Here is a 57,527-nt window from a genome sequence, read left to right as displayed (position 1 = left end):
GCAGGTTCGGGATTCGCGGTGTAGCCGGTCGCGGTGGCGCGGGCCAGGCCCGCGAGGTTCAGCCGATCGGCGTTCTCCACGACGGTGGGTTGTTCGGTATTGCCGTCGGTGTCGATCTTCAGGTGGACCGGTCCCGCTGATGCGCGCACACCGGTGATCGACGGGTTCTTGCGCAGTGCCTCGACGGTCGCGCGGAGCACGAATGCGAGCGGCGTCAGATCGGTGTGCTCCCTGGCGGTGAAGCTGTTTCCGTGCTGCTCGCACAGTTGGACCAGCCCCGTGACGTCGATCTCCTGATGCAGGGTCAGCGTGGACAGAGCGGATCCGATGCCGTGAACCGTGCGTCGAGCAGGCGAGATCTCTTGTGACGCAACGGATACAGGCCGAATTCCGGGGAGTGTGTCGCGCCGCGGGTGCTGTGGCTTGCGCAGCGCGGCTGGTTGCCAGGATCCGGCTCCGGCGGCGACGAGAACATCCTGGGCGCGAATCCTGCCGCCGGGTCCGCTGCCCGACAAGGTGTGCAGGGTGATTCGGTGCTTGTCGGCCAGCGCTTGAACGGCAGGGGTGATCAGTACGGTCCGACCGGTGTCGGCGACCGTGGGCGCGGGGCTCTCGGTCGTCGCCGGCTGGGCAGGAGCCGAGGCGGAAGGTACGGTCGTCGCCGGCTGGGCGGCGGCTGATACGGGCGGTTCGGCGGTCACCGGACCGTCATCGATATACGCGAGATCACCGCCGACGGCGACGACATCATCGGTTCGGGCGATGATCTTGCGCAGGACTCCCGTGGCCGGGCTGGGGATCTCGGTGTCGACCTTGTCTGTTGCGACCTCGAGCAGCGACTCACCTTCGGTGACCGATTCCCCTTCGTTCTTCAGCCACTGCAGGATCGTTCCCTCGGTGACGCTCTCCCCGAGGGCCGGCATCTGAACCTGAACGGACATGGATTGTTCGTACTCCTTCTCATGTGATCGTCATCTGTGGATGCCGTTGCGGCGGTGAGGGTCCGGTCTGCCGTCGGCTTACCCGACGGTGACCTCGAGCCGTCGTAATCCACGGATGATGAAGCTGGATTCGTATTCGAATGTGTTGCCCTCACCGAGTTTCAGCGTCTGGTAGCGGGACGCGAGATCCGTTATCGCGGCGATCGCCTCGGTACGGGCCAGATGGGCGCCGATGCAGAAGTGCAGGCCGAAACCGAAAGCGAGATGATCCCGGGTATTGGTGCGGTGCGGATCGAACTCGTCGGGATCGGGAAAGGTCGTCTCGTCCCGGCAGCCCGACGCGGTGACCAGCGCGACGATCTGATCCGGAGGTATCGTCACACCGCCGATCTCGACCTCGTCGGTGCTGAGGCGGAGCAGAATCTGGAACGGGGAGGCAAGCCGCAGGCCCTCCTCGACCACGGCGGGAGCCCGCCCGGCCGGATCCTCGCGCAGCCATTCCCAGAGGTCCTGTCGCTGGGCGAGTTGGTACACGAGATAGGTCAGGACCTTGGTGGTGCTCTCGTTACCGGCCGCGAGCACCTGACCGACGATGCTGAGCAACTCTTCGTCGCTCAACGTCGCACCGTCCTCGTCGAGCCGTGCCAGTGCCAGATCGGTCATCAGATCGTCCTGCGGCTGCGCGCGCCGTTCGGCGAACGCCGCGGCGAACCACTGCTGCCGCTCCACCTCCGAGCGTGCAATTTCCAGATGATCTTCCCTGCTCAGGGTGCTGCCGATCATGCGAACACGATTGTCCGACCACCGCTTGAAATCGTCCATCCGCTCCGGCGGGACGCCCAGCGCCTTCGCGATCAGCAATACCGGAACGGGTACGGCGTAATCGGCGACGAAGTCGAACTCCCGGCCGACCGGCAGCCGGTCGGCCACCTCGCGAACGGTGCTGTCGATATCGTCCTGCAGGGCGCGGATCCTTCGGGCGGTGAAGGCCTGCTGCACGAGCTTGCGCTGCTGCTTGTGGCGTGGCGCGTCCTCGTTCACCAGAACCGGCACCTCGGGCCAGCCGGCCGCCCGGATTTCCTCGATCCGTTTTCCCAGATCCGCGTCCTGGGCCGGTCGAAGAACCTTGCCCACCCGCGAGGACAGCACATCGGGGCTGGCGAACGCGGTGCGGATGTCCTGCCATCTCGTGACGAACCACCAGCCGGTTCGCGGCTCCCGGTATACGGGGGCGTCCTCGCGCAGTGCCGCGTACCAGGGGAAGGGACAACGGTGCACTTCGGGTGACGCGGGATCGAAGGTCGCCAGATCCACGGAGGGCTCCTCAGCTCGGCCAACTCTACTCATGCAGCAGGGATGCAGGAGGGTCGGCCGCAGGGACGAGCCGACACCCGACCCTATTATTACCTATATAGGTTAGTCAACGAGTGTCGTTCCCAATCTTGTATGGTCTAATATTGTTCGTAAGGCCCGCGGGGTGCGTCGCAGTCGAGCGGGCCGGTGTCTGCCCCGACGAAACGGAGTTCACGTGTCACAACCATTGCTGCGCAGTCGAATCGCGGTGATCACCGGTGCGGCGCAGGGGATCGGGTACGCGATCGCATCGCGTTTCGTCGACGAGGGCGCCCGGGTCGTTCTCGGTGACCTGGACGCCGCGGCGGTGGCCGCGGCCGCCGAGCGGCTCGGTGGCCCGGATGCGGCCGTCGGCGTCCGCTGCGACGTCACCGATTCCGCGGACATGGACGCATTGCTCCAGGCCGCCCGTGACAGTTTCGGGGCCGTGGACATCATGGTGAACAACGCGGGCATCACTCGCGACGCGACCATGCGGACGATGACCGAGGAACAGTTCGATCAGGTCATCGCCGTGCACCTGAAGGGGACCTGGAACGGCACCCGCAAGGCCGCGGCGATCATGCGTGAGCGCAAGCGTGGCGCGATCGTCAATCTCTCGTCGCTGTCGGGCAAGGTCGGGCTGGCTGGGCAGACCAACTACTCCGCCGCCAAGGCCGGGATCGTCGGGCTGTCGAAGGCGGCGGCCAAAGAGGTTGCGCACCATGGTATTCGGGTGAATGCCATCCAGCCCGGCCTGATCCGCACACCCATGACCGAAGCCATGCCGGAGAAGGTGTGGGAGCAGAAGATGGCCGAGATTCCGATGGGCCGCGCGGGCGAGGTCGACGAGATCGCCTCTGTGGCATTGTTTCTCGCCTCCGACCTGTCGTCGTACATGACCGGCACCGTGCTGGAAGTGACCGGCGGAAGGTTCATGTAACGGCCATGCAGGAGTGGGAGCCACACACGATCAGCACTGTCGAGACCGTCGATCCGGGACCGGTCGCGGCGCTGGCCGCATTGTTCGACAACGGTCTCGCCGCTCCCGAACCGGGCGACGACCTGCCGCGGCTGTGGCATTGGGTGGCGTTGCCGCGCTGGCCGGTGTCCTCGCAGATCGGGGCCGACGGACATCCGCTGCGTGGCACGTTCCTGCCCCCGATCGATCTTCCCCGCAGAATGTTCGCAGGGGGAGAAGTGAACTGGCACAACGATCTTCACCTCGGGGAAACGGTCGCCCGGGTGACCCGGGTGCGGTCGGTGACCGAGAAATCCGGTCGGTCCGGACGACTGGTCCTGGTCGTGGTCGAAACCCACCTCTACCGGGAGGGCGGTGAACTCGCGGTGGAAGAACGACAGGATCTCATCTACCGGGAAGCCGGACAGCCGACCGATACCGCCGCGCCGACGGCCGAAGCAGCGGTGCTGACCCCGGCGGGCGGACCATTCCGCCGTGAGTCCGAGACCACCTGGGACTTCGTCACCGACCCCACTCTGCTCATGCGGTTCTCGAGCGCGACGTCGAACGCTCATCGCATTCACTACGACTGGCCGTATGCGACCCGGGTCGAGGGATACCCGGGCCTGGTCGTACACGGTCCGCTACTGACTCTCGCGGCGGCCGAGGTCCAGCGTCTGGGCGACCGGCCCGGTCGGCCGGTACGGCTGCGTCACCGCAACCGAGCGCCGCTGTTCTGCGGGCAGGCCGCGCGGTTTCGGGCGCAGCCGACAGCACAGGGACTGTCCGTCGCACTGTTCGGGCCCGGTGGCGAGGACGCGGGACCGCGTGCACTCGTCGAGATCGATGTCGACCGGAGGAGATGAAATGGGTTCGCTGGACGGGAAAGTCGCGTTCATCACCGGCGTCGCTCGCGGTCAGGGGCGTAGTCACGCTCTTCGCCTGGCCGCCGAAGGCGCGGACGTCCTCGGCATCGATATCTGCGCTCAGCTGGAATCGGTACCCTACGCGATGGCGACGCGGGACGACCTGCGGTCGACAGCCGAGGCGGTCGAAGCCCTGGGCAGGCGAGTCTGGACGGCCGTCGCGGACGTCCGCGACGCGGATGGGCTCGGTAAGGCGCTCACCGCTGGAATCGACCATCTCGGACGGCTGGACATCGTACTGGCCAATGCCGGGATAGCGCCCATGTCGGTCAGCGATCACCCCGATGCCTGGCGCGATGTCATCGACGTCAACCTGACCGGGGTGCAGAACACCCTTCAGGCCGTGGCTCCCGCGATGATCGCGCAGGGCGGCGGCGGCTCGATCGTCATCACGAGTTCGACGATGGGCCTGGCCGGTGTGGGGACCGACAAACCCGGCGCACTGGCCTACGCGGCCTCCAAGCACGGCGTGGTCGGGTTGATGCGCGCCTACGCGAACTTGCTTGCACCGCACAGTATTCGGGTCAACACGGTGCATCCGGCGGGGGTCGGCACCGCCATGGTGGTCAACCCGGCGATGCAGGAGTACTTGGAGTCCATCGGTACGCAGTCCGGAGGCGGCAACGCGCTGCCGGTGGACATGATCGAGCCGATCGACGTCTCCAACGCGATCGCCTGGCTGGTCTCCGATGCCGCACGTTACGTCACCGGGGTGACCCTGCCCGTGGACGCGGGATATATCAACCGGCGGTGACGGGCCTCCGCCCACCCGCATCGAACGTGAAAAGCGTTCCAGCACAAGCAGAAGCTCTCGAGTTCAGCTCGAATCCCGCTCCGATACGGCGCGGGTGAACCGGAAGGACACACATCGATGGACCGATCAGCCGAGCCGATGTGGCGACCCGATCCGGACCGGACGCGCGACAGTGCGATCGCAACGTTCACCCGATGGCTGCGCGACCATCGGGGCATCGAGTTCGCCGAACACGATTACCAGGGCTTGCACGACTGGTCGGTGCGGGATCTCGATGGGTTCTGGTCCGCGATCGCGGAGTACTTCAGGGTGATCTTCCATCAGCAGCCGAGTTCGGTGCTCGGTTCGACCGCGATGCCGGGCGCCGAGTGGTTTCCGGGATCGACGCTCAATTATGCCGAACACGCGCTGAGGCCCCGAGTGCCGCGGCAGGCGCAGGACGTCGCCGTGGAATTCGTCCGCGAGGACGGGATGGCCTGGACGGTGAGCCATGCCGAACTGCGAGATCTGGTCGCACGGGCGCGTCTGGGCTTGATCCGGGCCGGAGTCGGGAAAGGCGATCGAGTCGCTGCCCTGGCGCCGAACTCGGTCGAAACACTGGTCACGTTCCTTGCCGCCGCGTCACTGGGAGCGGTGTGGTCGTCGTGCTCGCCCGACTTCGGCGCACGGGCCGTGCACGACCGGTTCGTGCAGATCGAACCGACGGTGCTGCTGGCGGTGGACGGGTATGTGTACGGCGGCAAGCGTTTCGACATCCGGGAGACCGTCACCTCGCTCCGGAATCAGCTGCCGAGCCTGCACGCCACGGTCCTGGTTCCCTACCTCGACCCGCGGGCGACGCTCGAGCACACGCAGTCGTGGAGCGAATTCATCGCCGAGACCGGGCCGTTGAGCTTCGAGCCCGTGCCGTTCGATCATCCGCTGTGGGTGCTGTACTCGTCCGGGACCACGGGACTGCCCAAAGGCATCGTGCACTCGCACGGCGGGATAGTGCTCGAGCACTTGAAGGCGCTCGGACTGCAGAACGACCTGGGGCCCGGCGATCGGTTCTTCTGGTTCACCACCACCGGCTGGATGATGTGGAATTTCCTCGTCGGCGGCCTGCTCGTCGGTGCGACCGTAGTCCTGTTCGACGGCAATCCGGGCTATCCGGACCTGGACGCGTTGTGGGCGTTGGCATCCCGGCACGAGGTGAACGTTTTCGGCGTCTCCGCGCCGTTCATCCAGTCGTGCCTGAAGGCCGGATTGCGACCGGGAACCTCGTACGATCTGTCCGGCATGCGTGCGCTCGGATCCACCGGCGCGCCTTTGTCACCCGAGGGCTTCCGCTGGATCGCGGATGCGGTGGGCGACCGGATCCAGATCTGCTCGGTGTCCGGCGGAACCGATGTGTGCACCGCTTTTCTCTGCTCCGCGCCCACGGTGCCGGTGTGGGAGGGGGAGTTGTCGGTGGCGGCGCTGGGCGCGGATGTGCGTTCGTGGGACGATCTCGGCTACGACCTGGTCGGCGAGGTGGGAGAACTGGTCATCGCGCGACCGATGCCGTCGATGCCGGTGTACTTCTGGAACGATCCCGACGGCTCGCGCATGCGAGAGGCCTACTACGCCGAATATCCGGGTTTCTGGCGGCACGGCGACTGGATCCTGGCCACCGAGCGAGGATCGTTCGTCATCTACGGGCGTTCGGATTCCACGCTCAACCGTGGTGGCGTGCGCATGGGCACGGCCGATTTCTATGCCGTCGTCGAGGCGTTGCCGCAGGTCGAAAGCGCTCTGGTCATCGATACCACCGCATTGGACGCCGACTCCTCCGGCGAGCTGATCTGCTTTCTGGTGCTCGCTCCCGGCATTTCGCTGGAATCCGTCGAACCGGAACTACGCGGGCTGCTGCGCAGCGAGTTGTCGCCCCGGCACGTCCCGGACCGGTTCGTGGTCGTGCCCGATATTCCGCGCACCCTCAACGGTAAGAAGTGCGAGGTGCCGGTCAAACGAATCCTGGCGGGCGTCGCGCCGGACAGCGCGGTCAGCCTCGGAGCCCTGCAGAATCCGGCGGCTCTGCGACCGTTCGTCGATTTCGCGGCGAAATCGCTGTGACACCAACAGAATCGGTCCGTACTGCACGACTCCACGCCGGTCCGGCGCGGGTGGGCGAAGGTCAGGGCGAGGTTCTGGCCGTCATCGCGATGACCTCCGTCTCGGCCCGAGCCAAAGCGGCGTCTCGGCTGAGATCTTCGAGAGCCGATTTGATCAGCCGGGTGGTGCCGCGTGCCAGATCGTCGCGATAGCGTTCATCGGTGAGATCGAAATTGAGGTTCTTGACGTAGACGCGCAGTCGTTCGCGCAGTTCGAGGTCCCCGTCGCCCGAATCGAGCACCTGCGGCAGAAACGTGGCGCGAACCAGCAGCCCATGGGCGATCTTGCGGGCACGCTCACCGCGCAGCCCGATCAAGGTTTCGCGCGGTGAGCAGCGGATGAGATGGTCCTTCCACCAGTCGAAGCGGTTCGGCGGCTCGACCGCCGCCACTTCGACATACGGCTTCTCGAGGACCCGCGCCAATGTCTCGACGGCCAACTCGAAGTAGGCGGTTCGCTCCGTGCGGGGGAGTTGCTCGGCGAAGCTGCGCAATTCCTGCTGTGCTCGGGCCATCGAGAAGCAGTACCGGCGGACGCCGTGGATCGAGTCATCGAACAATCCGTACTCGAAATTGAAGATCCGGAACGGGCTCTTCGTCGAGCGGTGCAACGCGGTGCGGACTGCCTCGGAGCCCTTCTCGAACTGCCACGGCGGCACCGCGTGACGGTGTCCCGCGAGCAGTTCGGACAGCACCGGCCCACCGTGATAGCTCTGGGGCAGTATGGCCCCGGGCGATGCGGCATAGGTGATGCTCACGCCGTCGGCCTGTGCCTGGCGCATGAACCGGTTACATCCCAGATACACCAGCGGCGCGGTGTACCGGGTGACCGCGGGAGGGTTGAGTTCGTCGGCATGAAAGGCCGCGTCGAACAGTCGCCGCACCCAGTCCTCGCCCCAGACCTCCTCCGCGCAGCGGGCGATGTGATCGCCGTACCGGGATTCCTCGCCTTCGGTCCGGGCTCCCACCGTCGCCGCGCCGAGCAGCCCGAGCACGGCGGCCGACGCGGTGTCGAAACCTGTGCTCCCGTCGCTGGAGCGAATGAGCAGTTCCATATCGTCCAGTAGGCGGCCGAAGCCGTGATCGGCATCGATGGTGACCGCGGGACGCAACCCGCCCAGCATCTGTACGCCGGTTTGGGTGAACTCCTGCTGACGTCCTTCGGTGCCGGACGCGGCGATCAGGAACTCGCGCAGGACATGAGCCGCGTCCTCTTCATGCTGCGGGCCGGGACCCTCGTCGATCGCGGCCGATATCGTCTCGGTGGTCGGCGCGAGATCCGGGGACTCGGCGAGCAGTTCGAGAAAGCTGGACAGCTGTGGGCGGAAACCGCTGGCGACGGGTTCGGCTCGCCACCGGTTCGCGGCAATGGAGATTTCGGCAAGTGACACCAACGGCGCCCGGCGCCCGTTACCGTCGGTAGTGCGGTAGGAGCTGATGATTCCCTTCCGCACCCATTGGTTGACCGACTGCCGGGTGACGCCGACCGACCGAGCCGCCTCGGCCTGCGAGACGAGGTCCGTAGGCTGTTCCTGGCGGGTCGTGCCCATGCGCAACCGCTCGGCTGTCCGTTCCAGGGCGCGGATCAGGTCTCCTCGCGGAACCGCGCTGGCCTCTCCCAGAGCCAGCGCCAGCTGCTCGAGGGACAGCACGATGGACGGTTCGGAGTTTCCGGTCATCACAGCCTCTCGTCAAGTGTGTCACCTGACATTAGTTCATGTGTGCATGTTGATTGTAACTCACGTGTATAGCGTCCACTGCCCTTGAAGTGAGTCGTAGTACGTACTGCCGTCTGCGCAAAGACCGCCAGGGAACCGATCTCGCGGCAACCGCCGCCGCCTCTTCAGCTAATCCGTAGGAACTCGTAAGTTGTGTCACTTGACGAGTTTGGATGTCGCGTCTACCGTGATCCACATCGCACAACACGTTCGGAACTCCAATGGGGGAGTCAATGGTCGATGCAGACATTCATGCCGCTGTGCAACTTGCTCGTGAGGTCGCCGAGCTCATTCCGGAACCATCCGGCTCGCTTCTCGAAGATGAAGCGAGCCACCGCCTGTGGGCGGATGTGATGGTGAACGCCGCCGACAACCTCGCGTTCGCCTACCGCGGCCGCGCCGAACTCCTCGAAGCGGCCGTCGGTCCGGCACTGGAGGTCGGGGTCAACCCGCCGTGGCGAGTGCTGCTGATCCTGGCGCTGGCCCGGATCCACGGTGTCACCAGCGGGCTGCCCCACTATCTCCTCGCCGTCGAGCACGGTGCGCTGACCAGCGAGTCCGACCGACTACGGGTCGCCCAAGGGCAGAGCGCTCCCCAGGGATTCGGGATGAGTAAGCGCACGCCGCTGGTACTGGCGCGGCACAACTGCGGGAGAAAGATGTGATTCGGCCTGCGCATTGTCGCGGCTGAGCGATCACAACAGCGACACCTGGACGGTCCGGAACGGAGCCGTCGAAGCCCTATGAGCACATCAGGATTGGGAGGCGACATGAACGAGGACATCGGTGACGGTCCGATGCCGGCGGATCTGTGCCATATCTACGAGACAATGGCGACGATCACCTTCGGTGAGGCGGCGACCGTGGGCGCCGTGCGAGCCGGTCGGTTGAATGCCGCCGTCTATCCGGTGCGCGGTCTGGAAGGCGTGTGCGCGGCACTGGGCGATGTGCTCGAGCCGACCGACTACCTGGTGTCGACCTACCGGAACCTCGGCGATGCCGTGGCCAAAGGCGTGCCGCTGAAGCGCGTGGTCGCGGAGTCCTACGGGCGCAAACTGGGCACCAGTAAGGGCAAGGGTGGTCCGATGCATCTGGTGGATGTGCGCGCCGGGCTGATGGCCACCAGCGGCATCGTCGGGGGAGGAGTGCCGATCGCGGTCGGCCTCGCACTGGCCGCCCAGTTGGACGACGAGGGGCAGATCGCCGCCACCACTTTCGGCGATGGTGCCACGTCCATCGGCGCATTCCACGAGGCGATGAACCTGGCCGCGCTGTGGAAGCTGCCGATCGTGTTCGTGTGCCAGAACAACCAGTGGGGTGAGCACACCGCGCTGTCCGACTACGCCGGCAACCCCGACCTGGCCGAGCGCGCCCGCGCCTACGGCATGCACAGCATCGCGGTGGACGGTTTCGATGTGCTCTCGACCTGGCGGGCGTTGCGCGAGGCCGCGGACCATGCCCGCTCCGGCGCGGGTCCGGCGTTCGTCGAGGCGATCACCTACCGGCTCGGCCCGCACTCCGCGGCGTCGGATCGCGGATACATGCCCAAGGACGACTTCGACGCGGCGATGCAGCGCGACCCGACGCCGGAGTTCCGCCGAAAGCTGCTCGAATCGGGGCGCGCGAGCGCCGAGGAACTCGATCGGATCGACGCGCGGGTGCACGCACTGGTCGAGGACGCCATGCAGGCCGCCGTCGATTCACCCCCGCAGACCGACGACGAACTGTTCACCGATGTGTTCGCCGATCGCGCCGCCATCCCTACCAGCACGAAATGGAAGGCCAACGCATGACTGTCAACGAGTTGGTCACCCCTATCGCCGTCGCCACCGAAGAGATGAACTGCCAGCGTGCCGTGCGTTCGGCCATGGCGCTGGCACTCGCGGCCGAACCCCGGGTGCTGGTACTCGGTGAAGACGTCGCGGATCCGCCCGGCGGCGTCATCGGCACCACCAAGGGACTGTCGACCGAATTCGGCCCGCATCGGGTGCGCGCGACACCGATCGCGGAACAGGCGATCATCGGTGCGGCGATCGGCGCCTCGCTGGCGGGGTACCGGCCGATCGCCGAGATCATGTTCTGCGATTTCCTCGCGGTCTGCGCCGACCAGATCGCGAATCACGCCGCCAAATTGCGCTACATGTCCGGCGGCGAGACGCCGGTGCCGATCACCATCACCACCTTCGTCGCCGGCGGTCGCTTCGGCGCGCAGCACACTCAGTCGCTGGAAGCCTGGTTCATGCACACCCCGGGCATGAAGGTGGTCATGCCGTCGAATCCGGCGGATGCCAAAGGGCTGCTCGCCAGCTGCATCGCCGACGACGACCCCTGCCTGTTCGTCCAGCCGCTGGCCTTGATGTTCGCGCCCAAGCAGCAGGTCCCGGTCGGTGACCACTTCGTTCCACTCGGGAAGGCGTCGGTCATCCGCCCGGGCAGCGACGTCACGATCGTCGCCTACGGTGTGCAGGTTCCCCAGGCGGTGGCCGCGGCGGAGGAACTCCAGGCCGAGGGCATCAACGCCGAAGTGATCGACCTGCGCAGCCTCGTTCCCCTGGACATGCCGACCGTCCTGGCCTCGGTCGCCCGGACACGGCGGGTCGTGATCACACACGGCGCCACCCAGTTCTGCGGTCCCGGCGCCGAGATCGCCACCCAGATCTACGACGAGCTGTTCGGGGAACTGGCAGCGCCCATCGCGCGGGTGGCCGCGCCCTACGCGCCCATGCCGTTCGCACCCGATATGAGCTATCTCCCGATGGGCGCCGACATCGCCGCGTCGGCCCGGAAGCTGTTCGGGAAATAGCGGGAGCGTTCGTCATGGAAACACTGGAGCAACAGCTCTCGCGACTCGACGACATCCGCGCCGTACAGGAGGTGCTCGCCCGTTACTGCCGACTGGTCGACGCCCGGCAACCGGCGGCCATCGCGCGCGAGGCGTTCACCGAGGACGCCGTCGACGACCACGGACTCTACGGACGGGCCTTTCGCGGACGCGACGAGATCGAGAGCATGTTCCGCCGCTCCAACGAGACGACCGACAGCAGCGCCCATTTCATCTCCAACTCGATCATCGAGATCGATGGGGATGTGGCGCGTGCCCGCACGTACGTGTCGGGCTGGACGTGGGTTTGGGCCTCGGCGGACCGTGGCGCGGTACGGCCCGCGGACTGGGTGTTCACCGGTATCTATGTCGACCGGTTGGAGCGCACCGATGAGGGCTGGCTGATCAGCGAGCGAATCATCGAACCACTCGGCACCGGCGCCACCGGATTCGGAGCGCGGCCCACCGATTACAACCCACCGCCCACTGATGAGGGCGGCGATCAGGAGGACTTCACATGACGGTCGATCCAGCGACGACGCCGGACAGCGATCATGCCGCCGCGGTGCGGCGACTGGTGGACAAGGAGGAGATCCTCGCGCTGCTGACCCGCTACACCTATCTGTGCGACGCTCGCGAGGGCACCGCCTGGATTCGGGAGATCTTCACCGAGGACGGCACGGACGATCACAATCTGTTCGGGCAGGCCTTCCAGGGCTGGGACGCGATCGAGTCGATGTTCGCGCGGTCGTCGCAAAACCTCGATGCCACAGCGCATTTCATCAGCAACACCGAAATCGAGGTGGACGGTGATCGGGCCAAGGCCCGGACCTACACCCAGTGCTGGACCTGGCTGCGCGCCTCGCGCGACCAGGGCGCGGTCCGCCCGTGCGACTACGTCTACGTCGGCGTCTACAACGACGACCTGGTCCGGACCGAGAACGGATGGCGGATCAAGTACCGGAAGATGACCCCGCTCGGCACCGGTGCGCTGGGCATCGGCACGGGGCCCGAGACTTACTTCGCCGGTTACGCCGCCGCGGCCGCGGAGCGTGATGCCCAGTGAATTCGACACCCGACACGACAGGGCAGTCGCAGTATCCGCTGACCCTGTCCCCGTGGACGCTCGGCTCGCTGACCATGCGGAATCGAATCCTGGTCGGCGCGCACGGCACGAACTACCAGTCCGGTGGCCTGCCCAGTCCCCGCTACGCGGCCTATATGGCCGAACGTGCCAGGGGCGGTGCGGGTTTGGTGATCACCGAGGGCACGCACGTGCATCCCACGACCGGCGGCCCGTTCATGATGGACGCCTGGCGCCGGGACGGCCGCGAGAGCTTCGAGAGGCTCACCGGCGCGGTGCACGACGAGGGCGGGCGGATCTTCTGCCAGCTGATGCACAACGGACGGCAGCAGGAGCCGGTGCTCACGGGCCGTCCCGCGGTCGGGCCCTCGGCCCTGGCCGATCCCGCCCACTCGACCACCGCGCACGAGTTGAGCAACGCCGAGATCCTGGAGCTGATCGAGGCGTTCGCCGACAGCGCGGCGAACATGATCGCCGTCGGCTTCGACGGCATCGAATTGCACTGCGCGCATGGATATCTGATCGAGGAGTTCCTCTCGCCGTGGAGTAACCATCGCACCGATCAGTGGGGCGGCTCGCCGCAGAATCGGCTCCGGTTCGCGCGCAGCGTCGTGCGCGCGATCCTCGACCGCGTCGGATCGGACGTGGTCGTGGGCGCACGAGTGACGGCTTACGAAACGGTTCCGGGCGGCCTGGACCGTGACGAGGCCCTCGACATCACCGCCGCGCTGGCCGCGGAAGGTCTGTCGTTCGTCTCGGTGACCGCCGGACAGCACGCGACTCCGTTCATGGTCGTCCCCCCGGCGGGCACACCGACGCTGCCCTTCGCCGCGGATGTCGCCCGGGTCCGCAGCACGGTGGACTGCGCCGTATTCGCCTCGCACCGGGTGCGCACCCTCGCCGATGCCGAGCAGGCGATTTCCGCGGGAATCGCGGACATGGTCAATATGGCCCGCGCTCACATCGCGGATCCGTTCGTCGTGGCCAAGACGATGCAGGGGCGCACCGAGGAGATCCGGCAGTGCATCGGCTGCGTGCAGGGCTGCCGCGGACAGCTGATGTCGGGGTTGCCGATCGGCTGCCTGGTGAATCCGCGCGCGGGCCGGGAATCGACGCCGCTGCCGGATCCGGTGGTGCTGTCCAAGAACATCGCGGTGGTCGGTGGCGGGATCGCCGGTATGCAATTCGCTTCGACCGCGGCAGCCCGGGGACATCAGGTCACCCTCTTCGAAGCTGCGGACCAGTTGGGCGGCATGTTCGCCAGGTCGGCGACCCTGCCGGAACGTCAGGAGGTGGCTCGCTTCACCGAGGTCCTCGCTACCGAACTGCGGCACAACAACGTTCGCGTGGAACTGGGGCACTCGGTGGGTCCCGACGATCTCAGCGGGTACGACCAGGTGGTAGTGGCGATCGGTGCCAGTCGGCACGCACCCGTGGCGGCCGACTTGCCCGAAGCCCGAATGCCCATCGTGGGACTCGAGCAGGCACTGGATCTCGAAGTGCCGGAAGGCAACCGGGTACTCATCGTCGACCGCGGCGACCACCACAACGTGGCGTTGCTGCTGGCTCGCCGATACGAGGTGCAGGGCGCGGCGCAGGTCACGGTCGTCGACACCGAGGGCCCGGTGGCACGCAAGCTCGACATCCTCAATCGCGGCTGGATGACCCGGGAATTCGATCCCGAACGCGTCCGGCTCGTCTCCTCGGCCAAGGACCTCGAGGTGACCGGCCGACGCGCGAGCTTCCGGCACGAGGGATTCAGCCAGACGGTGGATGATCTGGACGTTCTCGTCGTGCTCGAACCCGCGATCGCCCGCGATCCGGAACCGTGGCGGCAATGCGCTCCCGAAGTCCTGTTCCTGGGCGACGCGGACGCGCCAGGGTTGGCGGTAGAACTCGTCCATCACGCATACGAGCTGGCCGGTGACCTCGTCCCCGGACCGGGGCGACCACTGGCCGCACAGGTCAGCGCTTCATCCTAATCATGTTTGTGGTCCAATAGTGCTTGAAGCACAATAAGAATTCCTCTAATCTAATTATGTTCAGGTGGGGGAGCCTGATATCGGTGCGTCCACGGGCGGCTTCGCCTGTCCACATCTGTAAGGATCGACATGACTTCGGTTGATGATTTCAAACTGCTGGATCCGGCAACCCTGGCCGAACCCTACGAGTTCTGGTCGGCGCTGCGCGAGAGCGCGCCGATCCACCACACCGCCGAGGGAGCGGGCTTCACCATCGTCACCCGGTACGACGATGTCGTCACCGCGATCCGTGACACCGAGACCTTCTCGAACCAGATCAGCCGGCGCTTCAAGGGCGGCATGTCGCCCTACGAGGACAGCGCGCAGGTCAAGGAGATCCTGAAGGACGGCTGCCCTTATTCCGACGCGCTGGCCTTCGTCGACGGTGATGTGCATGCCAAGCACCGCCGGATGATCCGCCGCGGATTCACCAACACCCGAGTCCGCGAGCTCGATGAATACATCCACGACGTCGTGCACCGGTTGCTCGACGAGATGCCCTTCGGTGAGCCGGTGGACTTCTGGAAACAGTTCTGCGTGCGGCTGCCGGTGCTCATGATCGGGCACATCCTCGGCGTGGACGAGCAGCACGAGCAGGATGTGAAGCGCTGGGCCGACGCCCAGGTCGCGCGCTTCGGTGAGCCCCGCGAGACCGAGGACGAGAACATCTCGATCGCGAAAGACCTGGTCGACTTCCACCAGTACCTCTACCGCGAGCTGGCCGCACGCCGGGCCGAACCGCGGGACGACTTCCTGTCCGACCTGGTCAACGCCGAGGAGGAGACCACCGAGAACGAACTCGTGCTGATCTGCGCCCAGCTCCTGGTGGCCGGGGCGGAATCCTCGACCAGCCTGATCGGCTCTATGGTGAACGAGATCGTCGACCGCCCGGAACTGCTCGAACGTCTTCGCCACGACGAGTATCTGGTCAAGGATGTGGTCGAGGAGACCCTGCGCACCGAGTCGCCCATCAAGCTGGTGCATCGGATCACCACCCGCGACACCGTGCTCGGTGGCGTCGAGATCCCGGCCGACACGGTATGCATGCTGATGATCGCCTCCGCCAACCGCGACGACGCCATGTTCGAGGACGCGGCCGTGTTCGACGACGATCGACGGGATGCGAAGCGGCACTTGGCCTTCGGCATGGGCGCGCACCTGTGCTCCGGAGCCGAACTGGCCCGCTCGGAGGCCCGCATCGCACTGCAGGCGCTGCTGGAACGCACCACCAGCATTACCCGGGCTCCCGGGCATACCTCCGAGCACATTCCCAATCTGACCGTCCGCGCACTGCGCGATCTGAAACTCGTCCTGCGGTGAGCAGTGCCATGACCGACGAGACGTCGGCCGGTCCGGTTTCCGGCATGGACGCCCTCGAAGCGATCGCGACGGCACGGACCATGCGCTGGTTCGAGCCGACGCCGGTCCCCGAGGAGAAGATCCGGACCTTGCTCTGGGCCGCCACCAGAGCACCCAATCCCGGCAACTCGCAGGGTTGGCACTTCCTGGTCGTCACCGATCCGGCGCTGCGTGGGCAGATCGGGAAGGTGATCTCGCCGATCGCGGCGACAGTCGGGTCGGTTCAGGAGGCGGAGCCGGACCATCGCGCTATGCGGGCCGGGTCGCTGAATCTGTTGGAGAACCTCGGCGATGTCCCGGTGCTGATCTTCGTCTGCGGACGAAACATCTTCCCGCCGCAGGCTCCCCAGATCGACCTGCTCCACTCGGCGATGTTCGGGGCCGCGCAGAACCTGCTGATCGCGGCGCGGGCGACGGGCCTCGGTGCGGCGATGACCAGCTTCCACGCACCGTTCGAGAGCGAGTTGCGGGAATTGCTGGGCATCCCCGACGACGTCCACATGGGTGCGCTGATACCCGTCGGATTCCCGGCGCGCCCGCACGGGCCGGTGCGTCGGCGGCCGGTCGAGGAGGTCGTGCACTGGGACCGCTGGTAGCGACCACATCCACCACACGGCCGGGCTCGAGCGCCGCATCGGTGTTCGCGACGCCGTGACAACCAAGATTCGAACAGTGCGAGGAGCACATCCATGCAACCAACAGATCCAGCATCCGCGGATCCGGTTCTGGTCGAAATCACCGACGGCATCGGTATTTTGACGCTCAACGAACCGGATCGGCGCAACCCGCTGAGCCCGTCGATCGTCGACGCGCTCACTCGGTCCCTGAGCGCGCTCGCCCAGGACCCGGCGTGCCGCGCGGTGGTGCTGCGCGGCGCTGGACGCGGGTTCTGCGCGGGCGCCGACCTGAGCCGGATGCGAGCGGCGTCGGCCCTGGAGGACCGGGACGAATACAACGCCATCCTCGTACTGAACAAGACCCTGTGGGGTTACGCGAAGCCCACCGTGGCCGCCGTGCACGGCTTCGCCCTCGGCGCCGGATGCAACCTCATGAACTGGTGCGATGTCGCGATCGTCGAGGAGGACACCCGCCTCGGGTTCCCCGAGGTCGTCGCCGGGGTTCCCTCGGCGACGGTGATTCCGACGCTGCTACGGACCGTGGGCCGCAAGGCGACCATGGAACTGGTGCTGTCGGGCGAGCGGATCGATCCCGCTCGTGCGGAGCGGCTGGGCCTGGTCAGTCGGGTGGTCGGCCGCGGTGAGGCATTCGCCGTCGCCGTGAAGTTCGCCGGGACGGTCGCCGCGCACGATCCCTCCGCGGTGCGGCTGACCAAGGACATCGTGCGCGCGGTGACCGACATGACCTACGAGCAGGGCATCGAGTACGCCAAGGAGGTGCGGGTCATCGCGCGGATGGCTCCGGACTTCGGGGTGCGTGTCCGGCAGGGCGGAACGACCGAGACTGCGCAGGTGAGCCGCTGATGACGATGCCGCTGCAGAATGTGAAGGTCCTGGATCTGACCACCGTGCTCGCCGGGCCGTTGTGCACGATGATGCTCGGTGACGCGGGCGCGGACGTGATCAAGATCGAGCCGCCCGGCGGTGACCCCTCCCGCCGGATGGGCCCGCCGTTCTGGGGAGACCAGGGCGCGGAGTTCCTGGCCCTCAACCGCAACAAGCGGTCCATGGTCCTGAATCTCAAACAGGACGAGGACCGCCGGATCTTCCTGGACCTGTGCCGGTCCGCCGATGTGCTGGTGGAGAACTACCGCACCGGGGTGACCGCGCGACTGGGCATCTCCTACGAGGAGATCGCCCGGGTCAATCCTAGGATCGTGTACTGCTCGATCTCCGGCTTCGGCCGGACCGGCCCGCGCAGCGAGCAACCCGCCTACGACGCGATCATGCAGGCGTTCGTCGGCATGATGGCCAGCACCGGAACCCCGGGCGGCGAGCCGGTACGCGCGAACATCTCCATCTGCGATATCGGCGCGGCCATGTACGCCAACCAGGCCGTGCTGCTCGCGCTGGCCGCCCGCGAACGGACCGGGCAGGGCCAATACGTCGAGGCGTCGATGTTCGAGACCCAGATCGCGTGGCTGCTGTACCGGGCGGTCGGCTACTTCGCGACCGGCACCGCGCCGGCGCGGAAAATGGGGTCGGCTGCGCCACACGTCGTTCCCTATGAGGCATTCCCGACCAAGGATGGCTACGTGATCGCGGGCGCACTCAACGACGGGCTGTTCCGTCGCATGATGACCGCGATGGGGCTGACGGAGTTGGGCACCGACCCGCGCTTCGACGAGAACCCCAGGCGAGTCGCGAACCGGGTGGAACTCAAGGCCCTGCTCGATGGCCGTTTCCAGGAGGAGACCACCGAGTACTGGGTGCGGACCCTCACCGAGGGGGGAATTCCGCACAGTCCGCTCAACTCCGTGGAAGACGTCATCAACGATCCGCAGACCGCGGCGCGGGAGATGATCGTCGAGATGGACCACGCCCGACTGGGCAAGATCAAGATGCCCGGACCCGCGGTCAAACTGTCCGCTACACCGTGCCGTGCCGAACTGCCGCCGCCGGAACTGGGCGAGCATCAGGCCGCGATCATCGACCGGCTTTCCGATGGGGGAGCCTGGCTCGCTCGTGAGTATCTCGATCCGGTCGCAGCGGTGCGGGGCAGCGCGCATGAGTGAATTGGTGACGATGGAGACCGACGCGGCTACCGCGGTCGGTGTCGTCACGATGCGCGGGGCGCCGAACAACTATCTGAACCGCTCGGTGCTGGACGCGGTCATCAATGCATTACGTGATCTGGACAGCGATCCGGATTGTCGTGCGATCGTCCTGGCCGCCGACGGCAAGCACTTCTGCGCGGGGCGCGACTTCCGCGCGCCCCGCGGGCCGGGCGACGATTCGGCCAGCGTCTACCGCACCGCCGCAGGACTTTTCGACATCGCCACGCCCTGGATCGCGGCGGTGCAGGGTGGTGCGATCGGGGCGGGTTTCGGCCTCGCGCTCGCCGCGGACTTCCGGGTCTGCGCCGCGGACGCGTACTTCTGGCCGAACTTCGTCACGCTCGGTCTGCACCACGGATTCGGCACCTCGGTGACGCTGCCGCGACTGGTCGGCCCGCAGCGGGCGGCTCGCATGCTCATGTCCGGAGAACGCGTTTCCGTTGGCGCCGAATACGCGGCCGAACTGACCGACATGGTTGTGCAGCCCACGGAATTGCGTTCCGCGGCAATCGCTTTCGCCGCACAGTTCGCCGGGAATCCGGCGCCGGCGGTGCGCGGTATCCGGGTCACCATGCGCGCCGGGCTGCGCGAGCGTTTCGCCGAGGCGGCAGTCCACGAGGCCGCCGAGCAGGCTCGGCTCGCCGCCGACAAGACCAGTACAGATTCCGGGAGCGAGGAGAAGCGGGCATGAGCGCTCGGCTACGCATAGGCATCATCGGTGCGGGAATGGCGGGGCTGTACGCGGCCTACCGGCTGAAGGAAAGCGGCTACGAGGTCGTCGTCTTCGAGAAGAATTCCGATGTCGGCGGCACCTGGCTGCAGAACGACTACCCGGGGCTACATGTCGATGTCATCACCCGCAGCTACGAGTTCGCGGAGATGCGCAGTAGTACCTGGTCCAAGCGCTACGCACCCGGTGTGGAGATCGGCGCCTACCTGAAATCGTTCGCGCGCAGGAAGGGGCTGTACCCGCTGATCCGATTCGGCAGCGAGGTCGCCGAGGCTTCGTGGCACGACGGAGTGTGGCAGATCGTGACCACCGACGGCGAAACGCATGTGTTCGACGTGGCGATGGTGGCGACCGGTTTCCTGCGTGTGCCCAAGATGCCGCGCATCGAGGGCATGGACGACTTCCGGGGAACGGCGTTCCATTCCTCACGGTGGGACCATTCGCTGTCCTTCACCGGCAAACGCGTCGGTGTGATCGGCACCGGGTCCAGCGGCATCCAGATCGTCAGCGAACTCGGCAAACGCGGCCACGACGTCGTCCATTTCATCCGCACGCCGCAGTGGATCCAGATCAAGGAGAATCCCAGCATCTCCTGGCTCGAGAAGCTGCTGCTCCGGATTCCGGCGCTGGCCAAGTACTGGGACACGCGGATGGCGCGGCTCCGCGTCAAGACCGACGGCCCGGAAACCTGGCGACTGGAACCGGGCCCCGATCGCGATGCGGCGAATCAGCGCTTCCTCGACGTGCTCGAGCAGGAGATCCCCGACCCCGCACTGCGGCGCAAACTCACGCCCGCCGAGCCGCTGGGCTGCAAACGGATCCCGAAATCCCCGGACTACTACCGGGTGTTGCAGCGTCCGAACGTGCAGCCCGTGTTCGGTCCGCTCGGCCATATCGAGCACGACGGCGTCGTCGACGGCACGGGCGTCAAGCACACGCTCGATGTCATCGTGTTCGCCACCGGGTTCGATACGCACGCCTATATGCGTCCCATGCGGATCACCGGCGCGAACGGAGTCACACTCGACGAGCTGTGGCAGGGGGCGGTGTTCTCCTATCGCGGCGTGGGTCTGCCGCAGATGCCGAATCTGTTCCTGCTCAACGGGCCGTTCGCGCCGATCAACTCGCTGGCCATCCCGTTGTGCCTGCGCGACGAGGTCGGTTATCTGCTGCGGCTGCTCGCCGTCATCGAGCGGGACCGAACCCCGATCGCGCCGACCCGGGCCGCGACGGACCGCTTCGTGGACACCATCCGCGAGAAGTTGCCGCAGACCACCTATTCGCTGTGCGACAACTGGTACACCGATGCCAGTGGCACACAGGTGATCTGGCCGTTCACGCGTGCGGAACACGGTCGGCAATACGACGAGCTGAACCTGGACGACTTCGAGACCTTCGGTCTTCCCGTCGAGGCACTGAGCTGAATTCCGAGGCTGTGATGAAAGGAACCGAAGTGAACGACGTGGTGATCTGCGAGCCACTGCGCACACCGGTCGGCGGCTTCGGCGGCGCACTGCGTGATGTACCGCCGCACGAACTGGCCGCGACGGTGATCCGGGCGTTGCTCGAACGGACGAACCTGCCGCCCGAAGCGATCGACGACGTCCTGCTCGGGAACTGCTACCCGACCATGGACGCACCGGCGATCGGGCGGGTCGCGGCGCTGGACGCGGGCCTGCCGGTCACCGTGTCGGGCCTGCAGATCGATCGCCGGTGTGGTTCTGGCTTGCAGGCGGTGTTGTACGCGGCCATGCAGGTGGCCTCGGGTGCGAGCCGGCTCGTGCTGGCCGGTGGGGCGGAATCCATGTCCAACGCGTCGTTCTACTCCACCTCGATGCGGTGGGGTGTGCGGCCGGGTCCTGGTGTGCTGCTTCAGGATTCGCTTGCGACGGGTCGCCTGACGGCTGGCGGCGAGAACTTTCCGGTGCCCGGTGGCATGCTCGAGACGGCGGAGAATCTGCGCCGGGAGTATTCCATCCCGCGCGAGGAACAGGACGAGTACGCGGTCCGCAGCCACCACCGCGCCGCCGCCGCGGCCGCGGCGGGCTACTTCGACGACGAGATCGTTCCGGTGGAGGTGAAGCGGCGCAAGGACACCGTCATCGTCGACCGGGACGAGCACATCCGGCCGGACACCTCGGTCGAGGCGCTCGGACGACTTCGTCCCGTTCTGGGGCGGGACGACCCCGAGGCCACGGTCACCGCGGGCAATGCGTCCGGTCAGAACGACGGTGCGGCCCTGTGCGTGGTGACCACGCCGCAGACCGCCGCCGCCTACGGGCTGCGGCCGCTGGTGCGACTGGTGTCCTGGGGTGTGGGCGGAGTGCCGCCGCGGACGATGGGCATCGGGCCCGTCCCCGCGGTCGCGAAGGCGCTCGACAGCGCGCAGCTGGCGTTGAAGGACATCGATCTGATCGAGCTCAACGAGGCATTCGCGGCCCAGGTCCTCGCGTGCACACGCGAATGGGGTTTGACCCCGAGCGATTTCGACCGCCTCAATGTGAACGGCTCGGGGATCTCCCTCGGTCATCCGGTCGGTGCCACCGGCGGACGGATCCTGGCGACGCTCGCGCGTGAGATGGTCCGGCGAGATGCCCGCTACGGGATCGAGACCATGTGCATCGGCGGTGGTCAGGGGCTGGCCGCGGTATTCGAACGGGTAGCCGGATGACTCGCGCGCCGCTGTCCGGACTGCGTGTGGTCGAATGCGCCAGCTTCGTCGCAGGCCCGACCGGGGGCATGACCCTGGCCCAGCTCGGCGCCGAGGTGATCCGCATCGACCCGGTGGGCGGCGGCAGTGATCATCTGCGATGGCCGCTCGGCCCGGATGGCCAGAGCTACTACTGGACCTCGCTGAACAAGGGCAAGCGCTCGGTGTCGATCGATATGCGCTCCGATGCCGGGCGGGAACTGGTGCTGGCATTGATCGGCGCGCCCGGCCCGGACAGCGGGATCCTGGTCGACAACGTCGTCGGACGACGCTGGATGGCCAATTCGGTGCTGACCGCCCAGCGTCCGGACCTGATCCACCTGCGGGTCCAGGGATATCCCGACGGCCGGCCCGCGGTGGATTACACCGTCAACGCCGAGATCGGGGTACCGCAGCTGACCGGCGGCGACCCGGGCGGTGTGCCGGTCAATCATGTTCTTCCGGCGTGGGATCTGATCGCCGGGCTGACCGTGTCGACCGGTGTCCTGGCCGCGGTGCACGATCGGTCCCGGACCGGCCGCGGCGCATATCTCGAGCTTGCGCTCGCCGACGTCGCGCTCGCCGGTGTGGCGAACCTCGGATGGTTGTCGGAGGTGGCCGACCGCGGCAGCGACCGACCGAGGCACGGTAATCATCTCTACGGCAGCTTCGGTTCCGACTTCGCGTGCGCCGACGGCGTCCGGGTGATGGTGGTAGCGCTGACGGAGGGCCAGTGGGACGCGTTGTGCAAGGCGACCGGCACCGAGCACGTCTTCGCCGCGCTCGAACCGGCCCTCGAGGTGGATCTCGCCCGGGAGGCCGACCGGTACCGGCTGCGCGAAACCATCGCCGCGGTGCTGCGGCCCTGGTTCGAGGCACGCGAGTTCTCCTGCGTCAGTGAGGAACTCGATGCGGCTCGGGTCGTGTGGGGACGCTATACGGCGATGACCGACGTCGTCGCGGCACACCGGGACGGTGGGCATCCCGTCCTGGCGGATGTCCGCCTGCCGGGTGCGAGCGAGGCGATCACCGCTCGCTCGCCCATGCGGTGGGACGGGCACTACGGGGAGCCCGGCGAGGCGCCGGCGCTGGGCCGCGATACCGAAGCGGTGCTGGGCGAGGTGCTCGGACTGTCCACGGCCGAAATCGGCCGTCTCGCGGCGGACGGCGTGATCGCCACACCGTGACGACGCCGTCTCGGCCGCTCGCGCGATAAAAGCCATACACAATTGGCCTCAAATGTTGGTATAGTAAACATAATTAACACCGTCCGTACGCGGACTGTGGGTCTCCATCGAGGCGGACGTCTCGTCATATTGCCATGCGCCGCAGTTCGATACCGGTGGCGCGGCTCGGCACACTCGCACAGGGACAGTGCCGAACCCACGAATACATAATTTGATTGGAAGGTGAACGCAATGCGCGGTTACGTCGACACTCGGTGGGGGCAACTGCACTACTCCTCGACCGGGGCAGGCAATCGCACAATCGTGCTGTTTCACGAAACGCCGCTCAGTCATGGCGCCTATCAGCGACTGGCGCCGGAGCTGGCGGAGTCGTTCCGCGTCATCGTCTTCGACACACCGGGCTACGGTGAGTCGGACCCGCCGCAGGGCATCACGACCATCGAGGAGTACGCCGCCACCTTCCTCGAGGGCATCGATGCCCTGGGCGTGGACCGGTTCACCGTGCTGGGCGCGCACACCGGCGCGGACTTCGCCGTCGAACTGGCCGCCAACGGCGCGCACGACCGGGTGGACGGCGTCGTCCTGATCGGCGTTCCCTTCTACGAGGAACAGGTGCGGCGCGCCCGGGTGCCCGCCGTGGTCCCGGCGTTCCGGGACGACGGCCAGCACCTGCTGGAAAGTTTCAACCGCCCGCCGAAGATCTACGACGCCGAACTCCTCAGCCGGATGGCCGGGTCCGTCTGCGAGTTCCCCGACCGGGCATTCTGGGCGTATCACTCGGTCTACGCCTACCTGCCTGGCGAGGCGCTGCCGAAGATCTCCGCGCCGGTGCTGTTCCTCTCGCACGAGCAGGACCCGCTCTACGACGGCGACTGCATGGGCCTGAAGATCGTGAGCGACGGACGACAGGTCATGGTGCCCTCGGAGCGCTTGCCGCTGTACTGGACACAGCCGGCCCGCGTTGCCGAACAAGTGCGCTCCCTGCTCGGGGAGGGCTGAGGACGATGCGCGGTTACGTCGATACCAGGTGGGGCCAGCTGCACTATTCGTCCACGGGCTCGGGACCCCGGACCGTGGTCCTGCTGCACGAGACCCCGCTCAACCATGCCGCGTTTCAGCGGCTGATTCCGCTGCTGAGCGACACCTTCCGGGTGGTCGCGTTCGATTCGCCCGGATACGGGGAATCGGACGGTCCGGTCGCCCCCACCAGCATCGAGGAGTACGCGGAGACCGTCGGCGCGGCGATCGAGACTCTCGGCCTGGACCAGATCGTTCTCTACGGCGCGCATACCGGGGGCAGTCTGGCACTGCACCTGGGTGCGGTGACGGTAGCCGAGCGGGTGCACGGAATCGCGTTGAGCGGCTTGCCCTTCTACACCGATGAGGTACGCGGAGCCAAGGTGGTACGAGCGGTTCCGCCGGTCGCCGACGACGGCTCCCATCTGCTCGACACCTTCCTCTGGGAGCCCGACACCTATGACGCCGAGATGCGCAGCAGGCTCGTCGCCGGTGTCGCCCGGGACCAGCAGACGGCCTATCGCGCCTTCCACGCCGTCTACACCTATGAGCCCGCGAAGGTGATCGACCGGATCGGGTGCCCGGTGACGTTGCTGTCCCATCCGGGTGATCCGCTCTTCGACGCCGACAACAGGTTCTCGGCCGCGGTCCCCGGGGCGCGGCAGGTGGTCGTCGACACCGAGCGGTTACCGGTGTACTGGACCAAACCCGAGGTGGTGGCCTCGGAGATCGCGGCGCTGGCCGCCTCGGCCGACGGGTGACCGTCGCCTCTTTATCGTGTAACGACCCTAATTATGGATTCCTCTAACAAGGTTACTGCGCAGATGCGGCGACGGTTGCTCGCGATGTCCCGGACGACATCGAGGCTTCCCGGATGTGACCGGAAACGGACTGCAAGATGAGCGTTGTCGACGCAGACGCGCTATCCGCGGAGACCTACCCGCGCAAGCAGATGCTCGCTCCCGGAGTGTTCGCCATCGTCCAGGACGATGGCAGTTGGGGTTTGAGCAACGCGGGGCTGATCTGCGCCGACGGCGTCTCGGTGCTGGTGGACACGCTGTTCACCGAACGGCGCAACCGGATCCTGCGGGAAATGGTGCTCGAGTCCGCGCCCGGCGGCCTGAACTTCCTGGTCAACACCCACCACCACGGCGACCATGTCTACGGCAACGGCTGGTTCCCCGAGGCGACGGTCATATCCCACACCAGCACCCGCGAGGCGGTACTGCGGATGGACGCCGGCGCCTCGGCCCGGCGGTTCACGACGGTCGATTTCGGCGACAGCCGCCCCACAGCCGCGACCATCACCTACGAGACGTGCGCCCGAATCCATGTGGGAGACATGACCGTCGAGGCGTTCTTCCCTGGCGTGGCCCACTGTGCGGGCAATACGGCGCTGTTCGTCCCGGAGCGATCGGTGCTGTTCGCCGGGGACCTGCTGTTGAAGGACTGCACACCGACCTTCGTCGGTGGCAGCGCGCTCGGATTCCTGCCGGTTCTCGAACAGTTGCGCAAGCTGGACCCCGAATTCGTGGTCCCCGGTCACGGCGCGATCTGCTCGGCATCGGTCATCGATGAGACCGAGCGGTACGTGCAGTTCATCCTCGAACTGGCCGCGAGCGGACTCGCCGAGGGGAGAACTCCCTTGCAGGTCGCGCAGGACGCCCAGTTGGGTGAGTTCGCCGACTGGCTGGACAGCGAACGCATCGTCGGCAACATCTACCGCGCCATGCACGAGTTGGACGAGCGGACCGGCCACGGCCGGATCGACATGCCGGCCATGTGGCGCGACACCGAAGCCTGGCTCGGGCACCCGGTGCACAGCCGAGCCTGACCGCTGCCGCCGCCATCGCGGCGCGCCACGATTCCGATCGGAGAGTTATGAAAATCGCCGTAGACCTCACCATGTGCCAGAACCACGGTCAGTGCACCTATTCGGCATCGTCGGTCTTCGCACTGGACGACAAGGGGCAATTGTCGTTCCGTGCGGCCGCGCAGGACGAGTACCTGTCGGGCGAACTGGACGACGCTGTCGCCGAAGATGTCGAAGAAGCGATCGATATGTGCCCTGTCCAGGCCATTCGCCGAGTCGACTGATGACGCAACGAGTTGTCGTGGTCGGTGCGTCGCTGGCGGGCCTGCGTGCGGCCGAGGCAGTGCGCAAAGCTGGGTTCCGCGGCCAAGTGACGGTCGTCGGTGACGAGCCGCACATGCCGTACAACCGGCCTCCGTTGTCGAAGACCTCGATCGGTGATGTCCCCGAAGCGGAATGGCTCAAACCGGGACGGCACGCCACGGATGTCGAATGGCGACTCGGGCAGACCGTCACCAGCGCGGATCTGGCAGCACGCACCCTACGACTCGCTTCGGGCGAGGTGCTGTCCTGGACCGGCCTCGTCGTCGCGTCCGGTCTGCGACCGCGTCGGCTCGACCTTCCAGGGCCGATGCTCGGACGTCACGTGCTGCGGACACTGGACGACCAGGCCGGGTTCGTATCAGGCATCGGCAGCGCCCGCCGGTTGGTCATCGTCGGTGCGGGGTTCATCGGCTGTGAAGTCGCCGCCGCGGCGGCCATGAGCGGGATCGAAACCCACGTCGTGGCGCCGGAAGCGGTTCCTGTCGAACGGCCGCTGGGCGCGATGGTGGGTGCGGAGATCCAGCGGCGCCTGGAAGCACTGGGCATCGAATTCCACCTCGGCACGGTTCCGGTGGAATTCCTCGGTGCGGACCGGGTGCGTGGCGTGCGGCTCGCGGATTCGACCGAACTCGCCGCCGACGCCGTGCTCGAGGCGGTGGGGAGCATCCCGAATGTCGAATGGCTCGCGGGCAACGGACTGGACCTGTCCGACGGTGTCCTGTGTGATGCCGATTGCCGAGTCGGCGGCCGGTCCGACGTCGTTGCCTGCGGGGATGTCGCACGGTTCCCGAACATGTTGTTCGACGAGGTCCCGCGACGTGTCGAACACTGGGTCACCGCCGTCGATACGGCCAAACGAGCTGGTCAGGTGCTCGCCGCGCAGCTCGGCGGCACAGCTGCCGAGCATGTCTTCGCGCCGGTTCCGGCGTTCTGGAGTCATCAAGGCCCGGTCCGGTTGCAGGCATTCGGTGCGCCGGGGCTGGGCGATGGTGAGATCCGACTGCTCGAGGGAGAACTGAGCGGTGAGGCCGCTGTCGGCTACTACCGTGAGGGGATAGTGGTCGGTGTCGTACTGCTGGGACTGGCCGGTCGGTACGGCCATTACCGCAAGGAGATCGAGACCCTGAGCGCCAACCGGGCCGCAGGGTGAATCCCGGGCCCCGGCCATAGCGGGCCGGGTCCGGTGGGGAAGGTCAGGTGGCACATGGATATGCCATTGCGCAGGCTGGGCAAGTCCGGCCTCGTCGTCTCGGTGGTCGGGCTGGGAACCAACAATCTCGGGATGAAGCTCGACTTCGATACGTCTCGGGAGGTGGTGCACGCCGCGCTGGATGCCGGGGTGACCCTGTTCGACACCGCGGACACCTACGGCGCGTCGGAAGAACGCCTCGGCGAGATTCTGCACGGCCACCGGGACAACGTCGTCATCGCCACGAAGTTCGGCAGTGACGTGCGACGCCTCGGCAACGACAACGGTGACGACTGGAACGCGCGCGGCGCACGGCGATATGTCCGGCGGGCTGTGGAAGCCTCGCTGCGCCGCCTTCGGACCGACTGGATCGACCTGTACCAGATGCACCGCCCCGATCCCGCGACCCCGATCGAGGAGACTCTGTCGGTGCTCGACGACCTGATCCGGGAAGGCAAGATCCGGTACATCGGGCACTCCAACTTCACCGGCTGGCAGGTGGCACACGCCGAGTGGACCGCGCGCCAGCGCGGATTCGAGCACTTCGTCAGCGCGCAGAACGAATACAGCCTGTTGCGCCGTGATCCGGAGAAGGACATCGTTCCGGCGCTGCTCGAATACGGCATCGGGCTGTTGCCGTACTACCCGCTGGCCAGCGGACTGCTGACCGGGAAGTATCGGCGCGATGCGGCTGTCCCGGAAGGGAGCCGTATTCAGGTGTGGGGTCAGCGTTCGCTGTTGAGCGCCGAGAACTTCGACATCGTCGAGAAACTCGAGGAGTTCGCCACGGCGCGAGGGCTGTCGTTGCTGGAGGTCGCCGTCGGCGGGCTCGCCGCCCAGCCTGCCGTCTGTTCGGTCATCGCCGGCGCCACCAGCGCCGCGCAAGTCCGGATGAACGTTCGTGCGGCACAGTGGCAGCCGTCGACGGCCGACCTGGCCGAGCTCGACGGCCTGACCAAGCGGGAAGCAGTCCGATAGGCGTAGGGGACTGCTGGACCGGCTCCCGCTTTCGCGAGCGCATTCATTCGTACAACCGCACACCAACGGCTCCGGCCCAGCGCGCGACAGTCACTGGGCCGGAGCCGTTCTTACGTGGGCGGGTGGTTGACCGCCGTGTCCGTGTCATCGTCCGGGCGACTCGTTCGTGGATCGGCGCGGACGCTGCCGATTCGCCTGCGCAGGCCCGCAAACGCATCCGTGCTGGGTGCCCCTCACAGGAACACCCAGCACGGATTGGGGACGACCGGCGTGGATCGCACGTCGGGGCCCTGTGCTCCGCACGAGGCCGGGTGACGGCCTCGTGCGGAGTGGTTCAGGACTCGTGAGCGAGAGGCAGGGGCCGACCACCCACCCAGTCGATCAACTGGGGGTCCGCCCAGGTGAGTTCACCGCGCACGTGACGTCCGTGCCGGTCGAAGTATCCGACCTTGCGCTGGTCCAGGTCCTCGACGCGGACCAGGCCGTCCGGTTGCTGCTCGAACAGTTGGTTGTACAAGGGATGCCTGACCTGCATCGACCTCATCCTCTCTCGTTCCGATCGCGGGCACGTGCCGGTCACTGCTTGATGTACTCCATCAGGGTCTGATGGAAGTGACGGATTCGGGATTCCTGATACCGCGACATCATCAGACCCCTGCGGAAGTGCTGCAGAGTCTTCATGCCCCGCTGGACCTCCGGGATGTTGTTCGCATCCTGGTTGAGTACCGGGCCCAGCCGGCCGAGTTCTTCGGCGTCGGTCCACTCCTGGTCCTCCCGAAGCCATTTGACCTCGGCGGGACGTGGCCGTTCGGTGCCGGGGGGATAGGGGCTCAGGAACATGACGTCGATGATGGACGACTCGTGGTCGTCACCGTTCGGGCGGAAGCGGTAGACCAGCGACGGACCGGCCGCCATCCAGGGCGCGAAGTTCGGGAACACCGTGTAGGCGATCGGGTCCAGGATCTCGCAGTCGGTCGCGGCCTCGGCGGCCTCCTCCCCGAGTAGCGGCTTCAGCTGGTTACGCAGTTGTTCCGCGATGAACTCACGCGGGGTCTGGCCCTCACCGACAGCCAGATCGTCCGCGACGAGATCGCGGCCTTCCATGGCGCGCCCGTAGTACTGCCGGTTCAGCAGATAGTTCGACATGATGGTGTCGTCGTCGGTGCCCTTCATGTGCGGGCTCGAGTGCCCCGCGACCGTGATCGCCCGGCTGATGTGGCGACGGCCGGGCCACACGGAATATTCGGTGCTCTCGTCCGAGGTGCTGCCGAGTAGCTGGGGGTGCGTGGCGACGAGATGGAAGGATTCGAGGAATGCCTCCGCGGTCACCTTCCAATTCGCGGGGATGACCTTGGCGATGTGGATCGAGGTGTAGCGATCCTCGAGCGGGCGATGTTTGAAGTGGTCGGGCAGGTCTTCGAGGAAAACCTCGAGCGGCGGCGCGTTGCGGTCCATGTTGATGAACACGAATCCGCCCCACGTGTCGACCTTGACCTGCGGCAGGCTGAAGCGCTCGGAGTTGATCTGCGGAAAGTCCCAGCTGCTCGGGTTCTCCGCGAATGTTCCGTCGATGTTCCAGGTGAAGCCGTGGAACGGGCAGCGGAAGTTCGGCACGCAGCCGCCTTCGGTGCGCAGTCGGCGGCCGCGGTGCAGGCAGGCGTTGACGAAAGCCTTGATCTCGTTCGGGCCGGTACGCACGATGAGGAAGGAATCATCCACGATGTCGTACACGATGTGGTCGCCGACGTTCGGGATAGCTTCCTCACGGCATGCCATCTGCCAGACCCTGCGCCACACCTTCTCGACCTCGAGTTCGTGGAACTCGCGCGAGAGGTATCGCTCCATGGGGATCGCTTCGACACCGAGATCGGTCGCCGATTCGCGGCGCAGGGCGTCGGGCACGTGTCGATGTTCTCGCTCGAGAACGTCCTGGACACGCGGACCGGTCGAGCCATTGAGGTCCTGAGACAAAGTTGATCACCATCCACGGGCAGAGTGCGAAGGAAGCGGTGTGCTACCGCTCTAGCCAAGAGCCGCTAATTATGTTAATAGCTGAAGCATAACTTGCGTACCCGATGTTGCGCAAGGTCGGGTGCTGCCGACTCGCGTCTCGGTAACACAGTAATCCCTCTGAGCTGCAGATTTATCGCGCGCCACCGTCGCGCTCTCGCCGAAGTCCGGAGCTCGGAACATGATAGGGGCTTGTTAATTATGTTTTGGTTCCCTACAGTCTTAACGCTGTCGGCTTCGACACATTTCATGAGAGGTCTTGATCATGTTACGAGCCACCTCCCTCCCGCATTCACCCGGACCGGCAGCGGTCGCATTCGGCGCCCGGCGCGCGAATGTCGCGGCGATCATCGGAAGCGCCCTCGAGTTCTACGACTTCACCGTGTACAGCCTGGCCGCGACGCTGGTATTCGGTCCGCTGTTCTTCCCCGGGTCGGATCCACTCGTCGGCACCATCCAGTCACTGGCGACCTACGCGGTCGGCTTCCTGTTCCGGCCGATCGGCGGGATAATCTTCGGCCGCCTCGGTGATCGTATCGGCCGCAAGCGGATCCTGATTCTCACCCTGGTGCTGATGGGCTCGGCGACCACACTGGTCGGCCTCCTGCCGACGTACAACCAGATCGGTGTGGCGGCCCCGATCCTGCTGGTCGTGCTCCGCATCGTGCAGGGCCTCGGTGCCAGCGCGGAGTTCGGGAGCGCGACGATCGTCGCGGTCGAGTTCGCCGATGACCGGCGACGGGGATCGGCCGGCGCACTGCCGGGCATGGGCATCTGGGGCGGCAATCTGACGGCCAACATCGTGCTGACGCTCGCTGTGCTGCTGCCCGATCACCAATTCCTCACCTGGGGATGGCGTATCCCGTTTCTGGTCAGCTTCGTGCTGTTCATCTTCGGTCTCTGGCTCCGCAGCGGGCTGCCGGAGACTCCCGTTTTCGAGGAGCTGCGGCAGGAGGGCAGGCGCGAGCGTTCGCCGCTGCTGCGGCTGCTCAGGACCAATGTCAAAGCTGTGCTGTGCGTAGCGGCAGCTGCCTACGGCACGGCTGCGGTGTCGTTCTTCTACCAGGCCTTCGCCTTGAGTTACGCTCATCGCGAGCTCGGCCTGGACACCGATACGGTCCTGATCGGCACACTCGCCGGCGCGGCTACGGCCCTCGTGGTGACTCCCGTGTTCGGTCGGCTGTCCGATCGCATCGGCCGCATGCCGGTGCTGGTCGGCGGGTTCGCCTTCTCTGCCGTCTTCGCCTTCGTCTTCTTCCCCATGACCGGCCACGGTCATGCCTGGACATATTGGGTCGCAATGGTTCTGGCGATCGGGGTCGGCAACGGCGCGATCTTCGCCGCCGGAGGAACCTTCTTCGCCGAACTGTTCCCCGCCGAGCTGCGCTCGAGTGGATTCGGGCTCAGCCGTGAGTTCGCCAATGCGCTCGGCGCCGCGTTGACACCGCTGATCGCCATCTGGATCGAGTCGGCCTCGGGCGGCAGCACGATCTGGCTCGCCGTCTTCGCGGCGGGCACCGCCGTACTCGCGCTGATCGGCGTGATTGTGGCCGGTGAAACGTACCGTTCCCCGATCGGTGCGCAGGGCGGATCGGACGACAGCCGCGCGCCGGAACCTGTGTGACAGGCCGGTGAGGATGGGGGGGTTGGATTCGCACCGACCATTATTAGGGTATTCTAGTTAAGTTCCGCGATGCAATTATGCTTGTGTTCCGACCGGGACAAGCTCGGATAATTCGTTGCATGCCGCTTGTGGGCAATGGTGTTGCGGGGCTCGCACCTGGGAGTGTGAGTGTCGGATGAGGAAGACCGCGGATCTTGCCGTGGCGATGGAGGTTCGGATGGAACTCGACGGAGCGATTGCCGTGGTCACCGGTGGCACCGGTGCGATCGGCCGCAGTGTGATCGCGTTGTTGGAGCAGCGCGGAGCCCGTGCGGTGGCGTGGGATCTGTTCGCGGAGAGCGGTTCCGGCGATGTGATCACCTGTGATGTGGGTTCGGTCGAGTCGGTGGAGGAGGCGATGGACCGGACCGTCGCGGAGTACGGTGTTCCCACGGTTCTGGTGACGGTCGCCGCGGTGTCCGGTGGGATCAGCCCGCTCGCGACGTCGGCGAACGAACAGGAGTGGGAGAGGGTCTTCACCGCGCCGGAGACCTGGGATCGTGTCATGCGGACCAATGTCGTCGGGGTGGCGAACTGCATGCGGTCGTTCGCGCGGCGGGTCTCGGTCACGGGCAGTTCCGGGGCCATCCTCAATATCTCGAGTATGTCCTCCGGGCCGGTGGCCGAACCGGGTCTGGCCGCGTACTCGGCCTCGAAGGCGGCGTTGAACCAGCTGACCCGGGTGGCGGCCGCGGAGTTGGGCCCGCTCGGAATCCGGGTCAACGCGGTGGGGCCGGGCATGATGGCGACCCCGATGGGCGGCGCCAACCGGCCGGATTCGGTGGCCACGAAGAACTCCGACGCTCGTCCCGCCGACTTCGCTTCCAGCGCGGTCAGATACGTCCCGATCGAGCAGCGCCACGGCACGGGCGAGGACATCGCGCAGGCGGTGGTGGCACTTCTGCAAACCGACTGGGTCACCGGTCAGATCGTGTTCGCGGATGGCGGACTGACCCTCCGGAGCCCGGTTACGACATAGCCGCGGGATCGATGATCGCGCCGCCGATCATCGCCACCGGCCCCGCCCTGCTCTCCGAATAACTAGAGGAATTGGTTATGACTCGTCTGGCACAGACTGCCGGTCTCACCGACATTCAGAAGGAGATCCTGTCGACGGTACGTTCGTTCGTCGACAAGGAAATCATCCCGCACGCTCAGGCCCTGGAACATGCCGACGCCTACCCGCAGGACATCGTCGACGGCATGAAGGAAATGGGCCTGTTCGGTCTGATGATCCCGGAAGCCTATGGCGGACTGGGCGAGTCGCTGCTCACCTACGCACTGGTGGTGGAGGAGATCGCGCGGGGCTGGATGAGCGTATCCGGCGTGATCAACACGCATTTCATCGTCGCCTATATGCTGCGCCAGCACGGCACCGAAGCCCAGAAACAGCACTATCTGCCCAAAATGGCGGAGGGGACGATCCGCGGCGCCTTCTCGATGTCGGAGCCCGACCTGGGATCCGATGTCGCGGCGATCAAGACGCGAGCGCGCCGCGACGGCGACGACTACGTGATCGATGGCGCGAAGATGTGGCTCACCAACGGTGGAACCTCGAATCTGATCGCGCTGCTGGTCAAAACCGACGACGGTGTGGCCGAGGGGGCCGAACCGGTCAAGGCGCATCGTCGGCTCACGACCTTCCTGGTCGAGAAACCCGAGGGGTACGGCGAAGTGGTACCGGGGCTGACCATCCCCGGCAAGATCGCGAAGATGGGGTACAAGGGCGTCGACACCACCGAAGCGGTGTTCAGCGGATTCCGTATCGGCGCCGACCAGATCCTCGGCGGCGCGTCGGGCAAGGGCTTCGCGCACATGATGGACGGTATCGAGGTCGGCCGGGTGAACGTCGCCGCGCGAGCATGCGGCATCGCCGTGCGGGCGTTCGAGCTGGCGGTGGATTACGCCCAGCAGCGCAAGACCTTCGGCAAACCGATCGCCGAACATCAGGCCATCGCGTTCAAGCTCGCCGAAATGGGGACCAAGGTCGAGGCCGCCCACCACATGATGGTCAACGCCGCCCGCTTGAAAGACAGCGGCGAACGCAACGACGTCGCCGCCGGTATGGCCAAGTACCTCGCAAGCGAATACTGCGCGGAGGTCACCCAGGAGGCCTTCCGCATTCACGGTGGATACGGATACAGCAAGGAATACGAGATCGAACGCCTCATGCGCGAGGCTCCGTTCCTACTGATCGGCGAGGGAACCAGCGAGATCCAGAAGACCATCATCAGCCGGGGTCTGCTGCGCGACTACAGAGTCTGATCGCGGCGCGGTTCGTCCGGGGCGCAGCGGGCGAAGCCGCGGCAGGACGTCAGCCTGTTCTCCTCTCCTCGGGACGGCTCGAGGTATTTCGCATCGTGCGCACCGCAGATCGGGCTCTCGGGCTGACTGGATGCGGATCGTCGCCAGGCATGACACTCGTTTTCTTCGGCCGAGAACGACGTGCCGGCCGGTGCGGACGGCACTGTGGTCCGACTACGCCGATACGCCGATCCGGGAGTTCCCCGAACCCGATTGACTCCCTCGTCCCGGATCACCCGCACTCCTCACGACGGATCCCACCGATCCACGTGCACACCCGTCCCGGAGAGCAGCACCGTGAGCACACGATTCCCCAGGCGACTTACTCGGGTTCACGGGTCGCGGTGCCACCCCTCGGTGAAGAGGTCCAGGTAACGGTGCGAGGACAGCCCGGCGGGGGGTTGCCCCAACCACGCCGCCGCGTTGGCGGTGGCCAGTATTTCGTGTGTTTGCAAGTCCGCTCGTACCTGGCCGGCGTTTCGGGCACTGGTCAGCAGGTTGGTGGCGGCGCTGCCCAGCCTGCTGCAGGCCTCGTGTAACGGCGAGGCCGGATCCTGCAGCGAACTCTGTACCGCGCCGGGCAGACCGCCGTAGGCGTTCAATGCGTCGACCAGTTCGCGCATCCAGGTGAAAAGCCCGTCGTCCGCGTCGGCCAGGATGTCGGCGCGCGCGGTGAGGTGGTCGAACAGGTCGCGGACTACCGCTTCCAACAGGGCCTGCCGGTTCGGGAAATGCCGATACAGCGTCGCGATATTCACACCGGCCCGGCGAGCTACCTCCCGCAGCGACGCATCGACGCCCTCGGTCGCGAAGGTGGCCCGCGCGGCATCCATCAGCTGGTCACAGTGCGCCGACTACTTCGTCATGCAACGCCGCAACGGCATCATCGAGCTTCGGATGCACACCGACGGCGGCCCCGCGCGTTTCGGTTTCGCCACGCACAACGCGTGGGCCCAAGCGTGGCAGGAGATCGGCAACGATCCCGACAACGAGGTGCTGATCCTCACCGGAACCGGCGACCAGTGGCTCGGCATACCGGAATCGGCGGCCCTCGACCCCGCCGACGCGGTCAGGGACCTCGCCTCCGGGGCGCGCCCTAAGGACTTCGCCTACGAGCACGGTTTCTACGACCTGACGAAACTGTTGGAGAACTTCGTGTTCGGCATCGACATCCCGACGATCGCGGCGATCAACGGACCGAGCATCGCGCACACCGAGTTCGCCCTGCTTTCCGATATCACCCTCGCCGCGGAGACCGCCACCATCATCGACCCGCATCTGCTGGCCGGCAGCGCACCGGGTGATGGCCAGCAACTCACCCTGCAGGAACTCATCGGCACCAAACGAGCCGCCTACCACCTCTACACCGGGCTGCCCATCGGTGCCCAGCAGGCCCTGGAGCTCGGACTGGTCAACGAGGTCCTGCCGGCCGACCGTCTGCTGCCGCGTGCCTGGGAGCTCGCCGAGTCGATCATGACCCGCCCCCGCACCGCACGGCGGCTGACGCACGCTATCGCGCAGCGTCCCTGGAAGCGACGGCTGGTACAGGACTTGGGATTCGGCGCCGCCCACGAAGCATTCGGCTTGTACGCCGACGGCCTGTTCCACTAGCGAGAAGCCGATCGTACACAGCGGGTTGGCCGATCGGGTGGCGGTCGTGACCGGTGGCGGTCGCGGCATCGGCGCCGCCATCGGGGATGCGTTGTATGCGGCGGGAGCGTCGGTGGCCGTGGTCGATATCGATACCTCTGGGGCGCAGGAGTTGGTGGGCCGGTCGCGTACGCTTTGAGTATGCCGGGCTCCACCGTCGACACTCACTCGTTCAGCTATGGCCAGCGCACGTGCCACCGTTGACTTCCGCCATCGACCGTTAGCAGCGACGGCCACGAGCCCATCCGGAAGTTCCTGCACGATATGCCGCGGCTGGGCGCGCTGAAGCACAGAAACGGTTCGGATAACTACACCTATGCAACAAAGCCGCAGGACGTTAACCTGCGGCTTCGTCGTTTTGTGGTCCTAGCTGGTTTCGAACCAGCGACCTCTCGCGTGTGAGGCGAGCGCTCTCCCGCTGAGCTATAGGACCAGGTGGTGCGGGGTTTTCGGCGGGGAGCGGGGCTCCGTTCCGAACGAGATGAAACTTTAACACGCATCACCCGGGTCCTACCAAATCGCGGCTCTACCTGGGAGTTCTCGATGGGGCGAACAGGGCGTCGGATGGGTTCGGCGGCGGCTGTGGGTGGTGCGGATTCGCGACGGAGTTGTACGCCGGGGTTGGCCGGTTTCTGCCTCATATTCGAACTGGACTGGCGGACATGGCTTCTGAGCGATCCGTCGAGCGGTGTCGTGTGTAGGGGGAGGCTTCGGGGGTGTGGTGGCGTCGGCTGGGCGCGAAGCCTGAACGGGAGGTGACGCCTTGGGGTCCGATAGCGAGCCCGGCCTGCGGAACGACAGGGATGTAATTCCGATTTACCCGCTCTTACCAGCGGATTTGTTGATGGCGCCGATGGTGGGCTAATGTTCTCTCTCGCAGCCGGAAGGCAGAAAAAAGCCGGACGGAGGCACACTGCACATTACAGTGCATGCGGATGTAGCGCAGCTGGTAGCGCATCACCTTGCCAAGGTGAGGGTCGCGGGTTCGAATCCCGTCATCCGCTCGAAGGCCAACCCGGCCTTGGTTGGCGGTGTGGCCGAGTGGTGAGGCAACGGCCTGCAAAGCCGTGCACACGGGTTCGATTCCCGTCGCCGCCTCTTAGTAGGCGAACCACGCGCGATTAGCTCAGCGGGAGAGCGCTTCCCTGACACGGAAGAGGTCACTGGTTCAATCCCAGTATCGCGCACCGAAGAAAAGGCAGGTCAGCCCCGGTTTTTACCGGGGCTGACCTGCTGTTTTTCATGTCCGAAACCCGCCATCCTGCCAAGAGTCTGCCAAGTGGTTTTGCTATCAATGGCCGGGGAGCCGAAAAGGGCTGACCCTGCGGCCCGCAGATCCTCGGGCCGGGTCTGGTTGTAGATCCGTAGCGACACTGCCGGGTCGTGGCCGTGCCAGGCGGCGACCACCAGGGGTGGGACGCCGCGGGCGAGCATCATCGACACCGATGTGTTGCGCAGTCCCGTCGGGGCTGCTGTACGGATAGACCTCCGATTCCGCTAACTGTCAAGCTGCGGTGGCTGATTCGGGTGCCGGCGGGTGAGGAGGCTGATCTGCGAAGGCTTTGACGGGATCGTAGGTCTGGCGTGTTTGCAGGCAGTGGTGGAGTTGGCCAACCATCTTCTTGAACAGGTGGCGGACCGCGGGAGCGTGGCGATCGCCGTGGTCGCGCCGGCGCCGGTAGTGCTGTTGGGCGGGGCCTGGCAGGACGACCATGGTGGTGGCCCAGATCCAGCCGACGGCGGCCAGGCGGTCATTTTTGATCCTGCGGTGGGTGATGGAGATGCTTTTGCCGGAAGCCCGGGTTACGGGCGCTGATCCGGCGTATGCCTCGAGTGCGCGGGCGTTGGCGAATCGGCGGCGGTCGTCGCCGATCTCGGCGAGCATGCGCGCTCCGGTGAGGTCGGCCAGCCCGGGGAAGCTGGTGATGATGGCGTAATCCGGGTGCGTTCTGAACTGTTCGGCCGCAGCCTGTTCCAGCTCGCTAGCGCCAGTGCATGCGGCATTGAGCATCCCCAGTAATGCGAGGGCCTGCTGACCCATTGCGTGCTCGATCGGTCCGGGGTGCCGCAGCTGCGGCAACCGCATGCTGGCGATGATCGCGGAAGCGAGCTGGTCGATACCACGCTGTCGGCCAGCGCGGCGCAGTGCTGCGGTCACTCGCGTCTTGGTCAGTTTCGCTGCCGCAGCGGGTATCGGCGCGATGGCGAGGATTGCCCGTGCTTCGGGTTTGGCCAAGTTGGTGGCTGAGCGGCCTGCGAAGGTGTCCAGGAATGCCGGGTAATACTCGCGCAACAGAGATCGCAGTTCGTTGCTGGCTTTCGTGCGTCTCCAGACCGCGTCCTGCTGGGCGCGCGCGAGAACTGCGATAGCTTGGGCCAGCTCGCTGTCGGCGGGGAGTCGACGATGCAGATGGGCATCGACTCGCAAAATGTTGGCCAGGGTCATCACGTCGGCGTGGTCGGACTTCGCGCGAGCCACCGAATGGCGTTCGCGGTAACGGGCCACGGCCATCGGGTTGATCGCGAACACTGGTCGCCCGGTCGCGCGCAAGGAAGCGACCATGAGCCCCCGCGGGGTCTCGATCGCGACCGGAATCGGGTCGTCCTGGGTGTCGCCCGTGTCGGCCAGCAGCTGGTTCAGCTCAGCGAAACCCGTTGGGTTGTCGGCGATTCGCTTCTTCGCGAGCAGCCTGCCGTCTCGGTCGACGATGGCGATATCGTGGTGACCTTCGGCCCAGTCCATGCCACAGTAAATACTCAATCGAGTCCTCCATCAGATGTATTCCGATGGCCCAGAACCGCAGCGAGAACGCGCAGCACCCTACTTACGAGCCTCTCTCGGGCTTGCCTCCGATGAGCTGTTCGCGATCCCAGCTCACCCGCACGGCGCCGATCTCTCCCAGAGCTCGAAGCTTACGATTGACGGGGCGCCCGGTCGTGCGGGCCGGCTCGAGCCACGAGCAATCTCAGCCGCTGACGACGGACAGACGGCATCGACACACCGTCTCCATCCGTGTCGTTTCCGTTGCCGCGCCGCTGCTCGCCCCGGCCGCGACGCTCGCGATCTATCCGAAGGACTCGTGGCTCCACGGTGACATCCAGGAGTCGCCGCGACCGGACCTGTTTTGAACGATCATCCAGCAGTGCCTGGCCCAGCTCCTTCGAGATCTCAAAGGTCAAGGAGAAGAAGGGGTCTGGGACCACCGAACAATCGTTACGGGATAAGTAGGTGACATCGATCTGGCTTGCCGGGAGGTGGGCCTGGAAGGATGTTCACGTGCCCAAGCCGTATCCGCAGGAGTTCCGTGACGATGTGGTTCGGGTCGCCCGTAATCGTGAGGACGGGGTGACTCTCGAGCAGATCGCCGCTGATTTCGGTGTTCATCCGGGGACGTTGTCGAAATGGATGCGCCAAGCCGAGATCGACGACGGGAACCGGCCTGGTGTCCCGACCGGTGAGTCTGCTGAGCTGCGGGAACTACGCCGCCGCAATCGTCTGCTGGAACAAGAGAACGAGGTATTGCGCCGCGCTGCGGCGTATCTGTCTCAGGCTCATCTACCGGGAAAAGGCTCTACCCGCTCGTGAAAGAGCTTGCCGCCGAAGGGATTCCCGTATCGGTGACGTGCCGGGTATTGCAGCTTGCTCGCCAACCCTACTATCGCTGGCTGAATGCTCCCGTGACCTCTGCCGAGGTCACCGAGGCGTATCGGGCCAATGCGTTGTTCGATGCTCACCGGGACGATCCCGAGTTCGGGTACCGGTTCCTCGCCGATGATGCCCGCGACGCCGGTGAGGCGATGGCCGAGCGGACCGCGTGGCGGATCTGCTCGTCACAACGTTGGTGGAGTGTGTTCGGCAAACGATCCCGCGGAAAGTCCACCCGCCCGGGACCCGCGGTCCACGACGATCTCGTCAAACGGAACTTCACTGCCGAACGACCAAATACGCTGTGGCTCAGCGATATTTCCGAACATCGCACCAGCGAAGGGAAACTTTATCTCTATGCGGTCAAGGATGTCTTCTCGGGCCGGATCGTCGGCTACTCGATCGACTCGCGCATGAAATCGCGATTGGCGGTCACCGCGGTGAACAACGCCGTGGCCCGTCGTGGCAGTTGGAACCATTACATGACGAGCCTGCGCGACTATCTCGAGATCGGCCACGGAAGCCCGTTCGGGAGCCCTGGAGACAGAGCTCGCCGCGAAGCGCGGCCGTCTCTGGATTGCGTCGTTCCACCTTCGAAGTGAGCCGCGGCCGAGCGGATGAATGCACAGGACTCAACGGCGATCAATGTTGCACGTGCCCATATAGAAGCATGGAGTCGTCATGATCGGGATAGAACGAGGGATGCGCTCGCGCCGGATGTGCACGCCTGGGTCACCAGCACCCAATCGGACTTCGGCACGGCAGAACTCACCGGCATCGACGCGTACCTTGAGCCGAAGATCGAGGCAGCGCAGCTCATCGAGCCCGGCAGTGTTCACGAGATCACGGCAATCGGCGACGAATACGCCTTGATGGAGGCGGGGCACTGGCGATCATTCGCCTCCCCGATCCGCATCCCGTGTCTGAGCTGGAATTGTGACGTCTCAGTTCGCCGCGGACAGATCGCGCCCCAGCCTGGCGGCGGTTTCCTGCAGAAGCGGGATGATGATGTCCATATCCAGACCCGCGACGCGGGCCTGGGGACCGGAGACGGACAGGGCTGCGGGGGTGTGGGCGTTCGGGATGGCGACCGCGAAACAGCGCACGCCGATCTCCTGTTCACCGTCGTCCACGGCGTAGCCCTGCTCGCGGATGAACTCGATCTCCTCGCGGAGCACCGCCGCGTCGGTGATCGTGTGAATGGTGCGGGGGCTCATGGTGATTCGCGACAGGATCCGGTCGGTCTCGGCGGGCGACAGGCTCGCCAGCACCGCCTTGCCGACCGCGGTGCAGTGTAGATCCACGCGCTCGCCGATTTCGGTGAACATCCGCATCGCATGAGGGGAGAGCACCTGCGCAACGTAGACGACCTGATCCCCGTCCAGCACAGCCATATTCGAGGTCTCCCCGGTCAAATCACGCAACTGGGTCAGATGCGGGCGCGCCGAGGCGCCCAGTACCTTACCAGCCGTCTCGCCGAGCCGAATCAGCCTGGGCCCCAGGGAATATCGTCGCGAGGGCTGCTGACGGATATAGCCACCCAAGATGAGCGCGCGCAGCAGCCGGTGAATGGTCGGCTGCGGCAGCCCGGAAGCCTCCGCGAGCTGAGACAGTGTTGCCTCCCCGCCCGCATCAGCCACCAGCTCCAGCAGTTCGAAGGCGCGGTCAACGGACTGCACGCCACCGGCGCCCCGCGCCTGCGTGTCGGCCAAGGCGAACTCCTCCTGACTCGTCGTTTCCACCATCTTGACAACGGATCCCGCCGTTCGGAAGGCCCGCCTCCGACACCCCGGAAGCTCCAGGGTTTCGCGCCGATTTCCTGGCATCGGCAGACGCTTCGTGAGCCGATGCCGGGCTTCGCCCGCCCCTCAGGCGGGCGAAGCAGTAGTCGAACGCCTGGTCGACGCTACCACAACTACTTCTGCAATATGGAATTTAAATTCCATTGAACGAATATAGAAGAGAGCGCAACGTGCTGTCAACAGATCGACACAAGTTCGTCCAGATCTGCGAAAAGGCTTGACCGCCGCAGGTCACCGGCGTTAACGTCATTCAACGGAATCATTATTCCACATTGTGGAATCTAACGCGTCCGGAAGAAGAGACGGCATGACACAACCCCTCCCCTATGCGGTGAACCTGTCCATCCTGTTCACCGAACTCCCCTTGCTGGACCGGCCCGCCGCTGCCAAGACTGCCGGATTCGATGCGGTGGAATTCTGGTGGCCCTTCGCCACCGCCACACCCGCCGACGCGGAGATCGACGCCTTCGCCGAGGCCATCGAACAGGCCGGTGTGCGGCTGATCGGACTGAACTTCTTCGCCGGCGACATGGCCGGCGGCGACCGCGGGCTCGTTTCGTGGCCGGGGCGCGAGCAGGAGTTCGCCGACAACGTCGAGGCGGTCGTGCGGATCGGCAGCCGCCTCGGGTGCCCGGCGTTCAACGCCCTGTACGGCAACCGCATCGAGGGCCAGGAGTCCGGCGCCCAGGACGAAGTGGCAATCCGCAATCTGGCCCTGGCCGGCCGCTCGGTCGCCGAGATCGGTGGCACCGTCCTGCTGGAACCGGTCAGCGGCGTTCCCGCCTATCCGCTGAAGACCGCCGAAGACGTTGTCGGAGTGCTGGATCGGGTACGCGAAACACAGGGCGTGACAAATCTCGGCCTGCTCGCGGACCTTTACCATCTCACCGTCAACGGCGATGACCTGGACAAGGTTATCGCGAACTACGCCACTCGGATTGCTCACGTCCAGATCGCCGACGCGCCCGGCCGCCACGAGCCCGGCAGCGGCGAGCTCGACATCTTCGGCTACGTCGACAAGATCAGCGGCACCGGCTACCGCGGTCATGTCGCCGCGGAATACGTACCCACCGGCGCCAGCGCTGACAGTCTGGGTTGGCTGCCCACCGCTCGTTGAAACGTGTCGACCGCCCCGCCGAACGAGCGTCAGGCCGCGGCGGGCCCGGAGGAGACAGCCTGCGTGACCACGCAGGGCCCGCTCGTTCAGCACAAAGATAAAGGAGTTACCTCGATGAGCAGAATCGGATTCATAGGGCTCGGGATCATGGGCTCCCCCATGGCCTCTCATCTGGCCAAGGCGGGGCACGAGGTGCTCGCCCACACCCTCAACCCCGACGCGTACCGCCGGCTCGAGGCCGACGGCGGCAAGGGCGTCGGCAGCATCGAGGCCGCGGTGAAGGACGCCGAGATCGTCATCACCATGCTGCCCAACCACCCTCAGGTCGAGGAGGTGGTACTCGGCGGGGACGGCGTCTTCGCGCACGCGCCCAAGGACGCGCTGCTGATCGACTTCTCCACCATCCGGCCGGAGAGCTCGATCGCCATCGCCGAGGCGGGCGCCACGGCGGGTTTCCGGGTGCTGGACGCGCCGGTCTCGGGCGGTCAGGGCGGCGCCGAAGAGGGCGTGCTGTCCATCATGGTCGGCGGTGACGAGGCCGACTTCATCGCCGCCACTACGATTTTCGAGGCGGTCGGCAAGACCTTCATCCATGTCGGCCCGCACGGCGCCGGGCAGGTGGTCAAGGCCGCCAACCAGCTCGTCGTCGGCGGCACCTACGCGCTGATCGCCGAGGCGATCGTGCTGATGGAGGCGCTGGGCGTGGACGCGGGCAAGGGCTTGGACGTGCTCGCGGGCGGGCTGGCCGGCAGCACCATCCTCGAGCGCAAGCGCGCGTCGATGGTGGCGCGCGAATTCGCCCCCGGATTCCGGATCGACCTGCACCACAAGGATATGGGGATCATCACCGACGCCGCCCGGCAGGCCGATGTGTCGCTGCCGACCGCGGCCCTGACCGCCTCGCTGATCGCCGCGGGACGCGCACAGGGTTACGGCTCGCTCGACCACTCGGCGCTCCTGAAGGTCATCGAGAACCTCAACGGGCGCGGCGACAAGTAATGACGCCGCGAGTCGTCCTGGCGCCGGACAAGTTCAAGGGCTCGCTGAGCGCCGGTGAGGTCGCCGAGGCGCTCGCCACCGGTATCCGGCGCGTCCGCCCCGACGCCGACATCCGCTGGGTCCCGGTGGCCGACGGCGGGGAGGGGACGGTGGATGCCGCGGTCGCCGCCGGATTCGACTGCACCACGGTCGAAGTCGAGGGCCCGACCGGGCAGCCGGTGCGAACGGCGTTCGCGCACAACGGAACCGTCGCGGTCGTCGAGGCGGCCGGGGCATGCGGGCTGTCCCGGCTGCCGGGCGGTGTCCTCGCCCCGCTCACGGCGACCAGCCGCGGCGTCGGCCGACTGCTGCTGGCCGCGCTCGACACCGGCTGCCGCACAGTGGTCCTCGGTGTGGGCGGCAGCGCGTGCACGGACGGGGGCGCCGGGATGCTGGCCGGGCTCGGCGCGATTCTCCTCGATGCGAACGGGCGCCCGGTGGGCCCCGGAGGCGGCGCTCTGGCCGACGCCGCCTATCTGGACCTGCATCGACTGGACTCGCGCATCCATGAGGTAGATCTGGTGCTGGCCAGCGATGTCGACAATCCGCTACTCGGACCCCACGGCGCGGCAGCGGTTTTCGGGCCGCAGAAGGGAGCGGGCACGAGTGAGCTGGCCGTGCTCGAGGCGGGCCTGACGCACTGGTCGCACCTCGTGGCCCAGCGCACCGGCCACGATACCTCCGACCGGCCGGGCGCCGGTGCGGCCGGGGGCATCGGATTCGCGGCGATCGCCGTCCTCGGCGCACGCCGGTCCGGCGGAATCGACGTAATGCTCGACCTGGTCGGATTCGATCGCGGCCTCGAGGGCGCGAACCTCGTGGTGACCGGAGAGGGTTCGCTGGACGAGCAGACCCTGCACGGCAAGGCGCCCGCGGGCGTCGCGGCCCGCGCCGCGAAGGCCGAGGTGCGCACGATCGCGGTGGCCGGACGGCTGTTGCTCGACGAGACACAGCTGCGCGCAGCCGGATTCGCCGCCGCGTATCCGCTCACCGCGCTGGAGCCGGATCTGCGGCGCTGCCAGGACGAGGCCGCGGGGCTGCTGCAACGGCTGGGTGAGCTGATCGCGCGCGAGCAGCTCACCGCCCCGGCGACCGGCCGAACCCCGTAACTCCCGAGTCGCATATTGCAGACCCGCGGCATCCCGGCGCCCGGACAACCACCAACTCGAACCGGCTCTCCTCACCCGGCCTCGACTCCTGATGACCCGAGAAATACACCGACACAAGACTATTGGAGTACACGACATGCCACGCATGAGGACCGTCGACGCGGCCGTCAAGATCCTGGAACTGGAGGGCGCCACACAGGCATTCGGCCTGCCCGGCGCCGCAATCAATCCCTTCTATTCGGCGCTGCGCGCACACGGCGGCGTCAACCACGTGCTGGCCCGCCATGTCGAGGGCGCTGCGCATATGGCCGAGGGCTACACGCGCGCCGCGCACGGCAATATCGGCGTATGCATCGGCACCTCCGGCCCAGCCGGCACCGACATGATCACCGGCTTGTATTCGGCCATCGCGGATTCGATTCCGATCCTGTGCATCACCGGGCAGGCCCCGCGCGCCCGGCTGCACAAGGAGGACTTCCAGGCCGTGGATATCACGGCGATCGCGGCGCCCGTCACGAAAATGGCGGTGACCGTGCTGGAACCGGCGCAGGTGCCCGGCGCATTCCAGCAGGCCTTCCATCTGATGCGCTCGGGCCGCCCAGGCCCGGTGCTGATCGATCTGCCGATCGACGTGCAGCTGGCCGAGATCGACTTCGACCCGGAAACCTATGCGCCGCTTCCGGTCTACAAGCCCGCCGCGACCCGCGCGCAGGCCGCCAAGGCGATCGCTATGCTGACCGCCGCGCAACGGCCGCTGATCGTCGCGGGTGGTGGCATCATCAACGCTGGCGCCGAGGACCTGATGGTCGAACTGGCCGAACTGCTGAACGTTCCGGTCGTGCCCACCCTGATGGGCTGGGGCATCCTGCCCGACGACCACGAATTGGCAGCGGGCATGGCGGGTTTGCAGACCTCCACCCGGTATGGCAATGCCACCCTGCTGGCCAGCGACTTCGTCATGGGCATCGGCAACCGATGGGCCAATCGCCACACCGGTGGACTCGAAACATACTGCAAGGGACGCACTTTCGTGCATATCGACATCGAGCCCACGCAGATCGGGCGGGTGTTCGCCCCGGACTACGGCTTCGCTTCGGACGCCAAGGCGGCGCTGGAGCGGATGATCGAGGTGGCCCGCGAGCGCAAAGAGGCCGGGACGCTGCCCGATTACTCCGGGTGGGTGGCCGAATGCACCGAGCGCAAGCGAACCCTGCACCGCAAGACGCACTTCGACGACATCCCGGTGAAACCGCAACGAGTGTACGAGGAGATGAACCGGGCATTCGGCCGCGACACCCGGTACGTGTCCACGATCGGCCTGTCGCAGATCGCGGGCGCGCAGATGCTGCACGTGTACTCCGCGCGCAACTGGATCAACTGCGGCCAGGCCGGGCCGCTGGGCTGGACGGTGCCCGCTGCGCTCGGCGTGGTCGCCGCCGATCCCTCGCGCAACGTCGTGGCCCTGTCGGGTGACTACGACTTCCAGTTCATGATCGAGGAACTCGCCGTCGGCGCCCAGTTCAATCTGCCGTATATCCATGTGCTGGTGAACAATTCGTATCTCGGCCTGATCCGCCAGGCCCAGCGCGCCTTCGACATGGACTATTTCGTCCAGCTCGGCTTCGACAACATCAACGCCGACGACACGATCGGCCTGGCCAAGGGCTACGGCGTCGACCACGTCCGCGTCGCGGAAGGACTGGGCTGCAAGGCAATCCGAGTCGAAGACCCCAGCGACCTGCCCGCCGCTTTCGCTCGCGCCAAGGACCTCGCCACCGAATTCCGGGTCCCTGTCATCGTCGAAATCATCCTGGAGAAGGTCACCAACATCTCCATGGGCGCAACCGATATCGACAACATCACCGAATTCGAACCCCTGGCCGAAACTTCCGCCGACGCCCCCACGGCTCTACTCCCCCTGCTCTGACACGTCGGCCCCCAGCCCGTATCAGCCGACGCGACGGCCCAGCCACCGCCATACCTGCGACCCAGGTATGGCGGGGCACTGCCCTGATCTCCTGGCTGCCGGCCTCACTCAGAGCCATCGCGTTGCGAACTGGCAACGGTCCCCGAGCAGCTCCCAGCTGCGAACCGGCCCAACTCGGACAACGGGGCATCACGGCGGGACACGAAGACCGCCGGCGAGTGACTGCGTTCCCAGCCGGGTCGCACGTCACTCGGAGGTCTTCGCCATATCAGCTCGCCACGCCGTCTCCAACGTCACGCCACACGGCAACTAGCCGAGCCGGGCGCTGAGACTGCTCGCCGCCTCTTTCAACGCGGCACCGAAAGCGACCTCGGATTCATCGGTCAGGCGGCCGATCGGGATGTTCACACTGAGGCTCGCGATCGGCTTATCGTCGGCTCCCATGACGGCTGCCGCGACGGCGCCGACGTCGGGCCGCCATTCCCCATGATTGACGGCGAACCCTCGTTCCCGGATCACGGCCAGTTCGGCGCGCAGTTCGTCCGGGTCCGTGATCGTCGTGTCGGTATAGCGCGACAGCTCGTCCGCGAGCAACTGTCTGATGACTTCCGGACTGCTGAACGCCAGTACCGCCTTGCCGTTGGCGGACGCGTGCAGGGGAAGTGCGTGCCCCAGCGCCATACTGGTCCGTACCGGTTTGTCCGTTTCCAACCGCTCGATCAGGACCATCTTGCCGTCCTCGGGAACCGTCAGGTGAATGGTCTCCTCAGTGTGTCGGCGCAGGTCCTCCATGATCGGCAAGGCCGTACCGCGCAAACCGAGATCCCCGCTGGCGCGACCGCCGACCGCGAGCGCCTTGGTGGTCATGACCCATCGGGTGACCTCGCCCGACGCGGGGCGAATCCATCCCGCTGTGTCGAGGGTGACCAGCGCACGTTGCACCGAACTCTTGGGCATATCCAATACACGAGCCAACTCGCCGACGCCGATCGGCTGCCGCGCTGCGACCTCTTCCAGCACGCGAAGTGCGTTCAGGACATTCCGCAATGTCTTGACTCCTCGATGTTGCATACCTACGATTACCGGACCTTATCCCGGCACAGTGTGCCACAACACGGCACAGATTGGAAATTGGTGTAGTGACCGCTCACAGTGGACGGCATTTCCTACAGATCCCCGGACCGACCAACGTTCCCGACCGGGTGCTGCACGCCATCGCGCAATCGACCATCGACCACCGCGGACCCGACTTCGCCGAGCTCACCCTGGACCTGCTGCAACGGGTCAAGCCAGTGTTCGGCACCAGCGGTCCGGTCGTCATCTATCCCTCCTCCGGGACCGGGGCGTGGGAAGCGGCACTGGTCAACACCCTCTCGCCGGGTGATCGCGTGCTGGCGTTCGAAACCGGCCATTTCGCCAGCCTGTGGCGTGATATGGCGGAGCGCCTCGGGCTGGTCGTCGACTTCGTTCCCGGGGACTGGCGGCGGGGCGCCGACCCGGCGGCCGTCGCCGAACGGCTGGCCGCCGACACCGAACACAGCATCGCCGCGGTGATGGTCGTCCACAACGAGACCTCGACCGGGGTCACCAGCCGGATACCGGAGATCCGGGCAGCCATCGATGGGGCGGCCCATCCCGCGTTGCTGCTGGTGGACACGATCTCTTCGCTGGGGTCCATCGACTACCGGCACGAGGAGTGGGGCGTCGACGTGACGATCAGCTGCTCACAGAAAGGACTGATGCTGCCCCCCGGCCTGGGCTTCAACGCGATCAGCGAGAAAGCGCTCGCGGCCGCACAGAAGGCGCGGCTGCCGAAGGCCTATTGGGACTGGGCGCCGATCCTGGAGGCCAACGCGCGCGGCTTCTATCCGTACACGCCGTCCACCAACCTGCTCTACGGCCTTCGGGAAGCGTTGCTCCTCCTCGAAGAAGAGGGGCTGCCCAACGTGTTCGCGCGGCACAACCGCCACGCCGAAGCGACGAGGGCGGCCGTCCGTGGCTGGGGCCTCGAGATCCTGTGTGCCGACGAGCGCGAGCACTCCAGCGTCCTGACCGCCGTGCTACTGGACGAGGGACACGATGCGGACAAGGTCCGTCAGATTATCCTGGATCGCTTCGACATGTCACTGGGCGCCGGCCTGAGCAAGCTCGCCGGGCGCGTGTTCCGGATCGGCCACCTCGGCGACTTCAACGACCTGACGCTCGCCGGAACGCTCGCAGGCGTCCAGATGGGGCTCGAATTGGCTGGCGTGAGCGTCGACCCCGCCGGCCTCCAAGCCGCACTCGAAGTCTTGCGTGCCGAATGACACCTCCACTGTCGAGCTTTCCATCGAACCATTGATCATTCGCTCGGGACTCGGCGGATAACGTCGTAAGCCCACCATGAGGGCATGGGCATTACGACCCGCCACATCGCAGATCCGCGAGGCCCGGCGCTGGAATCCGGTGCCGGCATCCTGCCCTCGACTCCCATTGCTCCAACACAAGCCGACGCCGACCGCGTGGGCAACCTACAAGGAGGTAGGTCGTTGATCGAGCAGACTTCCCCTGTCCGGCGTCTGGCCCACATGAAGCGGTGGACCTATATCTTGCCGGTTATTGTCTTCATCTACGTTATCTGTTACATCGACCGAACGAACATCAGTTTCGCGCTGCCCCACCTCAAGACCGACATGCACCTCAGCGGGTCTCAACAGGGTCTCGCGAGCGGCATCTTCTTCTGGGGCTACCTGCTGCTGCAGATCCCCGGCGGATATATCGCCGAACGCTGGAGCGCGAAACGGTGGGTCGCGATCCTGATGGTGTTGTGGAGTGTGGCCGCGATATCCTCCGGCTTCACCCACACCTTCGGTGAACTCCTCCTCACGCGTTTCCTGCTCGGGGTGGCCGAGGGTGGCGTGCAACCGGCGCTGATGGCCACCATCCGGTCCTGGTTCCCGTTCGCCGAACGAAGCCGGGCATACGCGATCTTCAAGCTCTACACACCGATCGCAGCGATAATCGCCGCCCCGTTCTCCGGCATCATCCTGACCTACGCCGACTGGCGTTGGTTGTTCATCATCCAGGGCGGGGCTCCGCTGATCATCGGGATCATCGCCTGGCTGGCGGTGATCCGCGACACGCCCGCCAAAGCAGGCTGGCTGTCGGAGGCCGAGCGCAACTTCATCGAGAATTCTCGGATCGAGGAGGGCGAGCCACTCGAGCAACAGGCGACGTTCAAGGCCGCTCTCACGAGCAAGATCGTGTGGTATTTCGCTCTGATCTACACGTTGACGCAGACGGGCCTGCTCGGCCTCACGTTGTGGCTGCCGAGCGTGCTCAAGAAGGCTTTCCATACCGACATGCAGGTGGGTATCGTCGCGATATTGCCCCAGATCGCCGCGGGTATCGCCATCATTCTCATCGGCAGATCGGCAGACCGCCGGGGCGGGCACGCTACCCATATGTCGGTGGTTCTCGGTTGCGGGGCGGTGATTCTCGCCGGCGCGGGCTTGATCTCGCCGCACCAGAAGTGGCTTGTGCTCGCGGCGATGATCCTCGGCACGGCGGCGTCGATCGCCTGGTACGGGCCGTTCTGGGCGACGGTCACCAAGCTCACCCCCTTGGCGGCCGCGGGCGCAGGGATCGGTCTGATCAACGGTGTCGGCAACCTGGGCAGCTTCGTCGGGCCGTACATCGGCGGATGGCTCAGCGACCTCAGCGGTGGTGGATACGCGCTCACCCAGGTGTTCTTCGGTCTGGTCTTCGCCGCTGCGGCACTGCTTGTCCTGCCGTTGCGTAAGGAGCTGCGGGCGATGAACCTCGAATCGTCCGGATCGAAGGAAGCACAGGTGCCGGACCCCGCCTGACTCAACCGGCCATCGCGGCGCGGCGGGGGGCCGCCTGACGGCCCCTCGCCGCGTTGGCGCTTGCTGCGAATGACAACGGCTCGAAAGGACGAGTGATGACCTCCCCGATGACTGACACAGCCGCGACCGATCGGTCAACGGTCGCACCGCGTCTGGAGCAGGCGCTCCGCGCGACGATGGAGGGCGAGGTCGCGTTCGACGACTACAGCCGCCACATCTTCTCCCGCGACGCCAGCATGTACTCGATAACTCCGCTGGGCGTCGTGTTTCCACGTCACGCCGACGACGTCGCCGCTGCGGTGCGGGTCGCCGGTGAACTCGGCGTGCCGATCGTGCCCCGGGGCGCGGGAACGAGCCTGGCCGGCCAGACTGTGGGCCCCGGCCTGGTGCTCGACCTGTCGCGACACATGAACCGGATCGTGGAGATCGACCCGGTCGCCCGCACCGCGCTGGTGGAGGTCGGGGTGGTGCAGGATCAGCTCAACCAGGCAGTCGCCGCTCACGGGCTGATGTTCGGCCCGGACACTTCAACCAGCAACCGAGCCACGATCGGCGGGATGATAGGCAACAATTCCGCGGGAAGTGGCTCCCTGACATATGGCATGACGATCGATCACGTACGGGCACTGGACGTGGTGCTCTCCGACGGATCGCGCGCCCGGCTGGAACCCGTCGACGAGGCCGAGCGGAAACGCCGGGCGACGGCGCAGACGCTGGAGGGCCGGATCTACCAGGCACTCCCGGATCTTGTCGTCGCGAACGAGGAGATCATCAGGGCCGGGATGCCGGTGTTCTGGCGTCGCGCCGGCGGTTACCGGCTCGACCGGCTGGTGGGCTTCGGGGAAGACAATCCGTTCGATCTGGCCAAGTTCGTGGTGGGTGCGGAGGGCACCCTGGTGGTCGTCACCCACGCTCTGGTGGACCTGGTGCCCAAGCCCGCGCGCACGGTGTACGCCGTCGGGCACTTCACCGACACCGCGAGCGCCATCGCGGCCACCACGGACGCATTGAGCTGCGAACCGCACCAGGTCGAGCTGATGGACCGCACGATCCTGGAACTGTCCCGGCAGAAGATCGAGTACGCCGAGCTCGGGAACCTCCTCGTCGGCGATCCGGGCGCACTGCTGTTCGTCTCGTTCAGCGGTGACGACGAAGCGAGCCAGATCGCCAAGCTGGACCGGCTCGAGGGGCTGTGGCAGCAAAACGGGCATGGATATCACACCCTCCGCGCGGTCACTCCCGCCGACCAGGGAGCGTTGCTCAAGGTCCGCAAGTCCAGCTTGGGCCTGCTCATGGCGGCCGGCTCGGGCACTCGCCGCCCACTAGCCTTCGTGGAGGACACCGCGGTCGATCCGGCTCACCTGGCGGAATACACCAAGCGGTTCAAGGAGATCCTCGACGACCACCAGATGGAAGCGGGGTTCTACGGCCACTGCTCGGTAGGCTGCCTGCACATCCGCCCGTTCGTCGACCTGACCAAACCGGACGAAGTGGCCAAGATGCGCACCGTCGCCGAAGCCATCAAGGATCTCGTAGCCGAGTACGGCGGGGTGAACTCCAGCGAACACGGAGACGGCCTCGCCCGCAGCGAGTTCAACCGGGAGATCTTCGGCGACCGACTCTACGAGGTGATGCGCACGGTCAAGCGCATCTTCGACCCCGGCAGCGGCATGAATCCGGGCAAGATCGTCGACGCGCCATCGATGACCGAGAACCTGCGTGACCGCGACGCGCTGCCGCCCGCCCCGCCACTGACGACCATGCTGCAATTCGAGGTCGTCGGCGGCATGCGCGGCGCCGCGGATCGCTGTATGAACATCGGCCTGTGCCGGAAGTCCACCTCGGGCGTGATGTGCCCGTCCTATATCGCGACCAACAACGAGGAGCACGCCACCCGCGGCCGGGCCAACGCTCTGGTGAAAGCACTGTCCGAACCGGACCCGCACGCCGCGCTGGGCGGCGAGCGGCTGCACGAGATCCTCGACCTGTGCCTGATGTGCAAGGCATGCAAGAGCGAATGCCCGATGAGTGTGGACATGGCCTCGCTCAAGGCCGAGACGCTCCATCATCACCATGAGATCCACGGAGTTCCGTTGCGCTCGAGGATCTTCGGCTCCATCCGCCTGCTCAACCGGATCGGCTCGGCGACCGCACCGCTGTCGAACCTGCCCGGCCGCAACGGATTCGCGCGCCGGATCATGGAGAGCGCCTTGGGCATCACGGCCGCCCGCCCGCTGCCGGTCTTCGAGCGGGTCAGCCTGCTGCGCTGGTTCCGCCGGCACCGGCGGGCTGTGCCCCTGGGCCATGCGCCATTGGGCACCGTGCAGTGGCTTGCCGACTCGTTCACCACCTTCACCGAGCCACACATCGGCAGTGCGGCCATCGAGCTGCTGGAGTGCGCGGGGTGGGGGGTCGAGCTTGCCAGTGGCGGTTGCTGTGGCCGGTCGAGCCTGTCCAAGGGACTACTCGACGACGCGAAGAAGAAGGCGGCGGGGTTGGTGGCGTCGCTGGCCGCGACGGATCCGGCCTCGCCGATCGTGGGCTGTGAGCCGTCGTGTCTGTTCACGTTGCGCGACGAGCACACGGCGCTGCTGCCGGATTCGGAGACGTTGCGAGAGGTTGCTGGGCGGGTCAAGCAGGTGGAGGAGTTGCTGGTCGAGGCGATCGATGCGGGGCGGCTGACGCTGCGAGCGGATTCCCGGTTCGCGGGCCGCCGGATCGTGTATCACGGTCATTGCCACCAGAAGGCCGAGGTTGGCACGGCGGCCACGATGGCGCTGCTGCGCCGGATCCCGGGTGTGCAGGTGGAGGAAATCAACTCCGGCTGCTGCGGGATGGCCGGCTCGTTCGGTTTCGAGTCGGAGCACTACGAGACGTCCATGACGGTCGGCGGAGACCGGCTCTTCCCGGCCCTCGCGGCGGAGCCGGAGGACACGATCGTGGCCGCGACCGGTGTGTCATGTCGGCAGCAGATCTTCCACGGAGCGGGCCGCACCGCGTGGCACCCGGTTGAGCTGGTACGCGAGGCGCTGGCCGGCCCCGGCCGAGAATAGGAGACATCTCATGCGTATTGTCCGCTACTCGCTCGACGGGCAGGCCAGGAATGGCGTGGTCGTCGGGGATGTGGTGCACGAGTTTCCCGGCGGGAATGCCGAGCCGGGCGCGGTGGTGGGGAGCCTGGCGGAGCTGACCCTGCTCGCCCCGTGCGATCCCCGCACGATCGTCTGTGCCGGCAGCAACTACGCCGGTCAGATCGCCGAGAAAGGCAGGCCATGGCCGCAGCGGCCACCACTGTTCTTGAAGGCCCCCAACGCGATCACCGCCCCTGACGCGGTGATACTGCGGCCGCGGGAGGTGCAGCGCCTGGAGTACGAGGGTGAGCTGGCCGTCGTCATCGGCCGCACCGCCCGGGAGGTGCCGGCCGATCGTGCGGCGGACTTCGTGCTGGGCTATACCTGCGCGAACGACGTCACCGCGCATGATTGGCGAGATGATGGCCAGTGGACGCGGGCGAAGAGCGCGGACACCTTCTGCCCACTGGGTCCGTGGATCGAGACGGACATAGCCGATCCGTCGGCGTTGCGGATCACCACCCGGCTCGGCGGCCGGGTCGTCCAAGATGAATCGACCTCGGACATGGTGTTCGGGATAGGTGAGCTGCTGGCGTTCGTCACCCGATGGATCACTCTCGAACCCGGCGATGTGCTGCTCACCGGCAGTCCTGCCGGGGTCGGGCCGATGGTGCCCGGTGACATCGTCGAGGTCGAAATCTCTGGCATCGGCACGCTTCGCAACACAGTGGCCGACCGGGGTTGAGCTACACCGCGATTTTCTTCCACGGTGGGAAACATGGAGGCGGAGGATATGTTCACCACAGAATCGAACCCACCCTTGACCGGCGTGACCGTGCTCGAGGTCGGCGCGTTCATGGCGGCCCCGTACGCAACGATGCAATTGGCCGACCTCGGTGCCCGCGTGATCAAGGTGGAGAACCCCGACGGTGGTGATCCCGTGCGCGCCACCGGGCCGTTCATCGACGGGGAGAGTTCCCCGTTCCTGCGGCTGAACCGCAACAAGGAATCGGTCACGCTCGACCTCAAAGCCGAACGCGACAATGCCGCGTTCCGGGAACTCGTCCGCGAGGCAGACGTCCTGGTCGAGAACCTCCGGCCGGGAGCGATGAGCCGATTGGGACTCGACTATCCGACCCTGCGCGAGGAGAACCCGCGCCTGATCTACGCCTCGGCGTCGGGATGGGGCCAGGACGGGCCCCTCGCCCACCTCCCCGGTCTGGACATCATGGCGCAGGCCCGCAGTGGCCTGATGAGCATCACCGGGTTTCCCGGTCACGACCCCGCCAAGGTCGGCGTCCCGATCTGCGACCTCGCGTGTGCCCTCTACATCGCCCTGGCAGTGACCGCGGCGTTGCGCGAGCGAGACCGGTCGGGGGAAGGTCAGCACATCGATGTCTCCCTGCTGGAATCAGGCGTCTCCCTGGCGATATGGGAAGCCGGCATGTATTTCGCCGACGGAACCGTCCCGCGCCCGCACGGATCCGCGCATCAGAACAACGCGCCCTACCAGGCGGTGCGGTCCGCTGACGGGCACGTCACCATCGGTGCGACCACACCGAAGAACTGGTCGGCGTTCTGCCACACACTGGGTCTGGACGACCTGCTCTCCGACCCGCGATACGGTGATGCTTACTCCAGGCGGCAGTATCGCGAAGAGCTCGTCGAGGCCATCGAGAAGGTCACCACGACCCGGACGTCGCGGTCCATCGTGGACGACCTAGAGCTGGCGGGGGTACCGTGCGCCCCGATCCTCGATTACGCACAGGTGTTCACCGACGAGACGCTGCGAGACCGGGATTTCCTCTGGGACGCACCGCATCCCACGCTGGGCTCGGTCGAGCAGCTGGGATCCCCGATGCGATTCTCCCGCACTCCCGTGCGGCGGGCGCATGCCGGACCACTACTGGGCGATTCGACCACAACGGTCCGCGCGGAAATGGGCCACGTCGACCGAGAAGGTGACAAGTAACGATGAGCACATCCGAAGTCGAGATCAACGCCGAGAACCACGTACTCACCGTGACGTTCAACCGGCCGGATCAGCGGAACGCAATGACCTGGGCCATGTATGAGGCGCTCGAGCAAGCCTGCGACCGGGCCGACTCCGACAGCGCGATCCGGGTCATGGTCCTGCGCGGTGCCGACGGTCGCGCATTCGTCGCCGGTACGGACATCAGCCAATTCACCCTGTTCTCCACGGGTCAGGACGGCGTGGACTACGAGCGCCGGGTGAGCGCGGTGCTCAACCGGCTGCAAGCGGTGACGATCCCCACCGTAGCCTCGATCGACGGCTACTGCGTCGGGGGCGGTCTCGGCATCGCCTGCGCGGTCGACCTGCGGGTCGCGACGACCCGAGCGAAATTCGGAGTTCCGATCGCACGCACACTCGGGAATTGCGTCTCGACGGCCGCCCTCGACCTGCTCGTGCGGAACTTCGGTCACTCACGCACGATCGCACTCCTGCTGACAGCCGAGTTGATGAGCGCCGAGGAGGCCCATACGGCGGGATTCCTGGTGGCGCTGGCGGATGACGCGGACAGAGCAACCGAAGCGATCACCGAACGCATCGTCGCACACGCGCCCTTGAGTATGTGGGCATCCAAGGAAGGGCTGCGGAGACTACACCGCAGCGGACGCGACGCCGACGTGACCGATATCGTCTCGCGCGTCTACGGCTCCCCCGACTTCCGGAACGCGGTTGAGGCGTTCGTGGCGAAACGAGCGCCGAACTGGAAATGTCACGGCGACTGGACGACCGGCGAAGACTCATAGTGGTGATCGCCACCGCCGACAGCAGTAGCCGGCCATTTCGACCACGTCCGTTTCGGCGGCGGGGGCCACCACGGCGGCTGGGGTCACCGAAGCTCGGGTAGCTCGTCAATGAGCGCGGTTGGGCTGGGTTACCCGGAGCGAGCAGATGCAAAAGTCGTAATCAATCGAACGATCACTTTATTGAAGGTTGGTCATGCCAGCGAAACCGATCACGTCGATCACCCTGGTTCAGGCGCAAGCCATCGTGGGCGCGGCGCTTGAATACGCACGCGGCAACGCGTTTCCCTCGATGACCATCGCGGTGCTGGATGCCGCAGGCAAGCTCGTGGCCTTCGCCCGGGAAGACGGCTCCAGCCTGCTGCGCGAACCCATCGCCCGAGCGAAAGCCCACGGGGCGTTGAACATGGGGGTCGGCAGCCGCAGTCTGGCCGCGATGGCGGCCGCTCGCCCCGCGTTTGTGAACTCCCTGATCGCGCTCGCCGACGGCAATCTCGTCCCCGGCCCCGGTGGCGTGCTCGTCCACGACGAGGACGACCGCCTCGTCGGCGCGGTCGGGGTGAGTGGCCACCTGCCGGACGACGACGAGGTATGCGCGATCCACGGCATCACCGCCGCCGGCCTGCGCGCTGATCCCGGCGCATGATCCGATCCTCGGCCGTTCGCCCCTGCCACCACGTCCCCGCAGCGGCGAACGCGCTCCACGCTGCGTCCGCCGCGTGTCGGTACGGCGCTCGGCATGGTTTCGGCGCCTATTCTTCGCTGGTCGGACACTTTACCCCAGCGAGCGGATCGAGGCGGTCATGGCAGTCGAGTTCGACATCTGCGGCACTGCGTGCATCCGGCAGATGCTGCGGACT

Annotated in this window: 51 protein-coding genes and 4 tRNA genes (1 of these 55 running past the window's edge); 45 read left to right on the top strand and 10 right to left on the bottom strand. The window is 66.2% G+C overall.

The features are described from left to right. Both NM2_RS27775 and NM2_RS27770 read right to left on the bottom strand, forming a co-directional pair. Positions 1-941, bottom strand: partial view of a biotin/lipoyl-containing protein gene (locus tag NM2_RS27775; RefSeq protein WP_067674491.1) — the 5' portion only. It extends 286 nt beyond the left edge of the window; only the first 941 of its 1,227 coding nucleotides appear in the window; it begins with the start codon at positions 939-941; the stop codon falls past the left edge of the window. 78 nt (positions 942-1,019) lie between these two features. Next, a complete protein-coding gene (locus NM2_RS27770) occupies positions 1,020-2,255 on the bottom strand; it encodes a cytochrome P450 (protein WP_067674489.1) in 1,236 nt (411 codons plus the stop codon). A gap of 214 nt (positions 2,256-2,469) precedes the next feature. Between NM2_RS27770 and fabG the strand changes: the two genes are divergently transcribed. The 4 genes from fabG (at position 2,470) to NM2_RS27750 (ending at position 7,008) form a co-directional block, all read left to right on the top strand. Continuing rightward, positions 2,470-3,216: a 3-oxoacyl-ACP reductase FabG gene (fabG, locus tag NM2_RS27765; protein ID WP_084531617.1), complete on the top strand. Its 747-nt coding sequence runs from the start codon at positions 2,470-2,472 to the stop codon at positions 3,214-3,216. Positions 3,217-3,221: 5 nt separating this feature from the next. Then, on the top strand, positions 3,222-4,100 hold the full coding sequence (locus tag NM2_RS27760) for an HTD2 family dehydratase (protein WP_067674485.1): 879 nt from the start codon (positions 3,222-3,224) through the stop codon (positions 4,098-4,100). A gap of 1 nt (position 4,101) precedes the next feature. Further along, a complete protein-coding gene (locus tag NM2_RS27755) occupies positions 4,102-4,914 on the top strand; it encodes a mycofactocin-coupled SDR family oxidoreductase (protein WP_067674483.1) in 813 nt (270 codons plus the stop codon). A gap of 117 nt (positions 4,915-5,031) precedes the next feature. Further along, entirely contained in the window at positions 5,032-7,008 is a 1,977-nt protein-coding gene (locus NM2_RS27750; protein WP_067674481.1) for an acetoacetate--CoA ligase, read from the top strand. 61 nt (positions 7,009-7,069) lie between these two features. On the opposite strand, the gene NM2_RS27745 is transcribed toward NM2_RS27750, so the two are convergent. After that, positions 7,070-8,725 carry a hypothetical protein gene (locus NM2_RS27745; protein WP_067674479.1) on the bottom strand — a complete coding sequence of 552 codons (1,656 nt, stop codon included), beginning with the start codon at positions 8,723-8,725 and terminating at the stop codon, positions 7,070-7,072. A gap of 272 nt (positions 8,726-8,997) precedes the next feature. Between NM2_RS27745 and NM2_RS27740 the strand changes: the two genes are divergently transcribed. The 20 genes from NM2_RS27740 (at position 8,998) to NM2_RS27645 (ending at position 28,710) form a co-directional block, all read left to right on the top strand. Further along, positions 8,998-9,429 (top strand): hypothetical protein, encoded by a 432-nt coding sequence (locus NM2_RS27740; protein ID WP_067674477.1) that lies wholly within the window; start codon positions 8,998-9,000, stop codon positions 9,427-9,429. A gap of 105 nt (positions 9,430-9,534) precedes the next feature. Continuing rightward, positions 9,535-10,557, top strand: coding sequence for a thiamine pyrophosphate-dependent dehydrogenase E1 component subunit alpha (locus NM2_RS27735; RefSeq protein ID WP_067674475.1), 1,023 nt, complete (start codon positions 9,535-9,537; stop codon positions 10,555-10,557). After that, positions 10,554-11,567: an alpha-ketoacid dehydrogenase subunit beta gene (locus tag NM2_RS27730; RefSeq protein WP_067674534.1), complete on the top strand. Its 1,014-nt coding sequence runs from the start codon at positions 10,554-10,556 to the stop codon at positions 11,565-11,567. The genes NM2_RS27735 and NM2_RS27730 overlap by 4 nt, the downstream gene beginning before the upstream one ends. A gap of 14 nt (positions 11,568-11,581) precedes the next feature. Next, positions 11,582-12,106, top strand: a complete 525-nt coding sequence (locus tag NM2_RS27725; protein ID WP_067674474.1) for a nuclear transport factor 2 family protein — start codon at positions 11,582-11,584, stop codon at positions 12,104-12,106. Continuing rightward, positions 12,103-12,651 carry a nuclear transport factor 2 family protein gene (locus NM2_RS27720; RefSeq protein ID WP_067674472.1) on the top strand — a complete coding sequence of 183 codons (549 nt, stop codon included), beginning with the start codon at positions 12,103-12,105 and terminating at the stop codon, positions 12,649-12,651. Before NM2_RS27725 ends, NM2_RS27720 begins: the two co-directional genes overlap by 4 nt. Next, positions 12,648-14,651, top strand: a complete 2,004-nt coding sequence (locus NM2_RS27715; RefSeq protein ID WP_067674470.1) for an oxidoreductase — start codon at positions 12,648-12,650, stop codon at positions 14,649-14,651. The genes NM2_RS27720 and NM2_RS27715 overlap by 4 nt, the downstream gene beginning before the upstream one ends. A 129-nt stretch (positions 14,652-14,780) precedes the next feature. Continuing rightward, positions 14,781-16,010 carry a cytochrome P450 gene (locus NM2_RS27710; protein ID WP_067674468.1) on the top strand — a complete coding sequence of 410 codons (1,230 nt, stop codon included), beginning with the start codon at positions 14,781-14,783 and terminating at the stop codon, positions 16,008-16,010. 8 nt (positions 16,011-16,018) lie between these two features. Then, positions 16,019-16,645, top strand: a complete 627-nt coding sequence (locus tag NM2_RS27705; protein WP_084531615.1) for a nitroreductase family protein — start codon at positions 16,019-16,021, stop codon at positions 16,643-16,645. A gap of 93 nt (positions 16,646-16,738) precedes the next feature. Continuing rightward, positions 16,739-17,530: an enoyl-CoA hydratase/isomerase family protein gene (locus tag NM2_RS27700; protein WP_067674466.1), complete on the top strand. Its 792-nt coding sequence runs from the start codon at positions 16,739-16,741 to the stop codon at positions 17,528-17,530. Further along, positions 17,530-18,741: a CaiB/BaiF CoA transferase family protein gene (locus tag NM2_RS27695; protein ID WP_067674464.1), complete on the top strand. Its 1,212-nt coding sequence runs from the start codon at positions 17,530-17,532 to the stop codon at positions 18,739-18,741. The genes NM2_RS27700 and NM2_RS27695 overlap by 1 nt, the downstream gene beginning before the upstream one ends. Further along, positions 18,734-19,474: an enoyl-CoA hydratase/isomerase family protein gene (locus NM2_RS27690; protein WP_067674462.1), complete on the top strand. Its 741-nt coding sequence runs from the start codon at positions 18,734-18,736 to the stop codon at positions 19,472-19,474. The genes NM2_RS27695 and NM2_RS27690 overlap by 8 nt, the downstream gene beginning before the upstream one ends. Continuing rightward, entirely contained in the window at positions 19,471-20,937 is a 1,467-nt protein-coding gene (locus NM2_RS27685) for a flavin-containing monooxygenase (RefSeq protein WP_084531613.1), read from the top strand. The genes NM2_RS27690 and NM2_RS27685 overlap by 4 nt, the downstream gene beginning before the upstream one ends. A gap of 29 nt (positions 20,938-20,966) precedes the next feature. Further along, a complete protein-coding gene (locus NM2_RS27680) occupies positions 20,967-22,184 on the top strand; it encodes an acetyl-CoA C-acetyltransferase (RefSeq protein WP_067674530.1) in 1,218 nt (405 codons plus the stop codon). After that, entirely contained in the window at positions 22,181-23,389 is a 1,209-nt protein-coding gene (locus NM2_RS27675) for a CoA transferase (RefSeq protein WP_067674458.1), read from the top strand. Before NM2_RS27680 ends, NM2_RS27675 begins: the two co-directional genes overlap by 4 nt. 231 nt (positions 23,390-23,620) lie before the next feature. Continuing rightward, complete coding sequence (locus NM2_RS27670; RefSeq protein ID WP_067674456.1) at positions 23,621-24,388, top strand: alpha/beta fold hydrolase; 768 nt, start codon at positions 23,621-23,623, stop codon at positions 24,386-24,388. A gap of 5 nt (positions 24,389-24,393) precedes the next feature. Beyond that, the gene (locus NM2_RS27665) at positions 24,394-25,167 is read left to right on the top strand and encodes an alpha/beta fold hydrolase (protein WP_067674454.1); all 774 of its coding nucleotides are present in this window, start codon (positions 24,394-24,396) and stop codon (positions 25,165-25,167) included. A 137-nt stretch (positions 25,168-25,304) separates the two neighbouring features. Continuing rightward, positions 25,305-26,240 (top strand): MBL fold metallo-hydrolase, encoded by a 936-nt coding sequence (locus tag NM2_RS27660; RefSeq protein ID WP_067674452.1) that lies wholly within the window; start codon positions 25,305-25,307, stop codon positions 26,238-26,240. A 47-nt stretch (positions 26,241-26,287) separates the two neighbouring features. Further along, positions 26,288-26,503, top strand: coding sequence for a ferredoxin (locus NM2_RS27655; RefSeq protein ID WP_067674450.1), 216 nt, complete (start codon positions 26,288-26,290; stop codon positions 26,501-26,503). Continuing rightward, positions 26,503-27,693, top strand: a complete 1,191-nt coding sequence (locus tag NM2_RS27650) for an NAD(P)/FAD-dependent oxidoreductase (protein WP_067674448.1) — start codon at positions 26,503-26,505, stop codon at positions 27,691-27,693. Before NM2_RS27655 ends, NM2_RS27650 begins: the two co-directional genes overlap by 1 nt. Positions 27,694-27,747: 54 nt before the next feature. Then, positions 27,748-28,710 (top strand): aldo/keto reductase, encoded by a 963-nt coding sequence (locus NM2_RS27645; RefSeq protein ID WP_245718249.1) that lies wholly within the window; start codon positions 27,748-27,750, stop codon positions 28,708-28,710. A 334-nt stretch (positions 28,711-29,044) separates the two neighbouring features. On the opposite strand, the gene NM2_RS27640 is transcribed toward NM2_RS27645, so the two are convergent. After that, positions 29,045-29,245, bottom strand: a complete 201-nt coding sequence (locus NM2_RS27640; RefSeq protein ID WP_067674446.1) for a hypothetical protein — start codon at positions 29,243-29,245, stop codon at positions 29,045-29,047. Positions 29,246-29,286: 41 nt separating this feature from the next. Beyond that, a complete protein-coding gene (locus NM2_RS27635) occupies positions 29,287-30,612 on the bottom strand; it encodes an aromatic ring-hydroxylating oxygenase subunit alpha (RefSeq protein ID WP_084531612.1) in 1,326 nt (441 codons plus the stop codon). Between the two features lie 373 nt (positions 30,613-30,985). Between NM2_RS27635 and NM2_RS27630 the strand changes: the two genes are divergently transcribed. The 3 genes from NM2_RS27630 (at position 30,986) to NM2_RS27620 (ending at position 34,648) form a co-directional block, all read left to right on the top strand. Further along, entirely contained in the window at positions 30,986-32,344 is a 1,359-nt protein-coding gene (locus NM2_RS27630) for an MFS transporter (RefSeq protein WP_067674442.1), read from the top strand. Positions 32,345-32,561: 217 nt separating this feature from the next. Continuing rightward, positions 32,562-33,362 carry an SDR family NAD(P)-dependent oxidoreductase gene (locus NM2_RS27625; RefSeq protein ID WP_169816247.1) on the top strand — a complete coding sequence of 267 codons (801 nt, stop codon included), beginning with the start codon at positions 32,562-32,564 and terminating at the stop codon, positions 33,360-33,362. A 77-nt stretch (positions 33,363-33,439) separates the two neighbouring features. Then, positions 33,440-34,648, top strand: a complete 1,209-nt coding sequence (locus NM2_RS27620) for an acyl-CoA dehydrogenase family protein (protein ID WP_067674439.1) — start codon at positions 33,440-33,442, stop codon at positions 34,646-34,648. Positions 34,649-35,019: 371 nt separating this feature from the next. Here the strand turns inward: NM2_RS27620 and NM2_RS27615 are convergent, their stop codons facing one another. Next, complete coding sequence (locus NM2_RS27615; protein ID WP_067674437.1) at positions 35,020-35,520, bottom strand: TetR/AcrR family transcriptional regulator; 501 nt, start codon at positions 35,518-35,520, stop codon at positions 35,020-35,022. On the opposite strand from NM2_RS27615, the gene NM2_RS27610 reads away from it, so the two are divergent. Then, the gene (locus NM2_RS27610) at positions 35,501-36,298 is read left to right on the top strand and encodes an enoyl-CoA hydratase/isomerase family protein (protein WP_067674436.1); all 798 of its coding nucleotides are present in this window, start codon (positions 35,501-35,503) and stop codon (positions 36,296-36,298) included. The two genes, NM2_RS27615 and NM2_RS27610, sit on opposite strands and share 20 nt — an antisense overlap. Positions 36,299-36,344: 46 nt before the next feature. Continuing rightward, the gene (locus NM2_RS49385) at positions 36,345-36,476 is read left to right on the top strand and encodes a hypothetical protein (RefSeq protein WP_245718248.1); all 132 of its coding nucleotides are present in this window, start codon (positions 36,345-36,347) and stop codon (positions 36,474-36,476) included. A gap of 222 nt (positions 36,477-36,698) precedes the next feature. Here the strand turns inward: NM2_RS49385 and NM2_RS27605 are convergent. Then, positions 36,699-36,770, bottom strand: a tRNA-Val gene (locus tag NM2_RS27605). A gap of 498 nt (positions 36,771-37,268) precedes the next feature. On the opposite strand from NM2_RS27605, the gene NM2_RS27600 reads away from it, so the two are divergent. From NM2_RS27600 to NM2_RS27590, 3 genes are all read left to right on the top strand, one after another. Next, positions 37,269-37,341 (top strand) — tRNA-Gly (locus NM2_RS27600). 23 nt (positions 37,342-37,364) lie between these two features. Further along, positions 37,365-37,435, top strand: a tRNA-Cys gene (locus NM2_RS27595). A 17-nt stretch (positions 37,436-37,452) separates the two neighbouring features. Beyond that, a tRNA-Val gene (locus NM2_RS27590) sits at positions 37,453-37,524 on the top strand. A gap of 317 nt (positions 37,525-37,841) precedes the next feature. Here the strand turns inward: NM2_RS27590 and NM2_RS27585 are convergent. After that, on the bottom strand, positions 37,842-39,080 hold the full coding sequence (locus NM2_RS27585) for an IS110 family RNA-guided transposase (RefSeq protein WP_169816246.1): 1,239 nt from the start codon (positions 39,078-39,080) through the stop codon (positions 37,842-37,844). A 534-nt stretch (positions 39,081-39,614) separates the two neighbouring features. Between NM2_RS27585 and NM2_RS50985 the strand changes: the two genes are divergently transcribed. Both NM2_RS50985 and NM2_RS27570 read left to right on the top strand, forming a co-directional pair. Next, positions 39,615-39,923, top strand: a complete 309-nt coding sequence (locus NM2_RS50985) for an IS3 family transposase (protein ID WP_067674526.1) — start codon at positions 39,615-39,617, stop codon at positions 39,921-39,923. A gap of 92 nt (positions 39,924-40,015) precedes the next feature. Continuing rightward, positions 40,016-40,585: a DDE-type integrase/transposase/recombinase gene (locus tag NM2_RS27570; RefSeq protein WP_218026006.1), complete on the top strand. Its 570-nt coding sequence runs from the start codon at positions 40,016-40,018 to the stop codon at positions 40,583-40,585. Positions 40,586-40,927: 342 nt separating this feature from the next. Here the strand turns inward: NM2_RS27570 and NM2_RS27565 are convergent, their stop codons facing one another. After that, on the bottom strand, positions 40,928-41,728 hold the full coding sequence (locus NM2_RS27565) for an IclR family transcriptional regulator (protein WP_067674430.1): 801 nt from the start codon (positions 41,726-41,728) through the stop codon (positions 40,928-40,930). A gap of 364 nt (positions 41,729-42,092) precedes the next feature. Here NM2_RS27565 and NM2_RS27560 point away from each other — a divergent pair, with 364 nt between their 5' ends. From NM2_RS27560 to gcl, 4 genes are all read left to right on the top strand, one after another. Beyond that, positions 42,093-42,902 carry a hydroxypyruvate isomerase family protein gene (locus tag NM2_RS27560; protein ID WP_067674428.1) on the top strand — a complete coding sequence of 270 codons (810 nt, stop codon included), beginning with the start codon at positions 42,093-42,095 and terminating at the stop codon, positions 42,900-42,902. Positions 42,903-43,016: 114 nt separating this feature from the next. Beyond that, positions 43,017-43,901 (top strand): NAD(P)-dependent oxidoreductase, encoded by an 885-nt coding sequence (locus tag NM2_RS27555; protein ID WP_067674426.1) that lies wholly within the window; start codon positions 43,017-43,019, stop codon positions 43,899-43,901. After that, positions 43,901-45,049 (top strand): glycerate kinase, encoded by a 1,149-nt coding sequence (locus NM2_RS27550; protein ID WP_067674424.1) that lies wholly within the window; start codon positions 43,901-43,903, stop codon positions 45,047-45,049. The genes NM2_RS27555 and NM2_RS27550 overlap by 1 nt, the downstream gene beginning before the upstream one ends. A gap of 136 nt (positions 45,050-45,185) precedes the next feature. Further along, positions 45,186-46,976: a glyoxylate carboligase gene (gcl, locus tag NM2_RS27545; protein ID WP_067674422.1), complete on the top strand. Its 1,791-nt coding sequence runs from the start codon at positions 45,186-45,188 to the stop codon at positions 46,974-46,976. A gap of 309 nt (positions 46,977-47,285) precedes the next feature. Here gcl and NM2_RS27540 read toward each other — a convergent pair whose 3' ends face one another. After that, a complete protein-coding gene (locus NM2_RS27540; protein ID WP_067674524.1) occupies positions 47,286-48,023 on the bottom strand; it encodes an IclR family transcriptional regulator in 738 nt (245 codons plus the stop codon). A gap of 92 nt (positions 48,024-48,115) precedes the next feature. Here NM2_RS27540 and NM2_RS27535 point away from each other — a divergent pair, with 92 nt between their 5' ends. From NM2_RS27535 to NM2_RS27505, 7 genes are all read left to right on the top strand, one after another. Beyond that, positions 48,116-49,282 (top strand): pyridoxal-phosphate-dependent aminotransferase family protein, encoded by a 1,167-nt coding sequence (locus tag NM2_RS27535; protein ID WP_040829642.1) that lies wholly within the window; start codon positions 48,116-48,118, stop codon positions 49,280-49,282. A 222-nt stretch (positions 49,283-49,504) separates the two neighbouring features. Then, complete coding sequence (locus NM2_RS27530; protein ID WP_169816245.1) at positions 49,505-50,824, top strand: MFS transporter; 1,320 nt, start codon at positions 49,505-49,507, stop codon at positions 50,822-50,824. A 107-nt stretch (positions 50,825-50,931) separates the two neighbouring features. Then, complete coding sequence (locus NM2_RS27525; protein ID WP_245718247.1) at positions 50,932-53,877, top strand: FAD-binding and (Fe-S)-binding domain-containing protein; 2,946 nt, start codon at positions 50,932-50,934, stop codon at positions 53,875-53,877. A gap of 10 nt (positions 53,878-53,887) precedes the next feature. Beyond that, entirely contained in the window at positions 53,888-54,640 is a 753-nt protein-coding gene (locus tag NM2_RS27520; RefSeq protein WP_067674415.1) for a fumarylacetoacetate hydrolase family protein, read from the top strand. Positions 54,641-54,688: 48 nt separating this feature from the next. Further along, positions 54,689-55,867 carry a CaiB/BaiF CoA transferase family protein gene (locus NM2_RS27515; protein WP_067674522.1) on the top strand — a complete coding sequence of 393 codons (1,179 nt, stop codon included), beginning with the start codon at positions 54,689-54,691 and terminating at the stop codon, positions 55,865-55,867. Positions 55,868-55,869: 2 nt separating this feature from the next. Further along, entirely contained in the window at positions 55,870-56,670 is an 801-nt protein-coding gene (locus NM2_RS27510; RefSeq protein ID WP_067674413.1) for an enoyl-CoA hydratase, read from the top strand. Positions 56,671-56,863: 193 nt separating this feature from the next. Beyond that, positions 56,864-57,313, top strand: coding sequence for a GlcG/HbpS family heme-binding protein (locus NM2_RS27505; RefSeq protein WP_218026005.1), 450 nt, complete (start codon positions 56,864-56,866; stop codon positions 57,311-57,313). The last annotated feature ends 214 nt before the right edge of the window (positions 57,314-57,527 follow it).

This window comes from Nocardia miyunensis NBRC 108239 (assembly GCF_001613065.1).
GTDB lineage: Bacteria > Actinomycetota > Actinomycetes > Mycobacteriales > Mycobacteriaceae > Nocardia > Nocardia miyunensis.
The sequence above is the reverse complement of the archived record's forward strand: the minus strand, read 5'-3'. Positions and strand labels throughout refer to the sequence as shown.

Bases quoted from the DNA above. Each gene is read 5' to 3' on its own strand.
- NM2_RS27620 (WP_067674439.1), top strand. From the start codon at position 33,440: ATGACTCGTCTGGCACAGACTGCCGGTCTCACCGACATTCAGAAGGAG.
- NM2_RS27695 (WP_067674464.1), top strand. From the start codon at position 17,530: ATGACGATGCCGCTGCAGAATGTGAAGGTCCTGGATCTGACCACCGTG.
- NM2_RS27550 (WP_067674424.1), top strand. From the start codon at position 43,901: ATGACGCCGCGAGTCGTCCTGGCGCCGGACAAGTTCAAGGGCTCGCTG.
- NM2_RS27700 (WP_067674466.1), top strand. From the start codon at position 16,739: ATGCAACCAACAGATCCAGCATCCGCGGATCCGGTTCTGGTCGAAATC.
- NM2_RS27685 (WP_084531613.1), top strand. From the start codon at position 19,471: ATGAGCGCTCGGCTACGCATAGGCATCATCGGTGCGGGAATGGCGGGG.
- NM2_RS27630 (WP_067674442.1), top strand. From the start codon at position 30,986: ATGTTACGAGCCACCTCCCTCCCGCATTCACCCGGACCGGCAGCGGTC.
- NM2_RS27525 (WP_245718247.1), top strand. From the start codon at position 50,932: ATGACTGACACAGCCGCGACCGATCGGTCAACGGTCGCACCGCGTCTG.
- NM2_RS27755 (WP_067674483.1), top strand. From the start codon at position 4,102: ATGGGTTCGCTGGACGGGAAAGTCGCGTTCATCACCGGCGTCGCTCGC.
- NM2_RS27625 (WP_169816247.1), top strand. From the start codon at position 32,562: ATGGAACTCGACGGAGCGATTGCCGTGGTCACCGGTGGCACCGGTGCG.
- NM2_RS27745 (WP_067674479.1), bottom strand. From the start codon at position 8,725: ATGACCGGAAACTCCGAACCGTCCATCGTGCTGTCCCTCGAGCAGCTG.
- NM2_RS27650 (WP_067674448.1), top strand. From the start codon at position 26,503: ATGACGCAACGAGTTGTCGTGGTCGGTGCGTCGCTGGCGGGCCTGCGT.
- NM2_RS27510 (WP_067674413.1), top strand. From the start codon at position 55,870: ATGAGCACATCCGAAGTCGAGATCAACGCCGAGAACCACGTACTCACC.
- NM2_RS27515 (WP_067674522.1), top strand. From the start codon at position 54,689: ATGTTCACCACAGAATCGAACCCACCCTTGACCGGCGTGACCGTGCTC.
- gcl (WP_067674422.1), top strand. From the start codon at position 45,186: ATGCCACGCATGAGGACCGTCGACGCGGCCGTCAAGATCCTGGAACTG.
- NM2_RS27705 (WP_084531615.1), top strand. From the start codon at position 16,019: ATGACCGACGAGACGTCGGCCGGTCCGGTTTCCGGCATGGACGCCCTC.
- NM2_RS27655 (WP_067674450.1), top strand. From the start codon at position 26,288: ATGAAAATCGCCGTAGACCTCACCATGTGCCAGAACCACGGTCAGTGC.
- NM2_RS27675 (WP_067674458.1), top strand. From the start codon at position 22,181: ATGACTCGCGCGCCGCTGTCCGGACTGCGTGTGGTCGAATGCGCCAGC.
- NM2_RS27725 (WP_067674474.1), top strand. From the start codon at position 11,582: ATGGAAACACTGGAGCAACAGCTCTCGCGACTCGACGACATCCGCGCC.
- NM2_RS27615 (WP_067674437.1), bottom strand. From the start codon at position 35,520: ATGGATGCCGCGCGGGCCACCTTCGCGACCGAGGGCGTCGATGCGTCG.
- NM2_RS27750 (WP_067674481.1), top strand. From the start codon at position 5,032: ATGGACCGATCAGCCGAGCCGATGTGGCGACCCGATCCGGACCGGACG.
- NM2_RS27640 (WP_067674446.1), bottom strand. From the start codon at position 29,245: ATGCAGGTCAGGCATCCCTTGTACAACCAACTGTTCGAGCAGCAACCG.
- NM2_RS27670 (WP_067674456.1), top strand. From the start codon at position 23,621: ATGCGCGGTTACGTCGACACTCGGTGGGGGCAACTGCACTACTCCTCG.
- NM2_RS27505 (WP_218026005.1), top strand. From the start codon at position 56,864: ATGCCAGCGAAACCGATCACGTCGATCACCCTGGTTCAGGCGCAAGCC.
- NM2_RS27730 (WP_067674534.1), top strand. From the start codon at position 10,554: ATGACTGTCAACGAGTTGGTCACCCCTATCGCCGTCGCCACCGAAGAG.
- NM2_RS27710 (WP_067674468.1), top strand. From the start codon at position 14,781: ATGACTTCGGTTGATGATTTCAAACTGCTGGATCCGGCAACCCTGGCC.
- NM2_RS27665 (WP_067674454.1), top strand. From the start codon at position 24,394: ATGCGCGGTTACGTCGATACCAGGTGGGGCCAGCTGCACTATTCGTCC.
- NM2_RS27520 (WP_067674415.1), top strand. From the start codon at position 53,888: ATGCGTATTGTCCGCTACTCGCTCGACGGGCAGGCCAGGAATGGCGTG.
- NM2_RS27735 (WP_067674475.1), top strand. From the start codon at position 9,535: ATGAACGAGGACATCGGTGACGGTCCGATGCCGGCGGATCTGTGCCAT.
- NM2_RS27660 (WP_067674452.1), top strand. From the start codon at position 25,305: ATGAGCGTTGTCGACGCAGACGCGCTATCCGCGGAGACCTACCCGCGC.
- NM2_RS27560 (WP_067674428.1), top strand. From the start codon at position 42,093: ATGACACAACCCCTCCCCTATGCGGTGAACCTGTCCATCCTGTTCACC.
- NM2_RS27555 (WP_067674426.1), top strand. From the start codon at position 43,017: ATGAGCAGAATCGGATTCATAGGGCTCGGGATCATGGGCTCCCCCATG.
- NM2_RS27690 (WP_067674462.1), top strand. From the start codon at position 18,734: ATGAGTGAATTGGTGACGATGGAGACCGACGCGGCTACCGCGGTCGGT.
- NM2_RS27565 (WP_067674430.1), bottom strand. From the start codon at position 41,728: ATGGTGGAAACGACGAGTCAGGAGGAGTTCGCCTTGGCCGACACGCAG.
- NM2_RS27585 (WP_169816246.1), bottom strand. From the start codon at position 39,080: ATGGACTGGGCCGAAGGTCACCACGATATCGCCATCGTCGACCGAGAC.
- NM2_RS27760 (WP_067674485.1), top strand. From the start codon at position 3,222: ATGCAGGAGTGGGAGCCACACACGATCAGCACTGTCGAGACCGTCGAT.
- NM2_RS27740 (WP_067674477.1), top strand. From the start codon at position 8,998: ATGGTCGATGCAGACATTCATGCCGCTGTGCAACTTGCTCGTGAGGTC.
- NM2_RS27720 (WP_067674472.1), top strand. From the start codon at position 12,103: ATGACGGTCGATCCAGCGACGACGCCGGACAGCGATCATGCCGCCGCG.
- NM2_RS27645 (WP_245718249.1), top strand. From the start codon at position 27,748: ATGGATATGCCATTGCGCAGGCTGGGCAAGTCCGGCCTCGTCGTCTCG.